Origin of the sequence: Sphingobium tyrosinilyticum (assembly GCF_042654265.1) — a bacterium.
GTDB lineage: Bacteria > Pseudomonadota > Alphaproteobacteria > Sphingomonadales > Sphingomonadaceae > Sphingobium > Sphingobium tyrosinilyticum.
In genome coordinates, this window is the sequence record NZ_JBHSFZ010000006.1 from 56,364 (window position 1) to 111,415 (window position 55,052).

The following is a 55,052-nucleotide window of genomic DNA, read 5'->3' on the forward strand; positions in this document are numbered from 1 at the left end:
TGCTGGGCTTGGGCAGTTCGCTGACGATCTCGTTCGCTTCCTGCTCATATTGCATGAAGACGAGGTTCCAGATCTCGACGAAGCGGTCGCCATCTTCTTCGGGGCTTCCCGGAGGACCGCCCCAGATATGATCGCCATGGTCATAGAAGATTTCCGAACAGGGACCGCAAGGACCGCTGTCGCCCATCGCCCAGAAATTATCCTTCGTCGGGATGCGGATGATCCGCTCTTCGGGCAGACCCGCAATCTTCTTCCACAGGTCGAAGGCTTCGTCGTCGGTGTGGTAAACCGTGGCGGTCAGCTTTTCCGCCGGGATGCCCCATTCCTTGGTCAGCAGGGTCCAAGCGTGAGTGATCGCCTGTTCCTTGAAATAGTCGCCAAAGCTGAAATTGCCCAGCATTTCAAAGAAAGTGTGATGGCGCGCGGTGTAGCCGACATTATCGAGGTCGTTGTGCTTGCCGCCCGCGCGGACCGACTTCTGGCTGCTAGTCGCAGTGGAATAAGGTCTTGATTCTAGGCCCGTAAAGACATTCTTGAACGGCACCATGCCCGCGTTGACGAACATCAGCGTGGGATCGTTGTGCGGCACCAGAGGCGCGGACGGAACGATGGTGTGGCCGTTAGCCCCGAAATAGTCGAGGAAAGAGCGGCGAATGTCGTTGGTCGATGTCATGCGGGCGATTTAGTGGGAAGCGCTCCAACGCACAAGCGGGGCTTTTCGTCGTATCAGCCAATCAGGTTTTCTAATCCGACCGGCAGCACGCGCGGCACGAAATGCCGCCTGTCCGTTCGCGGGCGGCATTGCTCCTATCCCAAATCAATTCTAATGCCGCTGCATGGACGACAATACCCGCCGCGCAGCCCTGGATTATCACCGCTTTCCGCAGCCGGGGAAGTTGCGGATCGAGCCAACCAAGCGCATGGTGAACCAGCGCGACTTGGCCCTGGCCTATTCCCCTGGAGTTGCGGCGCCCTGCCTGGAGATCGCCGAAGATCCCGACAAGGCGATGGAATATACCGCGCGCGGTAATCTGGTCGCGGTGATCTCCAACGGCACGGCGGTGCTGGGGCTGGGATCGATCGGCGCCCTCGCCTCCAAGCCGGTCATGGAGGGCAAGGCGGTCCTGTTCAAGAAATTCGCCGACATCGATGTATTCGATATTGAGGTGGACACGACGAACCCGGAGAAGTTCATCGAGGCCGTCGCCCTGCTGGAGCCAACCTTTGGCGGCATCAATCTGGAAGATATCAAAGCGCCGGAATGTTTCGCGATCGAGGCGGAACTGAAGAAGCGGATGAACATCCCGGTCTTTCACGACGACCAGCATGGCACAGCCATTGTCGTCGCAGCGGCGGTCCGCAATGCGCTGGTGCTGCAAGGAAAGACGCTGGCCGAAGCGCGGCTGGTCACGTCCGGCGCGGGAGCCGCTGCTCTGGCATGCGTCGATCTGCTGGTGTCCATGGGCCTGCCGGTCGAACAGGTTACCCTTACCGACAAGGATGGCGTCATACATTCGGGGCGGGAGGGCATGTTGCCCAACATGGCCCGCTACGCGCGCGACACCAACGCGCGGACGTTGCCGGAAGTGCTCCCCGGAGCGAACATCTTCCTCGGCCTGTCTGCGCCGGGCGTGTTGAAGCCGGAATGGCTGCCCTTGCTGGCGCCCAATCCCCTGATCTTCGCGCTCGCCAATCCGGAGCCTGAAATCCGGCCGGAGGTCGCGCGAGAGGCGCGGCCCGACGCCATCGTCGCGACGGGCCGGTCCGATTATCCCAACCAGGTCAACAACGTCCTGTGCTTCCCCTATATGTTCCGGGGGGCGCTGGATGCGCGAGCGACCGAGATCAACGAGACCATGAAGGCGGCAGCGGCCGAGGCGATCGCCGCCCTTGCCCGCCTGCCCGCCCATGACAGCGTTGCCCAAGCCTATGGCGGGCGCAAGCTGGCTTTCGGGCCGGACTATATCATCCCCACCCCCTTCGACCCGCGCCTGATTGCGGAGATCGCCCCTGCGGTGGCGAAGGCGGCGATGGACAGCGGCGTGGCCAAGCGCTCGCTGGACCTGGACGCCTATCGCCGCTCTCTCGCGCAGCAAAATACGCGCTCGGCGCAACTGATGCTGCCCGTTTTCGAAGCGGCGCGCGGGACATGCCGCCGCATCGCTTATGGCGAGGGCGAGGACGAGCGGGTGTTGCGCGCAATCCAGGATGGCCTGGACGAAGGCATAGTTCGTCCCGTGATCGTAGCGAGGCGGCGGATACTCAAGGACAAGCTGCTCGGCCTTGGCCTGCGTTTCGAACTGGACCGAGATGTCGAGGTCGTGGATCCTGAAACCGACCATGAACTGCTGGGGGAACTGGTCGAGGCCTATCGCGCTATCGCTGCGCGCAAGGGCGTGCCCACCGCCGAACTGCTGCGTCATGTCTATCGGCGGCCTACCGTGACCGCGGCGATGCTGCTGCGCACGGGGCGGGTCGATGCTGCGCTGGTCGGCGGCAACAGCGAATATTGGGGACAGGTGGAGCATGTCCTGCGGATCATCGACCGCCGGGCGGGGCACAGTCGCATTTATGCGCTGTCGGGACTGATCCTGGATGCCGGCGCGTTGTTCATCACGGATACGCATATGGTGCCGGACCCGACGCCGGAGCAGGTTGCGGAGATGGCGGTCGCTGGTGCGACAGAGCTTCGCCACTTCGGACTTTCGCCGCGCGTCGCGCTCCTTTCCCATTCCAACTTCGGCGCATCGCACAGCCCAAGCGCGCGTAAGATGCGGACCGCGCTGCAATTGGTGCGAGCGCAGGCTCCGGACCTGACGATCGATGGTGAAATGCATGCCGACGCGGCGCTGAGCCAGTCGCTTCGCGAAAGATTGGTGCCGGATTCGCGGTTTGATGGACCTGCCAATCTTCTGGTCATGCCCAATCTGGATTCGGCAAATATTACCCTGACGGCATTGGCCGCCTCATCCAGTTCGCCCACGGTCGGGCCGATGCTGATGGGGCTCGCCCAACCTATTCATGTGCTGACCCCTGGCGTTACTGCGCGCGGTATCCTCAATCTCACCGCAATTGCGGCGGCGGAGGTCGATCGCGAAGGCTGAACTTAACCTTTTTCGTCCAAGAGGATGAACATGGTGCGGTTGATCAAAAGCCTGGCGAAGGCGGTAGGGCCGAAACTCCTTGTCGGCGGTGCGATCGGCGCTGTTGCATTGTTGGTCAGCAGCTATGTGGACCGCGGGCGGGATTTGCGCTCGTCTGTGCCGAAGGAGCCTTCAGCGCGAGCGGCCGTTGCGACCCCGGTAGCCGAGCGGAGCCGCGCCGAGCCATTGCTCGTGGATCCGCACGCGCTGGTGGTGAAAAGCGTACTGCCGATCACCCAGCCTTTCCGTCATGGCGACTATGCGTGGGACGAAAGCCAGGCTCCTGCGGCTGGCCCATTGATCATCACCGTTGATCTGAAAGCGCAGACGTTGTCTGTTTTCCGCGCAGGTCATGAAATCGGCGCCGCCGTGATCATCTATGGCGTCGACGACAAACCCAGCCCCTTGGGCGCCTTCCCCGTCACGCAGAAGGACGCCGATCATGTATCGACACTATATGACGCGCCTATGCCCTATATGTTGCGGCTGACAAATGACGGTGTCGCGATCCACGGCAGCGACGTCCAATGGGGCAACGCGACCCATGGCTGCATCGGCGTCCCCACGGCCTTCGCCCGAAAGCTGTTCAACGCGGTCAAGCTGGGCGATCTCGTCATCATCACGAACGGCAAGATGCTCAACCTCAGCCAAGCTCGCAACACTGGGTAAGCATGCTCATTCCGGGTTACAGAGCGGGTCCCCGTCGCGATCCTGCGCTCGCAGGGCAGACGCCGCATCGCTTCCCACGCGGGGAAAGCTGACGCCCTCCAGCGATCCACGCCCGTCGCACAGGTCGGCGCATTTCATGTCGAGGACGCCTGGTAGGGAAAGCTGATCGCCGTCATATTGACCCACGACGATGCAGCCGCCAGCGCTGCTGAACTTCAGGATCAGCTTGTCGCCAGCGCGCTTTGCCGTCCCCTGCCCCCGGCAACGCTCCTCTTTTCCGAAGATGGCTTCCGTGCCGAAACGAAAGTCACCTGACCGACCAGGAATGACGCATAACGCGTCGCGGCCAGCCTCATGGCTGCGTTGGAAGAGGCCGATTGGGGAGAGCTTGGCGGCATTCGCGATCACGCCGCTTTCGATCGCCGCTTGTTCCAGACCGGTCGCGGACGGTGTGTCGCCTGACGTTGTTGTGGAGCGCCCACCTTCGCCCTGACACCCCGCCAGAAGCAGCAGGGCAAACAGACTATTCCGCGGCATCAACAGCAGTCAGGCCCTCTGGTCCCACGCGGCGGAAGAAGCAGGAGCGCGCGCCGGTGTGGCATGTCGGCCCCGCCGGCACTGCCTTCACCCACAATGCGTCCTGATCGCAATCAATGCGAATGTCGCGGACTTGCAGCATATGGCCGGAGGTTTCCCCCTTTTTCCACAGCGATTGGCGGCTGCGCGACCAGAAATGGGCGAAGCCGGTCTGAATGGTCAGTTGCAGCGCCTGCTCATTCATGTGAGCGACCATCAGGACATCGCCGTTCTCGACATCGGTCACGACGGCAGTGATCAGTCCGTCACGGTCATATTTTGGATTGAGGGTCAGCCCCTTGTCGCGCGCATCGTCCATAGCCCGGCTATAGAAGGGTCGAAGGCTTCTGCGAAGCCCGCTCGAACCAGCGAAGGGAGAAAATGGGGCGATCGACGGGATCCGAACCCGCGACCTCCGGTACCACAAACCGGCGCTCTAACCAACTGAGCTACGATCGCCACAGGGCCATTCGGCCCAAGAGAGAAGCGGCACATATGCGGCCATTTGAAAGTCGTCAAGCTGACAATTGCGCGCGATGTGCGGAAAAAGAAATGGGGCGCGGACCCACGGCCCACGCCCCTTTCCATTTCAGCATACCGCTGCAATGGGGCCTTCCCCTCTTGCAGCTCAACTCCCCTAAACCTTCAGACCGCGACGCCTGCGATTATCTCGACAAAGGCGCCCGAACCGGCGCCAGCCTTTATCAGTTGACCGAGTCCTTCAGACCCTTGCCCGCCTTGAACTTGGGCTGAGCCGAAGCCTTGATGGTCATCGTTTCACCAGTCCGCGGATTGCGGCCGGTGGAAGCCTTACGCTGCGAAACGGAGAAGGTGCCGAAGCCGACCAGGCGGACTTCGTCGCCCTTCTTCAGCGCGGCGGAAATGGAATCGAATACGCCTTCGACGGCCTTGCTGGCGTCGCTCTTGCTAAGGCCGCTGCTTTCGGCAACAGCGCTGATCAAATCCTGTTTGTTCATACCTTGGGAACCCCCTTCTAGCTTGTGAATACCTAAGGAATCGCGGCGTAGGCGGCGCAATAAGGCGTAGCTTTAAACAACTGTCAAAGGGAAAGCGACGAAGCCGCCACCTCCGATGAGATTTTCCACCAAGTGGGCAAACCTCAACGAAAATGGCGGTTGGTCGCCAGTGGTCCCCTTGTTAGTGACGGAGCGTCGCGTCTCCATCCCGCCCGGAAGCGGGGCTCGGTTGCGCGGCGAGGTCATCCTCTTCCGTCCAGGCTATCGCTTCGGGTACGGAAACTAGCGCTCTTGAAAGCACCTCGTCCACATGGGACACAGGCACGATCTCCAGCCCTTCGCGGATATTGGCGGGGATTTCCGCCAAATCCTTCTCGTTCTCCGCCGGGATGAGCACCGTCTTGATACCGCCGCGCAAGGCCGCGAGCAGCTTTTCCTTCAAGCCCCCGATCGGCAGCACCCGGCCGCGCAGCGTCACCTCGCCGGTCATCGCCACATCCTTGTGAACGGGGATGCCGGTCAGCGTCGATACGATGGTCGTCACCATGCCGATGCCCGCGGACGGACCATCCTTGGGCACCGCGCCTTCCGGAAGGTGGATGTGGATATCCTTGCGCGTGAAGATGCTGGGCTTGATGCCGTAACCCGGCGAACGAGCCTTCACATAGGAGAAGGCTGCTTGCACCGACTCGGTCATCACCTCGCCCAGCTTGCCCGTTGTCCGGATCGCACCCTTGCCAGGCACAGTCACCGCTTCGATGGTCAGCAATTCGCCACCAACCTCGGTCCAGGCAAGGCCGGTGACGGCACCGATCTGGTTCTCCTCTTCACCAACGCCGTGGCGAAACTTCCTGACGCCAGCATAATCCGCAAGATTTTCAGGCGTGATCGTGACCTTGTCATACGCGCCCTCAAGAATTTTGCGCAGGGCCTTGCGCGCCAGCCGCGCCACTTCGCGCTCCAGCGTCCGCACGCCGGCCTCGCGGGTATAGTAACGGATCAGGTCGCGCACTGCGGCCTCGGTGACCTCAAACTCGCCCTCCTTGAGGCCGTGAGCATCGATCTGCTTCGCCAGCAGGTGGCGCTGCGCGATCTCGACCTTTTCGTCCTCCGTATAACCTTCGAGCCGGATGATCTCCATGCGGTCGAGCAGCGGCTGGGGCAGGTTCAGCGAGTTGGCCGTCGTCACGAACATGATGTCGGACAGATCGACATCGATCTCCAGATAATGATCCTGGAACTTGCTGTTCTGTTCGGGGTCCAGCACCTCCAGCAGCGCCGAGGCAGGATCGCCGCGGAAATCCTGGCCAAGCTTGTCGATCTCATCCAGCAGGAAGAGCGGGTTCATCGTCCCGGCCTTCTTGAGGTTGGTCACGATCTTGCCGGGCAGCGAGCCGATATAGGTGCGGCGGTGACCCCGGATTTCAGCTTCGTCGCGCACGCCGCCCAGCGACTGGCGCACGAATTCGCGGCCCGTGGCCTTAGCGATCGAACGGCCAAGCGAGGTCTTGCCGACACCTGGAGGGCCGACGAGGCACAGGATCGGCCCTTTCAGCTTATTGGTGCGCGCCTGCACGGCCAGATATTCGATGATCCGGTCCTTGACCTTTTCCAGCGCGAAATGATCCTCGTCCAAGATCGCTTGCGCGCGCTTCAGGTCGGTCTTGACCTTGCCCCTCTTGCCCCACGGGAGGCCGAGCAGCACGTCGAGATAGTTGCGCACGACCGTGGCTTCAGCCGACATGGGCTGCATGCCCTTCAGCTTCTTGAACTCGGCATTGGCCTTGGCGCGAGCCTCCTTGCTGAGCTTGGTCTTGGCGATCTTGTCAGCCAGTTCGGCCAGCTCGTCGCCTTCTTCACCCTCGCTATTGCCCAGCTCCCGCTGGATCGCCTTCAGCTGCTCATTCAGATAATATTCGCGCTGGGTCTTCTCCATCTGGCGCTTCACGCGGCCGCGAATCTTTTTTTCGACCTGCAGCACGCCAAGTTCGCCCTCCATGAAGGCGAACACCATCTCCAGACGCTTCACGGGGTCAGCCTCGACCAGCAGCGACTGCTTGTCCGCGACCTTCACATTGATGTTGGCCGCGACCGCGTCGGCGAGGCGGCCCGCATCCTCGATCTCGCGCAGCTGCACCGGCGTTTCGGCGGGCAGCTTCTTGTTGAGCTTGGCGTAATTTTCGAATTGCTCGGCGACGGAGCGCATCAGGGCGGCAGCCTCGGGGCCTTCCGCCGCGATCTCGTCGATGGGATCGACGGCAGCGACCAGATGATTTTCGGCGTTGCTGATCGATTCCAATTGTGCGCGATGCTTACCTTCCACCAGCACGCGGACGGTGCCATCGGGGAGCTTCAACAGCTGCAATACGATCGCGATAACCCCGGTATCGTATAGCGAATCCCGCCCCGGATCGTCCTCAGCCGGATCAAGCTGCGACACGAGGAAGATTTCCTTATTCCCCTCCATCGCGGACTCAAGCGCAGCGACGCTCTTATCGCGGCCGACGAACAGGGGCACGATCATCTGCGGAAAAACCACAATGTCGCGCAGCGGAAGAAGGGGATATTGCGTAGTCATTCAATCTCCGGGAGGCCGCCTATTTTAGCTTTGCCGTGCGGTCTTCGCTTTATGGGGACAATCATCGCGGCATTCAATCGCGTCATCCTATTAAAGAAGGAATGAACCGCCCCTGATTGATGTCCCGATCAGAAGGGCAATTTGAAGCCGGGCGGCAGCGGCAAGCCGCTGGTCATCTTCGACATTTCGGCGGAACTTGCCTCATCCGCCTTCTTGCGCGCGTCGTTAAAGGCCGCGGCGACAAGGTCTTCCAGCATCTGCTTTTCGGACGGAGCAAGCAGGCTGTCGTCGATCGAAACGGCGACGATGCGCCCCTTGGCCGAGGCGCGAACCTTCACCAAGCCGCCGCCAGCAGCGCCTTCAACCTCGATCTTGTCGAGATTGTCCTGCGCGCGTTGCAGTTCCTCCTGCACCCGGCTGGCCATGCCCAATATTTCGTTCAAATCTTTCATCGCTCTGCGCTCCATGGTTCGGTCCGATCAAGGTCGGCATCGGGGAAGGCCGCAAGCACAGCCTTCACTACCGGGGTATCGAATATCTCGGCGCGTTCGCGCGCCTGATTTTCCTGTTGCTGCTCCAGCAGGGACGGAGCCGCGCTTCCTTCGCTGCGCCTGATCTGCCAGGTGACGCCAGTCGCCCGCTGCAGTTCAATGGCCAGCGTGCGGCAAAAATCGCCCTCGTTCCAATCCTGCGTCAGCTGCAATTCCACTTGGGGCGGATCGAATTGGACGATCCGCACACAGTCATGAAGGAAGTCAGCGAGCCGCCCCTTCTTTTGTTCCCAAAGCAGATCGACCACCGCCTGCACATCTTTTGGTAGGGACGCAGAAGGGCCCGCAGACGCGACCGGCGCCGAAGCAGTTTGAGCGACTGCAACAGAGCCGCCTTCGCGCAACAGCCTCGCGATCTCGCCCGGGTCGGGCATGGAAGCCGCGTGCATGACCCGCAGCAGCGCCATCTCGCAGGATTCGATCGGGAAGACGGCATTACCCACCTCCTCATGGCCTTTCAGCAGCAACTGCCAAAGACGATGAAGCGGTGCAAACCCGATTTGCGAGGCCCAATCGCCAAGCGCCTCGCGCTCCTCCGCTGACTGACCGGGATTGGCGATGTCGCGCCCGGCCTTCACCAGCGTCACGGCATGAACCAGTTCCAGCAACCCGCGCATCAGCGCCAACGGCTCGACGCCCAACGCATATTGCTCACGCACCGCGCCCAGCAGCGCCCCAGTGTCACCTTCCAACAGCAGGCCCAGCAGCCGGCGAACCGCTCCCCGATCCGAGAGGCCCAGCATTTCGCGCACTTGAGCAGCGGTGACCAGCGGAGCGCCCTCGCCCATCTCGGCATGCGCAATCGCCTGATCGAGAATGGAGAGACCGTCGCGCGCCGACCCTTCGGCAGCCTGCGCGATGAGGGCCAGTGCGTCTTCTTCGGCCGCCACCTGCTCGGCTTCGACGACATGCGCGAAATGGGCAGCGAGCAGTTCCGCCGGGATGCGGCGGAGGTCGAAGCGCTGGCAGCGGGAAAGCACCGTGACCGGCACCTTGTTCACTTCCGTCGTGGCGAACAGAAATTTCACATGAGCCGGGGGCTCTTCCAACGTCTTCAGAAGCGCGTTGAACGCGTTCTTTGAGAGCATGTGGACTTCGTCGATGATGTATATCTTGTAGCGAGCGGAGACCGCCGCATAGCGCACCGCCTCAATGATCTCGCGAACGTCATCGACGCCTGTGTGGCTGGCGGCGTCCATCTCCACCACGTCGATATGACGCCCTTCGGCGATCGCGCGGCAAGGTTCGCACACGCCGCAAGGATCGATCGTGGGACCACCCTGTCCGTCTTCCCCGACGCAGTTCAGCGCCTTGGCGATCAGACGGGCGGTCGATGTTTTGCCGACCCCGCGCACGCCGGTCATCAGGAAGGCATGCGCCAACCTTCCGCGCCGGATGGCATTGCCGAGCGTCTGGACCATAGCGTCCTGCCCGATCAATTCGCGGAAGTTGCGCGGCCGGTATTTGCGCGCAAGCACGCGATATGGCTGAGGTGAATCGGACATGGAAACAATCTAGCGGCTTGAGGACCGGCTGTCGAAGCCGGAAAGCCGGATAAAGGTGGGAGCCGGAACGACCCGCGGCGAAATCGTTGTGGCTGCTTCCGTCAGGACCTGACCAAGTTGGCGACGACCACGTCCGCCCGACTCCCGGCGCGGCATATGGCGAAAGGCTGCGGCAATGGCAAGGGGCGGCTTACTCCAGCCCAGTACGCTGGGCTTTTGACACAAAATCTAGAGCGGCGCGCGCCGCCTGGGCGATGGCGGCCTCGGCAGCCTTGGCGTCCACAGTCGGTCGATCGAGGTAGATCGCCAGCACATATTGCTCGCCCGATGGGGCCTTTACCAGCGCCACATCGTTGAAGGCGCTGCCGCAGCTTCCCGTCTTGCTGCCCGAAGTCCAGCCCGGTGGCAGGCCAGCCTTGATCCGCTCGTCCCCGGTCGTGCTGGCATTCAACCAAGTCATCAGACGGCTTGCGCTTTCGGCCTTCATGTCACGAAATAGGAGACGCGATATGAGGCTCGCCATCGCTGCGGGGCTGGTGGTGTCGCGGGGATCGCCTTCCATATTTTCGTTAAGGGCGGGCTCCGTTCGGTCCAGCCTGGTCACGGTGTCGCCATGCGCCCGGACGAAGGCGGTCAGCCCTTCGGGGCCGCCGATCATCGGCAACAGTAGGTTCGCCGCACTATTGTCGCTGACCTCGACAGCCGCTTCAGCCAGTTCCGCCATCGACAAGCGACCGCGCTTTCCATTCGCCTTCACGACTGGCGCATGGTCGAGAATATCGGCCTGGGTGAAGGCCACCTGCCCATCCAACCCGAACCGCCCCGCATCCGCGCCCATCAGCACTGCGGCGGCCAAAGGGGCCTTGAAGGTCGAACACATGGCGAAGCGCTCGTCCCGATTGAAGCCGAGGAGGAGGGCGCCTTTGTTGTCCACTAGCGCTATGCCCAAACGGCCGCCGCTTTCCTGCTCGATGGTGCGCGGATTACGAACGGTCTTCATTGCCGATTCGCTGACCATGTAGCGAGGCGCTGGCGGCAGCAGAGATTGGCGCGCCTTGTCCTCTTGCGCGGCGGCGCTGCCGACGATCGACGTCAGGGCCGCTGCCATCAACACGGCATGCAGACGCACCCCTTACATGCCCTGCATATTATGGGATTCACCGGGAATGCGAACGGTGAGGCCGTCCAGCTTTTCCTCCAGCACGATCTGGCAGGACAGACGGCTGGTGCGTGTCGCGGCGGCGGCGAGGTCCAGCATGTCTTCTTCCGCTTCGCTCGCCGCCTTCAGCTTGGAAAAATCGCCCGCTTCGACAATGACATGGCAGGTGGAGCAAGCCATCTGCCCCTCGCATGTTCCCTCCAGCGGCTGGCCCGCCGCCTGGGCCACGTCCAGCAAGACCGATCCGGCGGCGGCATCCACCTCCTGCCGGTTTTCCCCATCTGCACTGATGAACGTGACCCTGATCATGATTGCGACTTCCCTTGACTACGGCGCCGCTTGTACGGCTGCCGCCTCATTCATTATGCGTGCAGCGCTCTCCAACTCAGCCAACGTCGCGTAGCGACCAAAGCCGATCCGCACCGATCCGCGCGCCCCCCGGTCCGACAGGCCAATGGCGCGCAGCACATGGCTAGGCCGCCCGGAGCCACTAGCGCAAGCACTACCCAGCGAAAATGCGACATCGCGGCAATCGGACAACAATCTAGCGCCGTCCAACCCCTCGCGCCGGATGTTGAGATTGCCATGATAGCGCGCATCTGCGCTGCCGTTGAGCGTCCAGCCTTCGAACAGCGTGAGCGCGCGCCGCCAAAGCGTCTCGACATGAGCGTGGTCCTGCTCCGCCCTTTCGCGCATCAGCCGGGCGGCCACCCCGAACCCAGCGCATAACGCCGGGGACAGCGTGCCGGACCGAAGGCCCGCCTCCTGCCCTCCACCGTGCATCACCGGGCTTAATCGCACCCCGTCGCGCAGCCATAAAGCGCCGACGCCTTTTGGCCCGTGGATCTTGTGCGCGCTGACCGCCACCATGTCGCAGCTATCGGGGATCGGCACGCGCCCATATGCTTGAACGGCGTCGCAGAGGAACAATGCGCCAGCACGATGAGCGAGGTCAGCCAACTTATCGACGGGCTGTATGACGCCGATCTCATTGTTCACCAGCATCGCCGCGACCAGCCCAACGCCGGGCAGGATCGCGGCCTCTGCTGCTTCCAGATCGACCAGTCCATCATTGCCCACCGGTAGGACCGTCACTTGCCTGCCCTTGGCTTCAAGCGCGGCAACAGTGTCGAGTATCGTCGCATGCTCCGTCGCCAGCGTCACGATGCCGCCAGCGGGAGCACCCTGGATCGCGAGGTTGAGCGCCTCTGTCGCGCCCGATGTAAAAAGCAGGCGGCCGCCATCCGGCAGGAGCGCGCCAATCTCGTCCCGTGCCCGCTCAACCTGAGCTGCAGCCGCCCTTCCCAGCCGGTGCGCGCTGTGTGGATTGGCGAACTGGTCGCGCAGCAGCGGGACCATGGCATCGAACGCTTCGGGCGCGAGGGGAGTTGTCGCCTGATAATCCAGATAGATGGTCATCGGAGCCGTCCAGCCATCTTGATCCACTGATCCGCGAAGCGGTCGATGTCCGCCTCGCTTGTGCACGGGCCGAAACTGACGCGGATGACCTCTCCGGCCGCTGCTTCGTCCCAGCCCATTGCGCGCAGGACATGGCTGGTCTTGAGCGAGCCGGAAGAACAGGCGCTGCCGGCGGAGACGGAAATGCCCGCGAGGTCGAACTGGATAAGCTGCGACCGGGCGGAGATGCCGGGCATACGGTAGCTTGCGATAGTGGCGATGCGCGACGCATCACGCGCGATGATCTCGCCGCCTGCTTCCTCGATCGCAGCGTCGAGGCGAGTGCGGAGCCGGGCTGCTGAAGTTAACCAGTCCCCCGGTCCTTCCAAAGCCGCCGCCATGGCCAATACCGCAGGAAGATTTTCGGTGCCCGCACGATAGCCCTGCTCCTGTCCGCCGCTCGGCTCCAGCAACGCCAGGTCTCGCACCAACAGCGCGCCGACGCCGGGCGGGCCGCCGAATTTATGAGCGCTAATCGCGATCATGTCCGCTTCCGGCAGGGGAAGCTTTCCCGAGCTCTGTGCGCAATCGGCGAAGAGGATGACCCCATCGCGGGCCATCTGGTCCAGAGGCTGTATGACGCCCGTTTCGTTATTGACGTGCTGGACGGCGATGATCTGGCCAGTTCCCTCATCGAGATTTCGAAGATCGATCAGCCCTTCGGACGTGACCAGCAAGCGATCAGCTTTGGGCGTTACGCGGAGGACCGAATCATGTTCGACAGGCGAGGTCGCGATCCTGCTCGCCTTCGCCCGCGTCAGGCCGATGGCGATCGCCTCGCTCGCGCCAGAGGTGAACAGAACATGCCCCGTCCATTCCAGCGCGGTAGCGATCCGCGACCGGGCATCCTCCAGCGCAGCCCGCGCGGCGCGTCCTTCCGCATGCGGACTGGACGGGTTGGCCCAGCGTTCCATGCCCTCCACCATCGCGGCTTTCGCCTCCGGGAGCATCGGGGTGGTGGCGGCATGGTCCAGATAAAGGCGATCGGCGGCCACGAGGCGATGTTACTCATTGATTGCGGAAATGGCGGCGCCTTCTATATAGGCGGTCTGCCGCGCAACGCCAGCACTGGCTTTGCCGCGCCCGCATCCAACCGCCGGCCTCCTTTCTCCGGGTGGCGGCCAGAACCATAATAGGTGCCATGCCCGACGTTATCTTCCCCGGACCCGAAGGCCGCCTCGAAGGCCGCTTCAGCCCCCCGCCCCGTCCCCGCGCACCTGTCGCGATGATCCTGCATCCGCACCCGCAGGGCGGCGGCACGATGAATGATCGCATCACCCAGGCGCTCTACAAGACTTTTGTGAAGCGTGGCTTTGCCGTGCTCCGCTTCAACTTCCGGGGCGTAGGCCGCAGCCAGGGCACGTTCGACAACGGCATCGGCGAACTCAGCGACGCCGCCGCGGCGCTCGATTGGGTGCAAAGCTTCCATCCCGAAGCGCAGACGACCTGGATCGCAGGCTTTTCCTTCGGCGCATGGATCGGCATGCAGTTGCTGATGCGCCGTCCGGAAATCCGCGGCTTCATTTCGGTCGCGCCCCCGGCGAACATGTACGACTTCTCCTTCCTCGCACCCTGCCCCGCTTCGGGCATCATCGTACAGGGCACCGCGGACGAAGTCGTGACCGCCAGCGCAGTGCAGAAGCTGGTCGATAAGCTCCGCACGCAAAAGGGCATCACGATCCATCATGACGAGATTCGCGGTGCGAACCACTTTTTCGAACATGAACTCGATCAGCTGATGAAGTCGGTGGATAATTATCTCGACATGCGGCTGGCCCCGGATTCACCCATCCGCTGAGCCCTCCACCTAAGACTGCAATCGCTCTTAGACCCTCCCCTTCACGCCAAGGGGAGGGTTTTTGCTGCTCGGGAAGCAGGCATTTGAACGCATATATAATTTTGCGCTTGGCCATGCGGCGGCAGGCGGCTAGCCGCGCCCGACAATGAGCGCGGAAAAGAATGATCGCCTGATATGGAGCCGCTACTATAGCGCCTTCATCCCCGCCCCGCCCGGCCCCGGCTTTTTCGACCGGTTGAAGGCGGCGAGCGGGGCGATTGGCGGGATCGCAATCACCGGGCTGCTTTGCGGCCTCATGTTGGGGAACGGCGTCGCCCATCCCCTGCTGGTCGCGCCGATGGGGGCGTCTGCTGTCCTGCTGTACGCCGTCCCGGCAAGTCCGCTGGCTCAGCCATGGTCCGTGTTTGGCGGCAACGTCGTGTCGGCGCTCATCGGCATAACGATCGCGCGGCTGATCCCGGACCCGACCATCGCCGCAGCGCTGGCAGTAGGATGCGCCATAGCCGGCATGTCCCTGCTCCGCTGTCTTCATCCGCCGGGTGGCGCGGTCGCGCTATCGGCCGTGCTGGGCGCTGCGAATGGCGCGCCAAGCTATATGTTTGCCCTGGTGCCGGTAGGTCTCAATACCGCGCTGCTGCTGGCGATTGCGATCCTTTTCCATCGGCTCGCCGGGCATAGCTATCCGCATGTGGCCCCCAAGGCGCCCAGCGCACACGGAACCAGCGACCCTGCGCCATTGCTGCGCACGCCGCCTTCCGAAGAAGATGTGAAGGAAGCACTACACGCCTATGGCGATGTGCTGGACGTCGATCCCGCCGACTTGCAGGTCGTTCTACATCATGCGGAAGTCCGGGCAGCCGAGCGGAGTCATGGGACGCTGACATGCGGCGAGATCATGTCGCGCGATGTAATATCCGTTCGAGGAAGCGAGCCCATCTCCCACGCGCGCCAGCTGCTGCATAGCCGCCGTCTGTTGTCCTTGCCCGTGCTGGACGATGCTGGTCAGGTCAACGGCGTCATCGGCCCGCTGGACCTTTCCCGCGAGGGGGCGCAAGTTCGCGATATCGCCGCAGACCCGTTGCTTGTGACGAAGGACACTCCGGTGGCGCAGTTGCTACGTCCTCTCACAAGCGGCATGCGGCGAGAGGCGGTCGTCGTCGATCATGATGGAAAGCTGCGAGGTTTGGTAACGCAAACCGATCTGCTGGCGGCGCTTGCCCTGCGCGCCTGATCAGTGCGCCCGCCGCTCCAGCATTGACACATCCGGACCGGGAATGGCGGAAATCGCGACATTGGCGAACATCACCAGACCCGCTATAATCATCAGCACGCCGCGTTTGCGGTCGCCCTTCTTCGCGATTGCGTAAACGCCGCCGCCGGTCAGGAGCAAACCCGCCAGCATCAGGATGGATAAAATCGTTGCTGCCATGAGGCAGGCCATAAGCGGCCAGCTGGACTGTGGCAATTGCCCGCCGCTCCCCCTAAGAGGCGCGGGAACGAATCACCTTTTGCGTGACAGGACGACCTCGCCGTGAAAATCGCCATCGCTTCCGATCATGCCGCCGTTGATCTGAAGGCGGAACTCGCAGACTGGCTGCGCTCCGAAGGGCATGAGGTCGATGACCTTGGCCCCGCGACGGCCGACCGGGTGGATTATCCCGACTTTGGGTACAAGCTGGCTTCTGCCGTTGCATCAGGCGCGGCCGAGCGCGGGATTGCGCTCTGCGGATCGGGCATCGGTATTTCCATCGCCGTCAACCGCAACCCGGCCTGCCGCTGCGCACTGGTCTCCGAACCACTGTCTGCCGCGCTTTCTCGCGAGCATAATGACGCCAACGTCCTGGCCCTCGGCGCGCGCCTGACCGGCGTCGATATGGCGAAGGCGTGCGTCACTGCCTTCCTATCCACCGAATTTGGCGGTGGCCGTCATAGCGGCCGCGTCGAAAAACTCTCTCAGCCCGCGCTTTAAGGAGCCTGCCCGATGAGCACCGCACCCCTCGCCCAGCCCGACCTGTCCGATATCCGCGCGGAAGGCTATTTCTCGCGCAGCTTGGCCGATGCCGATCCGGCCGTGTTCGCTGGCGTCACCAAGGAACTGAAGCGCGAGCAGAATCAGATCGAACTGATCGCGTCGGAAAATATCGTGTCAAAGGCGGTGCTGGAGGCGCAGGGCAGCGTCTTCACCAACAAATATGCCGAGGGCTATCCGGGAAAGCGCTATTATCAGGGCTGCGCGCCGTCGGATGAAGTCGAACAGCTCGCCATCGACCGCGCGAAGCAGATCTTCAACTGCGGCTTCGTCAATGTGCAGCCTCATTCCGGCGCGCAGGCGAACGGTGCGGTGATGCTGGCGCTGACCAAGCCGGGCGATACCATCATGGGCCTCTCGCTCGATGCGGGCGGCCATCTTACTCACGGTGCGAAGCCTGCTCTGTCGGGCAAGTGGTACAACGCAGTGCAATACGGCGTTCGCGAAGACACGCATCTGATCGACTACGGCGCTCTGGAAGCGCAAGCGATCGAGGCAAAGCCGACCCTCATCATCGCGGGCGGATCTGCCTATCCCCGTCACCTGGACTTCGCCCGGTTCCGCGCGATCGCGGACAAGGTGGGCGCGCTGTTGATGGTCGATATGGCGCACTTTGCAGGGCTTGTTGCAGGTGGCGCACACCCGACGCCTTTCGGTTTCGCTGATGTCGTAACCACGACCACCCACAAGACGCTACGCGGTCCGCGCGGCGGCATGATCCTCACCAATGACGAAGCCATTGCCAAGAAGATCAACTCGGCAGTGTTCCCCGGCCTGCAAGGCGGCCCGCTGATGCACGTCATCGCCGCCAAGGCCGTTGCTTTCGGAGAGGTGCTCCGTCCCGAGTTCAAGACCTACGCCCAGGCAATTGTCACCAACGCAAAGGCGCTCGCCGCCAAGCTGGAGCAGCGCGGCCTAGCCGTGGTTTCCGGCGGCACGGACACGCATCTGGCGCTCATCGACCTGCGGCCATACGGCATCTCGGGCAAGGACGCCGACGAGGCGCTGGAGCGCAGCTTCATCACCTGCAACAAGAATGGCGTGCCGGGCGACCCGCTGCCGCCGACCAAGACCAGCGGCATCCGGGTGGGTTCACCCGCCGGAACGACGCGCGGCTTCGGCGTGGCCGAGTTCGAAGCGATTGGCGACATGATCGCCGACGTTCTGGAAGGACTGCGCGATAAGGGTGAGCATGGCGAGCCGACCGTCGAAGCCAATGTGCGTGAGCGTGTGTCCGCCCTTTGTGCCCGCTTCCCGATCTACGAGGGCTGATCCCTAATCCGCTCGTGTCGAGAATGGTCGAGACACGTTTTGTGTGCCATTTCGTGTCTCGACTCGCTCGAAACGAACGGAGATATCTGCTGAATGCGCTGCCCCTTCTGTTCCCATGACGACAGCCAGGTAAAGGACAGCCGCCCCACCGAAGATGGCGCCGCGATCCGCCGCCGCCGCCAATGTGAGGCCTGTGGAGCCCGCTTCACCACCTTCGAGCGCATCCAGCTTCGCGACATTTGGGTGGTGAAGAGCGAGGGACGTAAGGAAGCCTTCGATCGGGACAAGCTCGCCCGATCAGTCGATATTGCGTGCCGCAAGCGGCAGATCGATCCAAGCCGCCTCGAAAAGCTCATTTCGGGCATCCAGCGCCAACTCGAAACCAGCGGCGAAGGCGAAGTGCCCGCCCGCGCCATCGGCGAAATGGTAATGGAGGGCCTGAAGCGGCTCGACAGCGTCGCCTATATCCGCTTTGCCAGCGTCTATAAGGACTTCACCGACGCCCGCGATTTCGAGGATTTCGCTGGGAGCGTGAAGGAGGTGGGGAGTGAGTGAGGGCTGGCCAGTTTCCCCTTGCCCCGTCATAGTCCTCGTCCGCCCGCAGCTTGGCGAGAATATCGGCAAGGCTGCGCGGGCGATGCTGAATTTCGGGCTGACCGAATTGCGGCTGGTATCACCGCGCGACGGCTGGCCCAATCCCGATGCGGGGCCATCGGCGGCGGGCGCGGATATCGTGCTCGACAAGGCGGAACTGTTCGACAGCCTTGCCGATGCGGTGGCGGATTGTGCGCATGTCTATGCGACGACCGTCCGTAAGCGCGGGGTGACCAAGCCAGTGGTGACTCCCGAAGAAGCCGCTCGGGAGATTCATGGCGCGGCCGGTCGCTCCGCCTATGTTTTCGGTCCGGAACGGTCTGGCCTGGAAACCGAGGATGTGGCGCTCGCCCGCAAGATACTGACGGTGCCGATCAACCCGGAATTCGGGTCGCTCAACCTGGCGCAGGCGGTCATCCTCTGCGCCTATGAATGGTCGAAACAGGCGCAGTTGGAACAGCCGACGCTGGTCGATCTAGGCGAACCGGCCCCGCAGGCGGAGCTGGAGGGCATGATCGCGCAGTTCGAAGCGCTGCTCGAAGGCGCGGGCTACTTTTTCCCGCCCGATCGTGCGCCCGCGACCAAGCGCACCTTGCGTAACCTGCTGACGAAGCCGGGCTGGAATCACCTGGAAGTACGCACGATGCGCGGCGTTCTGTCGTCGCTGGGCAATCCGCGGCAGCGTTAAGCCTTCAGGCGGTCAAATTCGGTCATTTCATAGGCGATCGATGCTTCGACCAGTTGGTCCCACAAGGTGGCGAGGATTTCCGCCGGAGCGTCCAAACGGTCGGCTGCTTGCCGGACATTCTCGATGACTTCGGCCTTGCGCGGCTCATCGCGAACGGCGCTGCGTTCCGGCTTGATGCGGGCCGCCGCGCGCATATGAGCGAAACGCTGAGCGAACAGCGCGACAAGCTGGCGGTCGATCTCGTCCACGCCGGCGCGGACCTCGGCCATGGTCGTGTAGTTTTCGGGGTTCATGGGCCAAGCTGACTAGGCCCGCCGCGCCCGCCTGTCGAGGGTTGACATGCTTGTCTCCCTTCGCCATAGGCGCGCCTTCGCGATTGGCCCTGCATCCCGGTGAAGCGGTGGCCCTGCCCCTTTATGGCAAGCAGGCGATGACCGGGAATAACGTCGTTAGCTATTGCAAGGAATTCATCATGACGAAGCGCACCAGCGCCAAGTACAAGCTCGACCGCCGCATGGGCGAGAACATCTGGGGCCGCCCCAAGAGCCCGGTCAACAAGCGTGAATATGGCCCCGGTCAGCACGGCCAGCGCCGCAAGGGCAAGATGTCCGACTACGGCATTCAGCTGCGCGCCAAGCAGAAGCTGAAGGGCTATTATGGCGACATCACCGAAAAGCAGTTCAAGAAGAACTATATCGAAGCCGCGCGCATGAAGGGCGACACCGGCCAGAACCTGATCGGTCTGCTGGAGCGCCGCCTGGACGCCCTGGTCTATCGCGCCAAGTTCGCGCCCACGATCTGGTCGGCCCGTCAGCTGGTTTCGCACGGTCACATCTATGTGAACGGCGTGAAGTGCAACATCGCCAGCCGCCTCGTGAAGCCGGGTGACGAAATCACTCTGGGCAAGAAGGCGCAGGAAATGGCGCTGGTTCTGGAAGCGCAGAGCCTGCCCGAGCGCGACATTCCCGACTATGTTTCGCCCGATGGCGCGAGCAAGGTCACCTATGTCCGCGTTCCCACGCTGGACGAAGTGCCCTACCCGGTGAAGATGGAACCCAACCTGGTCGTCGAATTCTATTCGCGCTAAGATTTCTATCATACGGAATTTGGAAAGGGCGGTCCTTCGGGGCCGCCTTTTTTGTTTGTGCGGCGACCCTTGTTTGACGGTCGGCCAACTGGCATCAATCATCTATCGCCGTCGATTCAAGGCCCTGTCATGCGCCCTTCACTCCCGACCTTCGCTCTCCTTCTCAGCGCCGGGACAGCTGCGGTAGCAGCGCCTGCGGAAATCACCCCCTCGATCGACACGATGAAGGAGGTGGTGAAGGAAATCTCCTCCGATCCCTATGAAGGGCGCGCTCCTGGCACCGTGGGAGAGGAAAAGACGCTCGCCTATCTGGTGCAGCGGTTCGAGGCGCTGGGACTTAAGCCAGGAAACAAGGGCAGTTGGTTCCAAGACGTGCCTCTCGTCGAACTCGCCGCCAAAAATGTTTCGCCGCTGCGCTTCACCGGTGGCAAGGCTCCACTCTCGCTCGATTACGGCTCACAGATGGTCGTCGCCACCTACCGGACGACCCAGCCCCATATTGAATTGAAGGACAGCCCCGTCGTCTTCGTGGGCTATGGCATCAACGCGCCGGAAAAGAAGTGGAACGATTATGGCGGGGTGAATGTCCGCGGCAAGACGGTCATCATCCTGGTGAACGATCCGGATTACCAGACGCCGACGCTGCGGGGGCCGTTCGGCGGGCGGGCTATGACCTATTATGGCCGCTGGACCTATAAGTTTGAGGAAGCCGCTCGGCAGGGCGCGGCGGCTGCCATCATCGTGCATGACACCATGCCCGCCGCCTATGGCTGGAACGTCGTGCAGTCTAGCTGGACGGGAGCGCAGCACGTGGCCGACAGCGCCAATGGCAATGCGGACCAATCGGCCGCAATCGGCTGGATGCAGAAGGACAAGGCGGCGGCGTTGATGGCGAGCGCTGGTCTCAATCTCGATGCTCTGAGCGCTGCAGCCAAGAAGCGCGGTTTCAAGGCAGTGCCGCTGAAGGGGATCAAGGCCAGCCTCTCTTTCGACAATATCATCCGCAAGCACAGCTCGAAAAATGTCGTCGCGCTGCTGCCGGGGAAGACCCGTCCTAATGAATATGTCCTGTACGCCGCGCACTGGGACCATCTCGGCCGCTGCGAGGCAGCGCCCGACGGCGACGACATCTGCAACGGAGCCATCGACAATGCGACCGGGACCGCGGCGCTGATCGCATTGGCTGAGGCCAATGTGAAGGCTGGCCCGACCGATCGCAGTCAGGTCTTCCTTGCCGTAACCGCGGAGGAGTCCGGGCTTTTGGGCTCCGCTTATTATGGCAACCACCCGGTATTTCCGCTCGGCCAGACCGTCGGCGGCGTCAATATGGACGCGCTGAGCATGGCCGGGCTTGCCCGCAATGTCGTAGTGATCGGCAAGGGCAAGTCACAACTCGACGCCTATCTCGACCGGGCGCTGGCCGCGCAGAAGCGTGTGGCCAGCCTGGAGCCGACGCCCGAAAAGGGCTTCTACTATCGCTCCGATCATTTCAGCTTCGCCAAGCATGGCGTGCCGATGCTCTATTTCGAAGGTGGGCAGGATCTGGTGAAGGGCGGCACCGCGGCAGGCGCGGCGGCTGCCAAGGATTATGAAGAACATCGCTACCATGGACCCAAGGATGAATATGATCCCAAATGGGACTGGAGCGGCGTGAAGGCGGACCTCAAGCTCTACTATGACGTCGGGCGGGCGCTGGCAAACACGACAGACTGGCCGAACTGGGTTCCCGGCGACGAATTCCGTTCGATCCGGGACAGGAGCCGGGCGGAGAAGTAGCGCGCGCCCGCTTTCCCGTACGCATTTGCGCTGTCATCCGCACCGCGATCCTGTAGAGGGCCCGGGATAGCGCCAGACAGGAGAAAGCCCATGACATTCCGTATGCCCGCCGAATGGGCGCCGCACGAATGGACCTGGATCGGCTTTCCAACCGCACCGGAGGAATGGCCGGGTGCATTTGACGATGCGCGCCAACAGATCGCGCACTTTGCAAATGCACTCCATGCCGAGGGACGCGGCGAGCAGGTACGGCTGGTCGTCGCCACGCCTGCAGACGCCGAAGCAGCAGGCGCGTTGATCGCAGCGGGCGTGGAGATCGTGGTGCAGAAGCTCGGCGACGTCTGGCTGCGCGACACGGCGCCCATCGCCGTGCTGCGCGGGTCCGAGCGGGCACTTGTCGATTTTGGCTTCAACGGCTGGGGCGGCAAATACCAAATGCCTGGCGACGAGGATATCGGCGCGCGCCTCGCCGCTATGACGGGCCTTCCGACCTCCTCCCAGCATTGGGTGTTTGAAGGAGGAGCGGTCGATACCGACGGCACAGGGCTCTTCGTCACGACGGAGCAATGCCTGCTCAATCCCAATCGCAATCCCGATCTGGACCGGGGCAAGATCGAGACGTTGCTGGCAGGCGCGCTAGGGCTGTCCGACATGCTGTGGCTGGGGGACGGGCTGCTCAACGATCATACGGACGGGCATGTGGATAATCTCGCCCGCTTCGTGGCGCCGGGCGTCCTGGCGCTGCCAGAGGCGAGCACCGACGATGACCCCAACGCCGCTCTCTATGCCGACGCCCGCGCCCGCGCTCAGGCATTCGGGGTGGAGGTGGCGTCGATCCCCTCCCCCGGCCGCGTGGTCGTCGATGGTGAAGTGATTCCGGCCAGCTACATGAATTTCTATATCGGCAACGCCGCCGTCATCGTGCCCATCTATGGCCAGCCCAATGATCAGGCCGCCTTGGATGCACTCAAGCACTTCTTCCCCGGCCGCGAAGTCATAGGGCTGCGCAGCGACGCCATCCTATCAGGCGGCGGCAGCTTCCATTGCTGCAGCCAGCAGATGCCGTCCGCGGGATGAGCGGGATGCTGGCGCTACGAGCGCTACTGTCGGGCATCATCATCGCCATCGTGTCCGTCGTGTCGCGGCGTTATCCGGCTTTGGGTGCGTTGATAGCATCGCTGCCGCTCATCTCTGTCCTAGGCATGATCTGGTTATGGAATGACCGGCCCGATGCCGAGAATATGGCGCGGCATGCGGAGGCGACCTTCTACTATGTCCTCCCCTCGCTCCCTATGTTCTTGCTGATCCCGGCACTGCTGCGGAAGGGTATTTCCTTCCCGGCAGCGCTTATCACAGGTTGCGTGGCGACGATCCTGCTCTATCTCGCGATGGTCGCCATAGCCGCCCGCATGGGCATTCGCCTCTAGGACTTAAAGGATATGACCAAAGTCACCGTTGCCGCGCTCCAGCTGGCCTTTTCCCAGGACATGGGAAACAATATCGCCATGGTCGCGGACCATGTGGTCAAGGCTGCGGCACGGGGTGCGAAGATCGTCCTGCCGCCCGAATTGTTCGAAGGCCCCTATTTCTGCAAGGTCGAGGACGAAGGTCTCTTCGCCAACGCCCAGCCCTTGGCGGAGCATCCCGCCGTGCAGGAAATGCGCAAGGTGGCGAAGGCGGAACGGGTATATATTCCCACCAGCTTCTTCGAGCGCGATGGTCAGCATCATTATAATTCGCTCGCCATGATCGATGATGAAGGCGAGATCATGGGGGTCTATCGCAAGAGCCACATTCCCGACGGTCCGGGCTATGAGGAAAAATATTATTTCCGCCCCGGCAACAGCGGCTTCAAGGTTTGGGACACCAGCTATGGCACGATCGGCGTCGGCATCTGCTGGGATCAATGGTATCCGGAAGCAGCGCGCGTAATGGCGCTCATGGGTGCGGAGCTGCTCTTCTACCCAACTGCGATCGGATCAGAGCCTTATGACGCGGATCTGGACACAAGCCGGATGTGGCGGCGCGCGATGCTCGGCCATGCGGTGAGCAACTGCATGCCCGTTATCGCCGCAAACCGCATCGGGGAAGAAGAGGGCCAAAAATTCTACGGCCACAGCTTCATATCGGACGAATGGGGCGATTTCGCTGCAGAAGCTGACGCCAAGGATAATGGCGCATTGGTCGCAACGCTGGATCTGGCTCAGGCGCGCAAGCACCGGGCGGGCATGGGCTTCTTCCGCGATCGTCGGCCGGAGCTTTACGCACGGATCGCACAGGATATCTAATAAAAGGGAGAGAGAAGCTATGACGGTTGCCCGCCATTATGTGATGCATGCCAAGGACGCGGATGGAGCCGCGTTGGACAACGCTTTGCGCGCTATCGCCGACGCTGTTCGTCCGCTGCCCGGATGCGAAGGGGTTGAGATGCTCCGAGACTTGGCGAACGAACGGCGCTTCATCTTCATCGAGCGTTGGACCGATGTGGATGCGCACAAAGCTGCAGGCGCCTTGCTGGATAAGAGCGTGATTAAGGCGATGATGGCCGCGCTCGATGGGCCGCCGGAAGGCGCCTATCTGGACTATCTGCTGCGCTGATCGGGCGCAGCGTCCATCTCCAACAACTCCGCCGCTCTTTCAAAGACGGCGGAGAACATCTCCTCCGTCAGCCGACCCGTCATCATGTTCCGTTTGGAACAGTGATAGCTGTCCAGGACTATCTTGCCGCTAGGCACTCGATGCTCTGCGAGATGGGCGAAGCGCGCCTTTGGCAGCTTCCCGCCCAACACCTTCACCACCGACTGGTGGGCAATTTCTCCCAGCGCGATGAATATCTGCGCATTGGGTAGTGCCGCGACCGCCGATTTCAGGAAAAGGCGGCAGTTGTGCGCCTCTTGCGGCAGCGGCTTGTTCTGCGGCGGAAGGCATTTGACGGCGTTCAGGATGATAACGCCCCGCAACTCCAACTTATCGTCCGCGCGGCGCTCATAGGTTCCGTTCGTCAGCCCGAACTTGCCCAGCGTCGAGAAAAGCAGGTCACCCGCAAAGTCGCCGGTAAAGGCTCGGCCGGTGCGATTAGCTCCTTCTTTACCGGGCGCGAGGCCCACCACGACAAGCCGCGCATCTGGATCGCCGAACGCCGGCACTGGCGCATTCCACCAGTCGGGATGCTCCGCCCGGCATGTCTCGCGCAATGCGGCGAGGCGCGGACAAAGAGGGCAGTCCAGCGGTGCCTCCGCATGCGGGATTGGGCTTTGCAGCGTCATGTCCAGCGGTTAGGCCCTGTTAGATGCCCAAGACAAGCCTTCATCATCTTTATGCGCTCGCGCTTGGGTCCAACCGCCCTCTTTCCGCAAAAAGACCGCCCGCAAGCCTGCTGCGAGAGGCCATCGGCGGGATCGCGGCACTCGGCACGATCTTCGCCACTGCTCCGGTCATCCCAACAGCGCCGCTCGGCCCTTCCCTGCGGCGGTTCGCCAACGGCGCGGTGCTGTTGGAAAGCTCACTAAATCCAAGTGAGATGCTAAGCGCACTCCAACAAATAGAAGACCGGCTGGGCAGGCGTCGCCATCGCCGCTGGGGCGCACGCAGCATCGACATCGACATCATCCTCTGGTCCGGCGGACGCTGGGACAGCCGCACGCTGCACATTCCCCATTCAGCCTTCCGCAGCCGTGACTTCGTCCTATTGCCGCTCCTCACCATCGCGCCCAAGTGGCGCGATCCGGTTTCCGGGCTTTCCATCCGGCATCTTGACGCGAGGTTGCGAAAAGCGACGCCTTTGCTGCGTCCTAGAGGTTGACCAGCCGCATCACGGCCTCTAGTGCGTGCGGACCTCGCTCGTGGGGGCCCTTAGCTCAGTCGGTAGAGCAACTGACTTTTAATCAGTAGGTCGCTGGTTCGAATCCAGCAGGGCTCACCATTTTTCAACGACTTACCTGGCAAAAGTGCCTCGGATGAGTCTGCAATAATCACCCGATAAGCACGGCAAGGAACTACCGCAGGCGCGTGCGCCATTCCTTCCCTGACAGTTGCTTTATAGGATCGGCGCGATTGCATAGCGTTGCCTACTTTGGCACTGTGCGGCGAGCGCGGAAGGCGATGGGGCGTACATGCGACGGAAACCAGGACAGCTTGCGGCTTATGACGCCGCGATGGGCGAGGTGACAGCCCGTTCCTTTAGCGCGTTGAATTCCTCCTATGACAAAGCATTCGATAAGTTCACCTGGCCGTCGTCGCCATCCTTCGCGAAATGGCCAGACGAGGAACTGGCTGAACTGATCGCCCGCAATCCGGATACTGCCACCGCGCGTCTTGCGGCGAGCGAGATTCGCAGGCGCGAGGCTTGGCGGACGCCCGCCCGGTTTTCGCTGGTTGTGGCTATTCTTGCGCTGATCGTATCAGCCGTCGCGCTGGGCAGAACCTTCTAATGAGAGACGAAATATGAGCAATGTCGAGATTGACGCGCCGTTAGTGAATGGCGACTTGATGCCTTACCACGAAAGAGGCGAAAGCTGCCGACTTGCCGTTGAAATGCTCATCGGCGATGACTTTGGGGCGCCGCCCCGCAGCTTGAATTTCACTGTCCACACGGATTCCGGGAAAACGGTCAAGCTAGTAATCCCCTATGACCACACATCATCGGCGGTGGTCCTGGTTGATGGCGAGAGGCTTTAACTTTATCCCCCACTTAGCCTGACTGCCTCATCGACAATCTGGACCGTTGCTACCATCAGGCCAACCACGCCGACCACCGCCTAATCCGTGACGCTAACAGAATGACTCGACAGGGCCATTGCAAATCGATAAGCATCTCATCCCAGCAGCCCAGGGCAACCAGGGACAGCCAACCAAGGGTAAGCCCCACTTCGGACCCAGCTACGCGCCCAGGGCAACCGAAGAGGCCAATGTCCTAGGAGCTTCGTTTTCGGACCCAGCTGCTACAGATTTCCAGACAACTAACGTGTGCGCGCACACATGGCTTCAACGCCATGGCATGTCATGGCCTTCTCAGGGAAACGCCCATGCGTATTCTAAGAAGGCTGCGAGTGATCCTGCCTGTCGTGGTATCCGCCGCGCAGCTGGCGCTCGTCATTAAACAACTTTTCAACACATGATCGGTCGCGGGGGCTTCGTCCCCTGCGACTTCCCCCTCTCAAATTCCAGCGAGCCTCAACTTCACCAAGCGATCATCGCGGCGCAAGCATCCATATCGCACGGCGTCAGCGCCATGATCCGGGCCGCTTGAATCCACATCCTCGATGCGCTTCTGATCGCGCGCAAGGTAGGGCACCGTCGACCAGAAATATTCGCAGACCCGCGACACATAAAGGCCCGGCACGTCGGGCTTGCCAGCATCGGATAAAAGACGGCGCATGATATTCCAGCCTGTCAGGCGGTCCGCTTTCTGTGCGGGCTGAAAATGAACGCCACATCGGGTAAATTCGTTCGCAATGCTGCCGCTGCCATGTCCGGTCTGGGCAAAGATCGCATCATCCGCCACGCCGCGCGCCGGGATCTCCCACCGCTTGCACATGGCGACGATCTCCTCCGCCAAAATCGGCACCGTCCAGCCTAGGCCGTCATTCAGCCGATCCCGCTTGCAGGTAGCCAGTTCGTCCACCAGCACTAGACTGTCGCGCGGGTAGAATCTGCCGTCAGGGCCGTTCCCGCCTGGCGACTGCGCTACGACATAAGTGACGCTCGGTGCGCTGCTGCCGAAGTCATGGGCAAGATAGGTTCGCCAGCCCTGAGCCATGGCGCCATAGGTCGGATGAGGCGAGGCCAGCGGGATCATCTGCCACGGGTCGACGGCATTCCGGCTTTCGTCCAGCACGCTCGCGAAATAGGCGCCCCGCGCAACTGCCCAGTCACCATCCATCCATGCCTTGAGCAATTCCTTGTCATCGGGGCAACTGGAGCGGAGCTGATCGGCATATTGGTCGCGATCGATGAATTGATTGCCCGCGAACGTCGAGGGCGCATAAACCCATGGGCGTCCCGACTTTTCCTCATCGAAAGGCTTCCAGGGCGCGGATTTGAACACGTAGCGCTTGGCCAGCCAGTAGTGGCCCACGCCCCCAGGATTCGCCGCTACCACGGCGCGAATTGGAACGTTTTTGGGCCCGCGAAGGTTCGAGCGGAGAATGTCGAGCAACGCAGGGTCGGGATATTGCCCCGCCTCATCGACCAGGAGCAGCGTGAAGGTGCGCCCCTGATACTTGGCATAATCGGCGTGCGTTTCGAGCTGCCCAAGCTCAAGATAGCCGCCGTTGGGGAACCGCCAGATATGCTCGGCTGAGTTGTAGCGGGCCGCGGCGCCATAGACCGTCCCGTAAAGGTCCCGCGTCGTCAGCTCGAAGTCCGCGAGCCCCTTATAGGTGCGGCGGATATAGAGGATGCGTGCGGCCTGCCCGTATTGCTCGACGTGACGCAGCGCCAGCAGGGCGAGGGCGTAGCTTTTGCCGCCGCCGCGACCGCCACCCAGGAAGGCGTCAACCTCCTCGGGCAGCAGCATGACGCGCCGCTGGAAGTCGTTATATTCGAGGGTCACTGGAAGGACTGGTCAAAAGCCGATCGGGCTTCGCTGGCAGCGGCGTCGGCGCGCTCGATGTTGGACAGCGCACCGGGATCGATGAACGACCTAGCCATATCACCTGCCGCGCGGGACATGGTGCTGACTGCTTCGTATATCTCATCGACCTGTGCCAGCTCATCCTGTTCGGCGGCGGCGTGCTTTGCCACGATCATCTGTTCATACGCCTGCCGCTGCGCGTCTGTGATCCCGGTTAGGACACTAGGAGCGCGCACGATAGCCGCCAATTCGGGGCCGCGATTGCCGTCAACCAGGTCCTGGATAAGTTGCCCCTGTTTCTTGACGGGGAGAGAACGGAACGCCGCGCGAATTTCGCTGGCGAAGGCGTCCGGGCGGAGGTTCACCTTGTCATCGATGCGCTGTTGAACATCAGACCGGCCAGCAGCCCAAATCTGAGCTGAGCGGTTAAAATAGGCCTTAACCTCACTGTCCAGCTTGCGAGCCATCTTGGCGACCTTGAGCGCATGTGCTTCCGGAGTGTCGAGCGGGCTGCGATTGGCGCTGGCGCGGTCTAGCGCTTCGGCACCGAGGCGGAGGCGATTGGCTTCTGCTTGGAGCTGGCGCGCGGTCGGATGCTGATCGCCCAGGCCCTCCGTCATACGGCTGGCAACATACTCCATGGCCTTGACCATCGGGTGGCGCTTGTCTGGGGTTCCCATCTTACCAGCCCTCTTTGAGGAAGCGCGCAATGGGGCTGCGGATCGTTGCCACCGTCTCGGCAAGCTGCACCTTCCCGGCCTTGCGAAGCTGGACCAGCTCGCGATCTAGGCATTCTTCGAAGATACGAATGGGCGAGGTGCCGTCAGCATCGTCCACGCGTTCGGCAATGCGGGTAGCAATGGCGCCCAGGGAACCCCCGACAGCCGCGAGGTGATCGTCATTCATTGTTCGGTTCCTTTCCGATGGATGTGAATTGCTGGAGGGTCATGGCGCCGGGCAGCGCTATGGTGACGTTGACGCGCCCGCCCTGATCGGCCTGGTCGCCTTCCTTGTATCCGTGGCGGGCCTTCAGCAGGAACATGGCGGCTGTTGCGTTCCCGCCCTCCATCGCCTGCCGGTAAAGCATGTTGTGCAGCGCGTAGCGTTCGGCCTCGCGTCCATGTCGGCAAGCTGACGGGCGTTGAACAGTCTCGCCGGTCGTGGGGCTGCCAGCAAGGCGTCATATTCCTCGATGTGCCCATCATGCCACCGCCCCAGCTTCCCAGCCGCCTCCATGGCGTTGAGGTGAGCCTGTAGCTCCTGCGCCGTAGCATGACGCAGCGCCAGTGCCTGCCCCGCCCCTTGGAAAGCCATCCAGTAGCAGGTACGGGCGGATTCGTTGGATGACAAGCGCCGCCGCTCGAGGCAGTCATCTGCCAGCCACCTTAGCCGGTTGCGAAGATGATCGATCATCGGCCCGCCTTTTTTAGGGCGCGAATGAGAGAGGAACGCATCAATATTCCCCCCTTTCGAGCTTCTCCATTTGCAGCATCAGGCGAACATTGTGTGCAGCTGACAGATCCTTTCCATCGGCCAGGAACTGCGCGAGAACGCCGCCCGGTATTTTCGCAGCATCGGCAAGGCGCATCTGCGTTCCCGTAGGGCTGGATTGCAGCAGGCTTTCCAGTCTGTCCCGAATAGCTGTTGCACTTAACCCCGTGCGCCCTTTGGCGGTGTGAGCCGACGAAGGGCCCGCCGATTTTCCAGTGCTGTCAGGCGCGTTTTCTCTGCCCCGTTTTCGGGTGGGGGTATGGCTATATATAAGCGTTGACGCCTCGTCAGCAGAGACATGGACGGCCTCCGATCCATTTTCGGCGGTTTTCCGTCGCGCTGCTAAAATCCGTGCTGACGCCTTGTCATCAATGGATTTGCGCCCTGCTGACGCCTCATCAGCAGAAATGCCCTCTCCTGCTGACGCCTCGTCATGGCTAGATTTTCGCTTCGGCTTCCATTGCCGATACTCGTTCGTCGCCGCGAACGGCGCGTAAGCGGTGGAAACAAAGGTGATGCGATATTGCCGCGCCATGCGCTGCTTCCACTGCCCCTCAACCGTGATGTCGATAAAGCCGTGGTCGATCAGCTCGATTATGCCTTCGCCGATCCGCCGCAGATTGCTGTTGCCGAGGGCTTCGCTAATCTCGCGATGGCTAAGGCCAATGCGCCCGTTGTTATAGCCGTTCATCCGGGCGACCAGTTCCACCAGGATAGCGCGCGCCCACAGGGACAGGTCACGATAGGCTGGACTCTGGATCACGCACACGGGGATGCCCGCCCATGCTCCGCCCCGTGTGTCCGCCCGACAGTCGGCGCGCATTTTCTTGGCCATCAGCAGATCACCGGATTGCTGTCACTGATCGGCGCGTCCTGATTGCTGCCATAGTCGGCGCCCCCTTCGTGCTCGGGTTCACGCTCATCTATCGCTTCGCCCTGGTCCTCGACATTGCCGCCGCCTGCATCGCTCACTTCGCAGCCGGGGCCGCGCCGCTCCCCATATCCCAGCGCGTGGTCAGTCAGGGAAAAGTCGTCCTCCACATCGTTGGCATCCTCCATGTCTGGGTCGCCATCGGTGAGGTCCAGAAGGCCGATTGCCACTTCGATGAACCCCTCCAGTTCTCCGCGGCTGTAGCGGCTCAGGACGCGCGAGATGGCAGCTGGCGGGTGAGACGGCGCAGAGGGGTGGCTGATCGCGTTCATGCCCGCACCTCCCTCGCCAGATAGGCTTCGACGCGAGAGACTGTGCGGCGGGTGACGCGGCGGCCTTTGCGCAGGTCGAAGATCAATGATGGGTCGTTGAGCGCCCGACGCCCAAACACCGTTGCCGAGGTGCCGCGTTCGATCAGGTAGGTTTCGATCCGCTCCAGCAGCGAAGCAGCGTCAACAGTGTCCGGTCGATAGAATGCCCGGAAGACAACGCGGTCGTCCGGTGCTATGTGTGGCTCGGTCATAATTGGTAGCTCCCGTTGTGACAGGTCGGGGCGAACGGTGTGCAGCCGTTCCCTCGACCGTTCATTTGCCGATCCCATCACCGAGACAGGTGCGATCCACGATGCGCCATCCTCGTGTAAGGCGCAGACCTGACGCCCAGCCTCGGGCCTGCTTGTACGCCGGGAACTCAGCGTCCAGCATTTCGTCAGGGAGCGGCGGGATAACCTTCACATCAAAGCCTGAGTTGAACGGCTCATGCGTGATCTCGATGATGCGGTCAGGCAGCGCAGCGCGGTCTGTCATGCTTCACCTGCTGCGCTGGTCGAGCGCGTCAGGCGGCTTTCAATCCACTTGTCCAGATCGCAACGGCGATAGCGGACGGCGCTCCCCATCTTGAGGAAGACCGGGCCGGCGCCCCTGACGCGAAGGTGATTGAGGTAGCTCTGGCTGAGACGGCAATAGGCCGCCGCCTCTTTTACCACGAGAACATCTGTGTTGGCTTGAGGGTCCATCTGGTTGCCTCCGTTTGTTGAGGCCAACCATTTGTCGCAGGGCGGCGCGGTGCGCCAATGAATAGCGGTCTAGGCTAAATCGCCTTTGTTTGGACGACGGTTTTCATATTGGCCGGTCCACTTCCCGAGCGCCTCTTCCATTGACCTTCCCATCGCAAGGTCCAGTTCGGCGGCCCTGATGCCAGCAAAGACGGTGGCGCGGCTCACCCGCCATTCTTCTGCGATGGAAGCGATTGCCGCTTCGGTCTTGACGCCACCCTGCTCATAATGAGCGAGCTTGTCCAACCACGCCTGATACTGCGCGCGATCGGCGGCATAGTCATGCGCCATCTTGTGCTTCCCACGGCGTACTTGGCTCAATTCTAACCTGTGGTGCTGATCCAGGCCGAGCAGTGCGCGCACTACCCCATGAATTTTCGCCGCCTTTGCTTCACTGACTTCATGCGCGATAGATTGCAGCATCTCGGCAATGGTCGCTGCGCTGAATTCCATCGGATCATGCCGTTCAAGGCCCAGATGAATCCGTTGCACATCTTCGAGGGGCAGTGTGTGTTGTCGTATATCCTCGCTCATTGCGCTGGTCTCATCTGGACAACCTTACCTCTCTTCGCCGCTGCCTTGACCGATGCGGTGCGATTTTTCGCCGCCGCCTCCGCCGCCTTGGCTATCTCTTCGCGCTGGGGGTGGGCGTATCGCATCGCCGCAGCTACCGATCGATGCCCAACGATCTTCATGGCGACCGGAAGGGCGATGGCCGGATTGTTGTAGGTCTTCGTGGCAAACCAATGCCGGATCAGGTGCAGGCTGGCATTCTCGCCCGCCTCAACGGTCGCGCACGACATGGCCTCTTCCATGGCCTCTCTCACCAGTTCATGCCGCATCGCCTTTTTCGGCGCCGTTATCGCCGGGCAAACCCATGGACTCCCCACAATCCGCGTCGCGCTTTTCAGCAGCGCCCGCGCCTCTGCCGTTATCGGCTTTTCGAGATAGCCGGTCTTTGTGTCGCCCCAGCGGATGATCCCCGCCTCCAGATCCACGTCTTCCCAGCGCAGTTCGCATATCTCGCCCGCACGGCATCCCGTCGCAAACAGCAGCCGCACCGCCAGCGCCGCCTGCGGGGATACGCCTCCGCCCTTCTCAAGCATGCTGAGCGCGGTCTGGATGCGTCCGACCTCCGCGTCGCTGAAGAGCCGTTCGCGCCTCCTAGCGCCCTGGAGACGAATTTTGGCAGGGTTGGGGCCGGCACCGCGCAAACCATGCTCCTGCGCCCAAGACAGCGCCGAAGACAGCACCCGAACGGCCAAGGTCGCCTGAGTGGCAGCCTGCTTGCGCCCCTCGCGGTAGAAGCGAGCAACATCCTCTGTCTTCAAGGCGTCAATCGCGATGCTGCCGAGCGCGGGCTTGATAACCTTGTCGACCAGCCGCTCATATTCGGCCCATGTCTTTTCCTTCAGGTTCGGCTTCGCATGGTCAGCAATGAAGCTGTCCAGCACATCGCCAAGGGAAAGGGCTTTGACCGCCACCTTCTTGCGCTCCGCGACCGGGTCGCCCCCCTTCACAACCTCCGCCGCATGTTCCTTGGCGAGCTTTCGGGCCTCCTCGGGCGTCAGGTTGCCATGCTTGCCGATCGTCAGGCGGCGGACCTTGCCCGCGCGACCGATGCCTGCCCGATACTGGAATACGTAGGTCTTGCTTCCCGATGGCTGCGCCAACAAGCCGAAGCCCTTGACCTCATCATCCCACAGGAAAGCGGGCTTTTCGTCCGCTTGGAACGCCTTGACTGCCCGAACCGTGATCGTTGCCATCGCCTGTCACCAGCCTCTGAATAAGCACCAGATAATCACCGTTTCGCTAACGGCGTGCATCATCATACAACGGCAGACATGATAAACGCAAGGGAATCAGTGGGTTTTGGCATCCTTGTGCAAACACAGGCATTGCGATAGATCGTGCGAAAGGAAACTTTTAATCAGTAGGTCGCTGGTTCGAATCCAGCAGGGCTCACCACCTTCCCCAAAGAGCCGCCGCAGCCGAGAGGCTCAGAGCCTCTCGACGATCGTTACGTTGGCCATGCCGCCCGCTTCACACATGGTCTGGAGACCAAAGCGGGCTTTCCGGTCGTGCAACGCGCTGACGAGTGTCGCCATCAACTTTGCGCCTGATCCGCCGAGCGGATGACCGAGCGCGATCGCTCCCCCATGTACGTTGAGGCGCGCCGCATCGGCATCCAGCGCCTGCGTCCAGGCCAGCGGCACCGGAGCGAAGGCTTCGTTCACCTCATATAGATCGATGTCGCCGATCTTCATCCCTGCGCGGTCGAGCGCCCGGTGGGTCGCGGGGATCGGCGCTTCCAGCATGATCACTGGGTCATGGCCGATGACGGTCATGTGGTGAATGCGCGCGAGCGGGGTTAGACCTAAGGTCTTGAGCCCTCTCTCATTCACCACCAGCAGCGCAGCGGCGCCATCGCAGATTTGGCTGGCGTTGGCGGCTGAGATCACTCCGTCATCGGCCAGCAGCTTGACGCTGATAATCTTTTCCAGGCTCGCGTCGAAGCGGATACCTTCATCCGTCGCGTGTATGATGGTCTCGCCTTCAGGCGTCACAACCTCCAGCGGGATGATCTCCGCATCGAATTTGCCGGCCTGGGTCGCGGCGGCGGCGCGGCGATGGCTTTCCAACGCGTAGGCGTCCAGCGTCTCTCTGTTCAGGCCATATTTCTTCGCCAGCAATTCCGCCCCGCCAAACTGGCTGAACGGCGTCTGCGGATAGCGATCTTCGATGCCAGGGCTGCGATAGGTGCCGTAGCCATGCTTGGCGGCGAGCGTCCAGGGCAAGCCCATGGGCACCCGCGTCATGCTTTCGACGCCCGCAGCGATCACCACATCCTGCACGCCCGCCATGACCGTGGCCGCTGCGAAGTGAAGCGCCTGTTGCGAAGATCCGCATTGCCGATCCACGTGGGTGCCCGGAATGGATTCGGGCAGGCCGGAGGCAAGCACCGCGTTGCGAGCAATGTTCGCCCCCTGCTCGCCCGCTGGGCAGGCGCAGCCCATGATGACATCCTCTATCGCCGCCGGATCGATGTCGGCGCGATCAACGAGCGCCGCCAGAACCTTACCAGCAAGATCGGCGGGATGCACGCCGGCCAGCCGGCCGCCACGCTTTCCACCCGCGCTACGTCCGAGAGCGGCGATATAGGCTTCAGCCATGTCTTTCTCCTAAGTCAGACACCCGTGATACGGATACCGGATCCGGGCACCTTATATTTGCGATTGAGGGCGATAAGGACGGAGGTCAGCCCTTCGGCGACCACCGAGTTGCAAAGCGGCCCGGCGTTCCAGGCCCGCAAGCCGATTTCCTGCGCCAGCGCCACCACCTGATCGGCGGCTTCGGCATCGTCAGCGCAGACGAGCACGTCGCATTCTACTTCCTCGTCCAACTTGGTGAGGTGATGGGCACTGATATTCTGGAAGGCCGACACGACGCGCACGCCGTCGCCCAGCATCTTCTGCACCGCTTCCACGGCCGAACCGCCATTGGGCAGTTGCACCCGGCTGACCTTGGGCGGCATCAACGGAACGGTGACGTCGATCAGGATTTTGCCGGAAAGCGCGCTTTCGACATCCTTCACGGTGGATTGCTGCGCCGCATAGGGCACGGCCAGGACGACGATCTCCGCCTGTGCCGCCGCGTCGGGATTGGCCGCGCCGGTCACGCTGTTCCCGCCCAGCACCTCGTTCATCTGTGCAGCGGCTTCCTGCGCGCGCTCCGCGGTACGGCTGCCGATGATCACCTTGTGCCCCTTATGCGCCCAGCGCAGAGCGAGCCCGCCGCCTTCCTTGCCGGTCCCTCCGAGTACGGCGATCGTCGCCACTTGTTCATTCTGCGTCACGCATGCTCTCCTGTTTCATTAGGGTGCGCTTCGAAGGCGCCATACCCTGCCCTGCCCTGCCTCAGCCTACCGGCCCCGGCCGTCCCGGGAGCCCGCCGTCCGGCTTGTCGATGCTTTGCAGCATCTCCGGCGGCAGGTCCGCGGGGGCATCCAGTAGCGCCACAAGCGTCTGGAGGAAATGCTCAAGGCTCGCCTCGCTGCCCCACATCGGGTGATTGCGGCTGTGGTCGGCGAGCGCACGCTGCCGTGCCGACAGGACAGCGCTGATATAGGCGCCCATGAAGATGAAACGCTGGTTCTGCAGCACGGGCGGCATATGCGGCATCAATCGGCGCAGATGATCGAGGCAGCGGCCATAGGCGCGGTTCCATGCGGGATCGAGCGCGTCGAGCATCATGTCGCGATGGGTCATGGCGAAGATGACGATGAACTGGACATAATGCTCATCGGGCAGGGCAAGGACGGGTTTGATCAGAATCTCGACCACGTCACGGATGCCATGGGGTCCTCCCTGCGCCTCCAGCGCATCGAGCGCAGCGTTGCGCTCCCGCTCCAGAGCTACCGCGCCGTCCATGACGATCGCCCGGACCAGCGCTTCCTTCGATCCGAAATAATAGCCCACAGCTCCGTGATTCTTCTGGCCAGCGGCTGCCGATATCTCGCGAACGGTCACGCCATCGACCCCTCGCTCCGCGAACAGCTGCAAAGCCACTTTCTTGAGCTGCTCGGCAGCAGGGGCGCGCTGGGCTTCATCATTTCTGGCAAGTTGAAGTCTGACCATGGGTGCATTTTTCTCATTGCCAAGAGCGTTCGTCAAGTGCATTATCCAATTGATCTAATCGGCGGCCAAACAGTCGAGAATAGCGAGGATGCCTAAGTGGAATCGGCAGTGGACATGGAGTCGCTGACGGCGTGGATGACGGATCGGGGGCTCGGCAGCGGGCCGCTGACCGGCGTGGCCACGCTTGCCGGAGGGACGCAGAACATCCTGCTGCGCTTCACCCGCGATGGCCGCGATTATGTGTTCCGCCGTCCTCCGCTCCATCCCCGGCCGAACAGCAATGAGACGATGCGGAGGGAAGCGCGGGTGCTGCGCGCACTGGCGGGAACGCCAGTCCCGCATCCCGGCCTTATCACCAATTGCGATGACGAAAGCGTGCTGGGCGTCGCCTTCTATCTGATGGAGCCGGTCGAGGGCTTCAATCCGGTGGGCCAGTTGCCCGAGCCTCATGCCAGTTCAGCGGAGATGCGCCATGCCATGGGGCTGGCCCTGGTGGACGGGATCGCCGCCCTTGGTGCGCTCGATCATGAAGCGCTGGGCCTGGCGGATTTTGGAAAGCCCGCCAATTTCCTGGCCCGGCAGGTTGATCGCTGGCGCTCGCAGCTTGGCGGCTATCGAGAGTTTGAAGGCTGGACGGGACCGGATGCGCTGCCTTCCGTAGCTGCGGTCGGCGCTTGGCTTGAGCGTCATCGGCCTGAACGCTTCACACCGGGCATCATGCATGGCGACTATCATCTCGCCAATGTCATGTACCGACCGGACGGTGCGGAACTGGCAGCGATCATCGATTGGGAGTTGGCGACGATCGGCGATCCGCTGCTTGACCTTGGATGGGTGTTGGCGACCTGGCCCGACGGCAAGTCCGAAAGCACCGTATCGGTAAAGCCGTGGGACGGCTTTCCCAGCGCCGAAGAGCTGGTGGCGCGTTACGCGTCCAAGTCCGACCGCGATCTTTCGGCGATCGACTGGTATCATGTGCTGGCCTGCTACAAGCTCGGCATCCTGCTGGAGGGCACATATGCCCGCGCCTGCGCCGGAAAAGCGCCGCGTGACACGGGCGATAAGCTTCATGGCCGGGCCGTCCATCTGTTCGAACGCGCCGAAGCGCTGATCCGCTGACATGCTGGGAAGGACTTTCCTTTGATCAACGAACTCGACTTCACCGGAAAGACCGTTCTGGTGGCCGGCGGATCGAGCGGCATCGGCAATGGCATGGCGCAAGCCTTCCGCCAGCGCGGCGCGCAGGTCCATGTCTGGGGCACGCGAGCCAGCGCGGCGGACTATGCGGGCGACGAAGGCTGCGACCTGGAGGGCCTAGGCTATAGTCAGGTGGATGTGAGCGATGCGGCGGCCATTGCGGCGGCTCCGGTGCCTTTCGAAAAGCTTGACGTCCTGATCCATTCGCAGGGGGCCGTGCTCTACCGGCGGCAGGAGTTCGAGGCTGAAGGCTGGAACAAGGTGATGGCGGTCAATCTCGACTCCATCCTCCACATCTCCAACCTCTGCCGCGAAGCCTTGGCCGCAGCAAGAGGGACCATCATCGCTGTCAGTTCAATCGGCGCGTTCAAGGCGACCTTCGGCAATCCAGCCTATGCGGCGTCGAAGGCAGGCGCTGTCAATCTGGTCCGCGCGCTGGCGATCGCCTGGGCCGGCGACGGCATCCGCGTCAACGGCATCGCCCCCAGTCTGGTCGATACCAAGATGACCAAGGTCACCATGGACAATGACGAGCGCAGAGAACGCGCGCTGGCCAAGATTCCGCTGGGCCGCTTTGGCTCCGTTGAGGAAATGGCAGGGGTCGCGCTGTTCCTGGCCTCTCCCCTCTCCGGCTATATTTGCGGGCAGACGCTGATCGTCGATGGCGGTCTCACGCTCACCTGAAATTATCCAAAAAGGATCATCCGATGGATTTCGAATATTCCGACAAGGTGAAGGCGCTGAGGGTGCGGCTCATCGATTTCATGGACGCATATGTCTATCCGATCGAAAGGGAGCGCGATCATTTCCACCATGATCCGGCCAATTTGTGGAAGCGCTGGCCGGGCACGGAGGAGATCAAGGCGAAGGCTAAGCAAGCGGGTCTGTGGAACCTGTTCCTCCCGCATGAATATGGCGAGTGGAGCCCCGGCCTAACCAATCTGGAATATGCGCCGCTGGCCGAGATCATGGGCCGGGTGATCGGATCGTCCGAATATTTCAACTGCTCTGCGCCAGACACCGGCAATATGGAGTTGCTCGCCAAATATGGCACTCCCGAGCAGCAGGAACAGTGGCTAAAGCCGCTGCTGGATGGCGCCATCCGCTCCTCCTATGCGATGACGGAGCCGGGGGTCGCTTCGTCCGACGCCACGAACCTCGAAACCACGGTCATCGCCGATGGCGACGATTACGTCATCAACGGCCGCAAATGGTGGATATCGGGCGCACTCGATCCCAATACCAAGCTGTTCATCCTGATCGGCCGGACGCCCAATGATGGTCCGCGCCACAGGCAACATTCGCAAATCATCATCCCCGCCGATACACCTGGGATTGAAATCATCCGCCCCCTCGACGTTCTGAATGCGGTGCATTCGCCCGGGGGGCATGCTGAGATGGTGTTCAAAGATGTGCGCGTCCCAAAGCAAAACCTGATCCTCGGCGAAGGGCGCGGCTTCGAAATCGCGCAAGGCCGCTTGGGGCCGGGACGTATCCATCACTGCATGCGCCTCATCGGGCAAGCGCAGCGGGCGCTCGAATATATGGCGCGGCGGGTGGAAAGCCGCGTGGCGTTCGGGCGGAAGCTGGCGGATCAGGGGAGCATCCGGCAGGACATCGCCCTCTCCTTCTGCGAGATCGAGCAGGCTCGGTTGCTAACGCTGAAAGCCGCCGACGCGATGGACCGCTATGGCAACAAGGTCGCCAAGGACCTGATCGCCGCGATCAAGATCGTGGCGCCGCGCATGACCCAGACGGTCGCTGACCGGGCCATGCAGGTCTTTGGCGGCATCGGCATGTCGAGCGACTTCCCGCCCGCAGCCGCCTTCATGAACGCACGCTACCTACGCTTCGCGGATGGCCCAGACGAAGTGCACATGGCGCAGTTGGGCAAGCTCAAGATCGCAGAACTCAACGAACTGCCGGTGCGCTGAATTAGCCGGAGAGGCGAGGAAGGATCATGCTGATGACCGCGCAGAGCGCAGCCAGAGACATTCCGGCCATCGACAGTCAGGCCGGTCCCCACCTGGGCAGCGCCTGGTGGATGGTGGCGGTGCTGTTCGGCCTTTATGTGCTGAGCTGGGTCGATCGGCTTATCGTGTCGATGCTGGTGACGCCGATCAAGGCGCATCTGCTGCTGTCCGATGTGCAGATCAGCATGATCACCTCAACCTCCTTCGCCATATTCTATGCCATTTTCGGCTTGCCCCTGGGATGGGCGGCGGATCGTTTTTCCCGGCGCTGGATCATCTTCGGCGGGGTTGTGGTTTGGGGCATCGCCACCACGGCCTGCGGCTTTGCCGAGAGCTATGAGGCGCTGCTGATAGGACGCATCTTCGTGGGGATCGGAGAAGCAGCACTGCTGCCCGCTGCCTATTCGCTGATCGCCGACGCGTTCCCGTCGCGTCTGCTGACCCGCGCCACATCGACCTTCCAGACGGCGGGGAAGGTCGGATCGGCCACCGCCTTCGCCTTGGGGGGCGTCGCCATCGCCTTCGCTACGGCCAACAGCGGCATCCACATTCCCTTCCATGGCCCGGCACAACCCTGGCAGCTGGTCATGATGATGGTCGGCGTCCCCGGCATATTGCTGGCGCTATTGCTGTTCACCTTTCCCGATCCGGGCCGCCGCCGGACGCCAGGCACGACGACCGAACAGCAGAAGGGTGAGATCAGGGCCTTCGTGAGTCAGAACTGGAAGCTGCTCGGCTTGATGCTCATCGGCACTTCCTGCCTCGCCATGTGCGGCTATTCCATGACCAACTGGGTGCCCGCCTATATCGAGCGGCATTTCGGGTGGAAGCCGGTGCAATATGGCTTTGCCTTGAGCCTGATGAACATCGTGTCAGCGGTCTCGCTGGTGGTGAATGGCTGGATCGTGGACAAACTGTTCGCCCGCGGGATGAAGGACGCGCATCTGCGCTTTTATGGCTGGCTGATCCTCGGCTTCCTGCCGGTGGTCGCCTATATGTTCTTCGCCACCAATCCCTATGTCTTCCTGGCCTGCTACTGCGTGGCGCAGTTCATCACCGTGCCCTTCATGGTCTATGTTTCGTCGGTGATGGGGCTGATCGCGCCTGCGACGATCCGGTCGCGAATGCTGGCCTCCTTCCTGTTCGTCTTCACCATTCTCGGTCAGGGCGCCGGTCCCGCTATCGTCGCCGCACTGACTGAATATGTGTTCCACGATGAAGGAGCGCTTGGTCAGTCTCTGGCGATCGTGGTCACGGTGAGTTCCATTCTCGCCCTCATCTCCTTCCGTGCGGCGCTGAGATATCTCGCGCCCGCCATCGCCTCCCGAAAGGATCTTTCATGTCTCTGACCATAGGCGGGGTCGATCCCGCGCGCCGTGATCAGTTCGCCCTAATGGATGAACGGGTGAGCTATGACTGGCATCAGTTGGATGAGTTGCTCAATCGCACCGCTAATGCTCTGAACGGACTAGACCTGACGGAGCGCCGGGTCGCCGTGTTCGCGCCCAACAGCGCAGAGACCGTAATCGCCTATGTCGCCTGCCTGGAGGCGGGCATTTCGAGTGTCCCTGTAAGCTTTCACCTGACCCCTTCGGAGGCCGCCTATATCCTGAAGGATAGCGGCGCGGTTGCACTGTTCGTCGGGCCAGAGACGCTGGAGGCGGGTTTTGCCGCAGCCACCGAAGCTGGCGTTCACACCGTCATCGGCTGGCGCTGCCCCGATCGGGAGGGCGTCATCCATTGGGAGGACTGGATCGCCGCAGCCTCGACGGAGGAGCCGGACCATGACGTGCCGCCGCTGCCGCACCTTCACTACACCTCCGGCACCACAGGGCGGCCCAAGGCGACCGAGACGCCGCCGCAATATTTCCCGCGCGTCGCCACGGTAAAGGCTCTGGCTGAAGCGATCCGCCCCCGCATCACTCCTTCGCCCGGCATCGCCGTTGGGCCACTTTATCATACCGGCCCTCTCGGCATGGCGCGCAATGTCTTTGGCGGCATGAGCCTAATCACTGTCGAGCATTTCGATCCTGAAAAGACCCTCGCGCTGATCGAGAAGCACAAGGTTGCAGGATCGGTGATGGTGCCGACCCATTTCCAGCGGATGCTGGCGCTGCCGGAGGAAGTGCGCGCCAAATATGATGTGTCGAGCATCCAGCGCTTGGCGCACACCGGCGCGGCCTGTCCTCGAGCGGTCAAGCAGGCGATGATCGACTGGTTCGGTCCGGTGCTCGTAGAGGCTTATGGTGGCACCGAAGCCGGATCGACGACGTTCATCACCTCACAGGAATGGCTGGAACGGCCCGGCTCAGTAGGCAAGGCGCTCGCCCCTTTTGAAACTGTGATCTACGGAGAAGATGGGCAGGTCCTAGGGCCGAAAGAAGTCGGGCAGGTCTATTTCCGCGACACCAGCGGCCATGGCATCATCTATCGCGGTGACCCGGAAAAGACAGCCGCCGCCCATATCGCGCCGGGCATCTTCACGCTGGGCGAGATGGGCTATGTCGATGAGGAGGGCTATCTCTACATCACCGATCGCGTGTCCGATATGATCGTGAGTGGCGGGGTGAATATCTACCCCGCCGAGTCCGAGCATGTGCTGCTGCGCCATCCCAAGGTGGCGGATATTGCCGTGGTAGCCGCTCCCAACGCAGAAATGGGCGAGGAAGCCCGCGCGCTGGTCATTCCGAAAGACCCGAGCGATCCGCCCACAGCCGATGAACTCAACGCCTTCTGCCGCGCCTCGCTCGCCAGCTATAAATGCCCGCGCAGCTACGAGATGGTCGATGACATCGGCCGCACCGTCATGGGCAAGGTCAACAAGAAGGCGCTGCGTCAGCGCTTCTGGCCCTCTGACCGGACCATCGGAGGCTAAGGATCAGTGCGCTTTGCCCTGCCTCTTTTGCTCCTACTGCTCGCCGCCTGCACGCCTTCCGGAGAAGCCCGGCGCGATGGCAGTGACTGGCCGGGGTATGGCGGGATCGACGAAAACCATTACAGCCCGCTGACAGAGATCAACGAGGGCAATGTCGAGAAGCTGAAGCTCACCTGGTATCATGACATCAGCGGCGGCGGGTCGAGCCTATCTGCCCCGATCGCCGTCAATGGCATCCTATATTATGCCTCAGGCTACAGCGTCATTCACGCGCTGGACGCCTCGACCGGGCGGGAACTGTGGACCTATGACCCGCAAAGCTGGAAGGTCGCCGGGCAGAAGATGCGCGCCGCCTGGGGCATCAGAGGCATCGCCTATGACAACGGCATGGTCTTTACCGGGACCATCGACGGGCGGCTGATCGCCATCAATGCGAAGTCCGGCCACCCTGTCTGGACCGCCCAGACCATCGGCAAGGATGACGAGCGCTATGTCACCGGAGCGCCCTGGGTGTTCAAGGGCAAGGTCATCATCGGCCATGGCGGCGCGGACTTTGCGCCAGTCCGGGGCTATGTGACCGCCTATGACCAGCGGACGGGCAAGCAACTCTGGCGCTTCTACACCGTGCCGGGCAACCCGAAGCTGGGCTTTGAGAACAAGGCGATGGCGATGGCCGCCAAGACCTGGACCGGCCAATGGTGGAAATATGGCGGCGGCGGGACGGCCTGGAACGCCATGGCCTATGACCCCAAATATAATCGCATCTATATTGGTATCGGCAACGGCGCCCCATGGAACCAGAAGATCCGATCCCCAGGCGGCGGGGACAATCTGTTCCTCTGTTCCATCGTCGCGCTGGACGCCGATACGGGCGGATATGTCTGGCACTATCAGACCAATCCCGGCGAGACATGGGACTTCAACAGCGCGATGGATATCGAGCTGGCCCGGCTCAAGATCGGCGGAAAAGAGCGCGATGTCCTGATGCACGCGCCGAAGAATGGCTTTTTCTACGTCATCGATCGCGCGACGGGAAAGCTGATCTCCGCGCGCAATATCGTGCCGGTCAACTGGGCGAGCGGCATCGATATCAAGAGCGGACGGCCGATCGAGAACCCTGCCGCACGCTATCCGGGCGGCAAGGCGGCGGTCGTTTATCCCTCCCCCTTCGGCGCGCATAATATTGAGGCGATGTCGTTCAATCCGGGGACGGGCCTCGTCTATATCCCCACCATGGATCAAGGCCGCGTCTATATCGATCCGGCCGAACCGCTGAAGGGCTGGAAGCACCTGAACGGCCAGCGCATCAGTGTCGGCACCGGCCCAGCGCCTGCCGGTGTGACCCCCGACCGCTCCGCAACCAGCTTCCTCCTCGCCTGGAACCCGGTCACGCAAAGCGAGGCTTGGCGCGTGCCCATGCCCGGCCTGCGCGGCGGCGGTGGCACCGCGACTACGGCCGGCAACCTTCTGTTTCAGGGCAGTGCCGCGGGTAAGTTCGTCGCTTATGCAGCGAAGAGCGGCAAGCCGCTCTGGTCCTTCGACGCGCAAACGGCGGTGATGGCGCAGCCGATCACTTACAAGGCGCGCGGTAAGCAATATGTGACCGTAATCGCGGGATCACGTTTTCCCAGCGCCATCGGCCTGCCGCGCGAATGGAACTATCGCGCGCAGCAATGGCGAGTGCTGACCTTCTCGCTTGACGGCAAGGCCAGCCTGCCATCGGCTCAGCCAGTCGATACGCCCGTGATCGACATGCCCGATTTCAGCGTGGATCCCGCCAAAGTCGCGACAGGTGCGACCGTCTTCGGCCAGCGCTGCTCCATCTGCCATGGCGCTAACGCGGTGTCAGGCGGCATGGCCCCGGACCTGCTCCAGTCAGGCGTGCCGCTGGACACCGCCAGCTTCAAGGACGTGCTGCACAAAGGCATCCTGCGCGAACGGGGCATGCCGCGCTTTGAAGAACTGACTGCGCAAGAGATCGCCGGTCTCCAACATTATTTCCGCCAACGCGCGCGTGAGGTGCTGGCTGCGCAAGCCGCAGCCAAACCGGGCGCCCAGACACATAGAGGCTTGAATGAAGGTCAATGACGTCGTCACCTATGAGGTGGAAGGCCCCATCGCAGTCATCACGGTCAACTCGCCGCCGGTGAACGCACTTTCCAACGCTGTGCGGCAGGGTGTCGCAGACGCCGTGCAAACCGCGATTGGCGACAGTGCGGTCGGCGCGATGGTGCTGATCTGCGACGGGCGCACCTTCTTTGCTGGGGCGGAGATCAGCGAACTCGGGAAACCGCAGGTCGAACCGTCGCTGCGGAACCTCCAATTGATCGTGGAGAATGCGACGAAGCCGGTCATAGCCGCAATGCACGGCACCGCGCTCGGCGGCGGTTTGGAACTGGCGTTGGTCGCGCATTACCGCATCGCCGTCCCGTCCGCCAAAATGGGCCTTCCGGAAATCAAGTTGGGCCTGCTGCCCGGTGCGGGCGGCACCCAAAGGCTGCCGCGCGTCATCGGCATAGCCAAGGCGCTTGATCTTATCCTTTCCGGTGATCCTGTGTCTGCGACGTCGGCGAAGGCAATGGGGCTCATCGACGAACTCGCCACGGAGGGCAATCTGCGCGCGGACGCCTTGACGCTCGCCTGTCGCGTGCTGGAAGAAAAGCGGCCGCTCCTGAAGGTCCGCGACCGTGCCGACAAGCTGGACGAAGCGCGCGGCAAGCCCGAAATCTTCGCAGAAATCCGCCAGGCCAACGCCAAGAAATTCCGCGGATACAAAGCGCCTGAAAATATCGTCCGCGCCGTCGAGGCGACCCTGGAGCTACCCTTCGACCAGGGCATGGTCCGCGAACGTGAACTGTTCAACGAACTGGAAAAGGATAGCCAGTCGGCCGCCCAACGACACGTCTTCTTCGCTGAGCGGCTCGCGGCCAAGGTTAGCGGCATACCAAGCGACACCGCAGCGCTCCCAATCAAGAAAGTAGGCGTTATCGGCGCGGGCACCATGGGCGGCGGCATTGCGATGAACTTCGCCAATGCAGGCATACCCGTCACCATCGTAGAAACCAGCCAGGAAGCGTTGGAACGCGGCCTGCGCATCATTCGCGGCAATTATGAAACCACCGCGAAGAAGGGCAAGATGAAGCCCGAAGATGTCGATACGCGCATGGGTCTGCTGACCGGCTCCGTGGCGATGGGGGACCTGGCCGACTGCGACCTCATCATCGAGGCGGTGTTCGAAAATCTCGACGTCAAGCGCGAGGTGTTCGCCAGGCTCGACAGGATCGCCAAGCCCGGTGCGATCCTGGCGACCAACACCAGCTATCTCGACATTGACGATATCGCCGCCGCCACCCAGCGGCCGGAGAGCGTCGTCGGCCTGCACTTCTTCTCGCCCGCCAATGTGATGAAGCTGCTGGAGGTCGTCCGCACCAAGGACACGAAGCCCGAAATCACCGTCACCGCCATGAAGCTTGCCAAGACCATCGGCAAGATCGGCGTGCTGGTCGGCAATGGCTTCGGCTTTGTCGGCAACCGCATCCTTGCGGCGCGGAACACGCAAGCCGACCGGCTGGTGCTGGAGGGCGCGACGCCCTGGGCGGTGGACAAGGTGCTGTATGATTTCGGCTTTGCCATGGGGCATTTCCAGATGCGCGATCTGGTCGGCCTCGACGTCGGCTGGAACCGGGACGCAACCAGCTCCGCCAACGTGCGGGAAATCCTCAACGAAATAGGCCGCCATGGGCAGAAAACTCGAGGAGGCTATTATGACTATGACGAGAACCGCAAGCAGACGCCCTCGCCCGTCGCAAGCCAAGTCATTGAGGATTTCGCCGCCAAACAGGGCATTGCCCGGCGCGCGGTGAACGATGAGGAAATCCACGACCGCATCCTCTTCGCCATGGTGAATGAGGGCGCGCGCATTCTCGATGAAGGCATCGCTTCGCGGGCGTCGGACATCGATATCGTCTGGGTCACTGGCTATGGCTGGCCGAAATATCGCGGCGGGCCGATGTTCTGGGCGGATTTGCAGGGGTTACCCGTCGTCCTGGAAAAGCTGAAGACGCTCGAAGCCGCCCATGGCGAGGCGTTCAAGCCCTCCCCGCTGATCGAGCGGCTGGTGGCGCAAGGCAAGGGATTCAAGGACGCATGATACAGGGCAACCGCATCGCCATCACCGGGGTCGGCGAAACCCCTTTCCTCCGTAAAGGCGAGGAAGGGGTCATGAAGATGATGACCCGCGCCAGCCTCGCGGCCATTGCCGATGCGGGCCTCAGCCCTAAGGACATCGACGGCTATGTCTCCAATAAGTATGCGGGCCATGGGTCGGACGAGGTCGCCTTTGCCATCGGCGCGGGGGAAAAGCGTTTCTGCGCCACAACCGACAGCGTGGGCGGCACGGCGACGTCGGGCCAAGCACTGCAACTGGCGCAGATGGCGATCGAGGCGGGTTTGGCGCGGCATGTGCTGGTGCCCTATGCGATCCAGTCGACCAAGCCGGGCGGCGTCTATGCCTTCCACGCGCGTGAGCCGCAAAAGGCCGGAATCGAAATGCCCGTCGGCTTCTTCGGCCAGCCCACCTATTTCGCGACCATGGCGAACCGCTATGCCCATGACTACGGCATGACGGAGGAGGAGCAGGCCGCCATTCCGATGACCTATCGGGCCTGGGCGGTCCTGACGCCGAGTGCGCAGCGGCGCGATCCGATGGATTTGGCAGGCTATCGCCAGTCGCCCATGATCTCGACGCCTTTGCGGGCAGCGGACTGCTGCCTCACCACCGATGGTGGCGGCGCCTATGTGGTCAGCGCGATCGAGGAAGCGCGCGACATGCCGCATCCGGTTGTGGCGGTGCAGGGGCTCGGGCTGGGCTTCAACAATTGGCCGCAGGGGGTGCTGTTCACCCAGACACCCTGCACCTACCACTTCCCCGGCGAGGTGTCGGCGAAGCTCGCCTACACCATGGCGGGCTGCGATCCCAAGGATTTGGACCTGGCGCAAATCTATGACGGCTTCACCATCTCCGCGCTGGTGCAGACCGAGATGCTAGGCCTTTGCGAGCGGGGCGAAGGGCCGCGCTTCTATGCGGCGGGCCATGGTATGCCCGGCGGACGGATGCCGATCAACACCAGCGGCGGGCATATGTCGGGCGGCTATGTGCCGGGCATGAACCTGCTGATCGAAGCGGTGCGGCAATTGCGCGGGCGGGAAGGCGAGCGGCAGGTGCCGAACGCGCGCCTCTGCGCCGTCGCGGGCCTTGGCGGCAACAACCATTCCACCACCATATTGGCGCGGAGCTGATCCATGGGCATTCCGATATATCCTCCCAAGATCGAGGACCCGCTGTTCCAGGGCTATTATGACGGGTTGGAAGCGGGCGAACTGCGCATCACCGCCGATCCCGAGACGGGCGAGTGGGTATGGTATCCGCCCGAGGTCATCCCCGGAAAGCCCGACACCGTGCTGGAATGGCGCCCGGTTTCGTCGGAGGGCAGCGCCTATAGCTTCACGACCGTGATCCGCAGCCTGCTGCCCGGCGATCACAAGGCGGAAGTGCCTTTCACCGTGGTCCTCTTCGAGCCGGACAACGCGCCGGGCGTGCGCGTGCCGGGTATCCTGATCGATGCCGAGGGGATTGAGCCTCACTGTGGCATGCGCTTGCGTTTTCAGGCGGTTCAGGCGGGGGATCACAAGATCGCCGGCTTCGCGCCGGTTGCCCCGGAAGCCGTGCGATGAATGATCATGTACGAACGGGATGGAGGGAGACCATATTACCCATGGTCGGTCGGCGAGACCTGCTCTTGGGCGGTGCCGCCATGATGCTCTCCGGTTGCGCGCAAGGGACCAGGCCCGGCCGACCAACCGCGCCCGAGCCGCTAAGCCTGTCCGATTTCACGCTGGCTCGGGGCAATCTGGACGCGCCTGAGGGGATAGCGAGCAGTCCCGATGGCCGCCTGTTCGTATCCAACGGCGGTGGCGCGATCGGCATATTGGAACCGGACGGCACTCTCCGCCAGATCGGCAAGCCCCTCGCCCCCAATGGCGTGGCGGTGGACCGCGAAGGCCGCATCATCGTCGCCAATATGGGCCTGCTCAACAAAGGGCCGGGACCATTGCAGCGGATCGATGTTACGACCGGTACGGTTGAAACGCTGGTGTCGGAACTCGAAGGGCGGCAACTGGTCGCCTCCAATGGTCCGGCCACAACCCGCGACGGCGACATCTATTGCTCTCACAGCAGCTGGGGCCCAATCGGCAATATTGGTACAACCACGCCTGCCGGGTTCATCTACAGAGTCTCGCCGAACGGCACAGCTTCGATCGTCGCCCGCAATCTGCGCGGCGTTAACGGCATCTGTCTCGATCGGGACGAGCGCCATGTCTATGCTTCGCTGACTGCGGAAGGACGCATCCGACGCTGGCTGCGGCAGGCGGATGGATCGCTCACTGATCCGCAGGATTACGGCCCGCAACTGGGCACCGTGATCCCCGACCATCAGGCCAGGGACATTCGCGCCATGCCGACCGCAGAGCGTGCGAACCTTGGCTATTGCGACGGCATAGCCTTCGATCAAGCGGGGAACCTCTGGGTCACCCTGCCCTTCGCCAACCGCATCGCCGCTATCACGCCGGACGGGCAAAACGTCGATATCGTCGATGATCCAGAGGGCAAGATCCTCTCCAGCCCGACCAATCTCTGCTGGGGCGGTGCGGACCTGCGCGACCTCTATGTCGTCTCCCGGGCGAGTGGTATGGTGGTGAAGGCCCTGACGGATGTGAAGGGCCTACCGCTGGCGAACTGGCCCAGCGATTGAGCAGGGGCTTTAGGCAGCGACCTCGATCACAATCTTGCCCTGGACCTTCCGATCCATCATCCAGCGGATCGCCTCCCGGCTTTCCTCAAACGGAAAATGCTTGCTGACTTCGGGCCGCAATCCGCCCTCCGCATACCAGGCGTAAAGCTGCGCCATATTCTCCGCATGAATCTCCGGCTCCCGGCGGCTGTGCATGCCCCAGGTCACTCCCACGATGGAGGCCGTCTTCACCAACGGCAGGTTGAGAGGAATCGCCGGGATCGTCCCTGCCGCAAAGCCCACCACCAGATAGCGGCCATCCCAGCCCATCGTGCGGAATGCGGGCTCAGCCAATGCGCCGCCCACAGGATCGAAAATCACATCGACGCCGCGATCCCCGGTCAACGCCTTCACCGCCTGCTTGAGGTCCGTTTCACTATAATTGACCGCCTGATCCGCTCCGTGCGCACGAGCCAAGGCCAGCTTTTCGTCCGTTGAAGCAGCCGCGATCACATGCGCGCCCATCAGCTTGCCGACCTCGACGGCAGCAAGGCCAACTCCGCCCGCCGCGCCGAGCACCAGCATCGTCTCCCCCGGCTGCAACCGTCCACGCTGGCGCAGGCCATGCAGCGCGGTCGCATAGACCATCGTGAATCCTGCCGCGACGGCGAACTCCATGTCGTCGGGGATCACAGTCGTCCGGAAAGCAGGCGCAATCGCATATTCGGCAAAGGCGCCTTCGAAGGGGATCGTCGCGACCCTGTCCCCCACGCGAAGTCCGGTGACGCCCTCTCCCACCGCGTCCACGACACCCGCCGCTTCACTCCCTGGAATGAAGGGCAACGGCGGCTGCCGTTGATAGAGGTTCTGGATCATCAATGCGTCAGGGAAGTTGACGCTCGCCGCCCTCACCCGAAAGCGTACCTCACCCGGCCCGGGCTCCGGCACCGCAACATCGCGGAACTGCAACTCTTCCGGCGGCCCATGATGCTCGCACATCAAAGCGCGCATAGATCAGCTCCCCAGAAACTGTTGGCGCATCTTGTAATAATCGTCGCTGGGATATTTCTCGCTGTGCTGCCCGGCAGGCCACTGCGCATAGGTGGTTTCGGACGGGAAGGCAGGCGAGGTATAATCCGAAAGCCCTCGCCGCCGGATGATCTTCCACTCGCCGTTGCGCCGCTCCAGATCGTCCAGATAGCGCCCTTGGAAGAACACATCTTCCTCTCCCGTGCCGTCCTTCCGTTGACGCCGATGCTGCGCGAAATAATAGCATTCGGAAAATGCCCTGTTGCCCCTCACCTCAACCGACACATTCGAGATGTGGTGGCAGGCATATTTGAGGCCCGAGATGATCTTGAACGCGAAGGCCGCGAAGTCCGAAGATTTGCCCTCGAACTTCCCATGCTTATGCGTTGATTCCGGCCAGAAGAGTGACCGCAGCAACGCCTTGTCGGCCCGGTCATTGGCCCGCGCATAGGCATAGAGCAGCTCTGTAATCGCCTGCTTGGACTCGATCACGTCCAAACGATCGGCCACGCTGCCCGCCGGCCTGCCTCTGCCCTGTACGCCCCCTGCCGAAGCCTGGCTCGCCGCCAAGCCGAAAGGAACCGCCAGCAGCGCTGCCAGCGTCCCGCGACGATTGCTTTCCTCCATGCTCACTCTCCCGGATTTTCCAGCAGCCCCGGCTCGGCCCTCAGCCTCGGCAGAACTTCCTTTTCGAATAGGCGCAAACTCCGCCAGGAGACTTCCGGATCAAGCCCGCCGAGCAGCGCATGGAAGGTCACAGCCGTACCCCGGCCAAGCTCCTTCAGATATGCGAAGCATTCATCCGGCGTCATCACCTTAATATTGGGCATGGCCTTCAGGCCCTCGACCGTCTCCGCCGCACTGTAGCGGGTCTGCCCGGTGCCACGCTCCTTGGCCCATTCCGCATAAGTGTTGGTCGCATAGGCGATATGCGGCGCGACCAGAGGCCAGTCGCGATCGGGATCATCCGACACATAAAGGAAGCTCGCTGCAGGCTTGCGCAATTCCTCCGGCGGTCCGAAGCCCGCGTTCGCCCGCTCCTCCTTGTAAAGCGTAAATAGGTCGGGGTGACCCGGGAAATATTGATAACCGCCCTTGGCGGCGCGGATCGCAGACTTGTCGGTCGATCCGCCCATGTAGATCTTGGGTCCACCTGCCGTCGCAGGGGCCGGCGTCACTCGCACGGTTCGCCCGCGAAACTCAAACGGCTCGCCGGTCCATGCGCTCTTCAACGTCGCCATCGCCTCATTCATGATGGCGAGCCGCTTGGTGATGTCGCGATCGAACATCTCGAACTCATGCGGGCGATAGCCCATGCCCGCCGTCAGCCAAATCCGTCCCGGCGCGATATTGTCCAGCACCGCCAAATCTTCCGCCAACCGCAGCGGATCGTGCATGGTCACCACCAGTGCCGACAGATGCGCCACGATCTTCTCGGTCGCCCCAAGAATAGAGGCCGCCTGAACCATCGAGGAAGGGCAATATCCCCCTTCAGCACCATGATGTTCCGCCAGAAAAACCTGCGTGAAGCCCAGCTTGTCGGCCCATTTCGCCTGCTCGATCGCGGTGCGGTAGAGCACAGGATGCGGCGCCCCAAAATCGGGCCGGTTCATGTCGTAGCGAAGGTTCAGTTGCACCTTCCGGTTCCTCTCTTGTCTCTTATATCTGGTCAGGCCGCCGAAACACGCGACTGGATGCGACCCGTGATGTCCGCCGCCTGCATCGCCTTCTTGCTTTCGATCAGCGCATCTATCTGTTCTTCACCATAGCCTGCCTCGCGCAGCACCTGCCGCGTATGCTCGCCCAGGCGCGGCGCTGATCCCTTCGCGAAGCTCGGCGTGAGGCTGAAATGCATGAAGCTGCCGAACTGGCGGACATGGCCATACATGGAATCGAAATTCTCAATCACCCGGTTGCTGGCGACCGCCCAATCCTCCCACAAAGCCTCGCGGACCCAGCTCGTCTCCCGCGCGATTTCGCAAGGCGCGCCCGCCGCATCGAGAAGGGCGAAAGCTTCCTCGCTATTCTTTTGCGCGAAGAAGGGTTTCAGCGCTTCCATCAGCGCCGCATCATTGGCGGATCGGTCGCGCGCCGTGGCGAAACGCGGATCGCTCAGCCATTCCTCACGTCCCACAGCCTTGGCCAGCGCGACGAAACGCTCGTCCTGGCGGCAACTGATGCACAACCAGCCATCGGTGGTCCGATAAATCCGGTCGAGCGCGTTGAACCCCGCCTGGTCCTTGTCGAGCCGGAAGCCGTAAACAACCTTCTTGTCGGCATCGAGGAAATGCTCCGAGGTTGTCCACAGGCTCGAATGCAGCTGCGGAATCTCGATATAATCTCCCTTCCCACTGATCGCGCGATGCTCCAGCCCCATGAGGATGCCGGCAGCGCCCAGGAAGCCGTTATTATAATCCTCATTGCCAAACACGGCGCGGGTCGGCGGATTGCCCTCCCCCCCGCCTTCGTACAGCAAGCCTGTCCAACCGGACACGAGCGGCGCGAAGCTCTTCAGCAGCGACTTGGGGCCCTTGGAGCCATAGCCGGGGAGATAGACGTAGAGCAGGCGCGGATTGATCTTCGAAAGCGCCTCATAGCCGATGCCGAGCTTGTCCGCTTTGCCGGGGCGCAGATTATGCGTGACCACATCGGCCTCCGCGACCAGTTTCAGCGCCGCCTCCAGCGCCTCGGGGTCCTTGAGGTTGAGGACGATGTCGCGCTTCCCCCGCTGGGCCGCATCGAAACAGTCGGGCAGCGGCCGCATCTGGTCGCCTCCGGGCGCCTCCACCTTGATGACGTCCGCACCCAGATCGGACAGCAGCCGCCCGCCATAACCGACCGCGAAGAAGGAGGAGAAATCGATGACCTTGATCCCCTCCAATGGCCGCTCCAAAGGCTTTCCGTCCGCAGCAAGCGCAGCCCGCCGCCGCCCGATCAACTCGCCAAGCGCGCCATTGTCCGCGCCCACCGCTGGGGCCGGACGCGGCGCGGCGGTCGGCGTATTGGCCATGCGCACGGCGGGCGCGGCCTGGTAGATCGTCCCGAAGTCGGGATCGGGCAACGCAACCCGCTGCCCGACAAACTCCACCTGCTCGTCCAGCAGCACTTCGGCCGGTTCCAGCACCGGCAGCGCCGCCACATCCGCCGCTTGGAACAGCTTGATCCACTCTGCGCGCGTCTTGGTCTTGAACGCCTCGAATATCTCGACGCGAGCGATATTATATTCGTCGTCGGTCAGCGGCACGGACATCTCGGGCGCCGTCACGCGCTGCACCCGGTCGCCAAAGCCCAGCAAGTCCATCGCGGCCTTGAAACCGCCTTGCCCGCCAGTGTGCATCTGCAGATGAAGACCGTCGTGACACTCGAACATGCCGGTGACAAGCCGGGTGCGCCCAAAGCGGTCGACCGCGCCCGAGTCCCCCGCCTTGATGTAGCTGATCCCCTCTTCCTGCCACCAATTGTTCATCGGCGACTGAGCGATCATGGCGTCAAGCAGCGAGGCTTCCACCCGCTGCCCCTTGCCGATATGCCGCCGCGCCCGCACCGCAGCCAGCGCCCCGATCACGCTCAGGAATGCCTGGCCATAATGCAGCGCCGGATGCCCAAGATAGACGGGGCCCGGCCGGAAGGAACTGGACCGGTCGATCATCGTGCCCAGCCGCGCCGCCGCCAGCGATTCCCCATAAGGCCGGTCCGCGAAGGGCGTATCGGCGCCATAAGCCGTCAAAGCGCAGACGACGAGTTCAGGAAAGTCGCGCTCCAGCGCCTCGCGATCCAGACCCAACGCCGCTGCATCCTTCTCCTCCAGCGCATGGATGAAGATGTCCGCTCCGCCCAGCAGCCCCCGCAGCGATTGAAGGTCCGCTGCATCGCCTACGTCCAGTTCAACGCTGCGCTTGGACCGGTCCCAACTTTTGCGCGTCAAGTCATGAGCGAACCAGTTGCCGCCCTTCGGCTCGACCTTCACCACCTCTGCGCCATGATCGGCGAACAGCATGGCGGCGATGGCGACGGGCATCTGGTCCGCCAGTTCGATGACGGTCAGATGATCCAGGGGACCGGGCATCTATTCTCTCCTAAGGCGGTCGGCACCGCCCCTTATCTATACGGATATTATCTGCCGCACTCTCCGGCACAGGCCGCGAAAAATGCTCATGGGTATAAAAACACCAGTTCACCCTAAGCGCAAGTAATTTTGCACTATGGGTTTGATTTCATTCCGCAGCCTTGGGCCGCCCTGCCGCCAGCCGCAACGGATCGTAGCGCGGCCGCTCCATCTGAAAGCTGTCGCTGTTGCGGACATACCATCCGCTGCCGTGGGTGCGGCCGATCAATTTCATCGCCGGGGTATCGAAATAGACGCGCTCCCGATCGCTGATAAACTCGTCCTTGATGTGAGCCATCAAGATTTCCCCGATCACCACAGTCTGAAACGATCCAATGTCGAGCGCCGTGACCTTGCGACATTCGAAACTCACAGGGCTGGTCGCAATCCGGGGCGGCTTCACAACAACGCTGGGCGCTGTTTCGACGCCCGCATAGTCGATCTCGCTCACCTCGGCGGGCGCATCGACGCTGCACAGGTTCATGACCTCCGCATCCGCTTCGCACACCAGGTTCACGACGAACTCCCCCGTCGC

General features: G+C 62.3%; 60 protein-coding genes, 2 tRNA genes, 1 other RNA gene and 1 pseudogene (2 of these 64 cut by a window edge). 28 read left to right on the forward strand and 36 right to left on the reverse strand.

The window, feature by feature from the left end; translation table 11 throughout:
* Positions 1-673 carry the beginning of an alanine--tRNA ligase gene (gene alaS / locus ACFO3E_RS04630; protein WP_380802796.1) on the reverse strand. Its footprint begins 1,982 nt before the window's first position, so the window shows 673 of its 2,655 coding nt (coding positions 1-673); its start codon is at positions 671-673; its stop codon lies off the left edge, out of view.
* Positions 674-836: 163 nt separating this feature from the next.
* Here alaS and ACFO3E_RS04635 point away from each other — a divergent pair, with 163 nt between their 5' ends.
* Complete coding sequence (locus tag ACFO3E_RS04635) at positions 837-3,104, forward strand: NADP-dependent malic enzyme (RefSeq protein WP_380802798.1); 2,268 nt, start codon at positions 837-839, stop codon at positions 3,102-3,104.
* 30 nt (positions 3,105-3,134) lie between these two features.
* Complete coding sequence (locus tag ACFO3E_RS04640; protein WP_066528476.1) at positions 3,135-3,812, forward strand: L,D-transpeptidase family protein; 678 nt, start codon at positions 3,135-3,137, stop codon at positions 3,810-3,812.
* A 6-nt stretch (positions 3,813-3,818) separates the two neighbouring features.
* On the opposite strand, the gene ACFO3E_RS04645 is transcribed toward ACFO3E_RS04640, so the two are convergent.
* From ACFO3E_RS04645 to ACFO3E_RS04700, 12 genes are all read right to left on the reverse strand, one after another.
* Positions 3,819-4,349 (reverse strand): hypothetical protein, encoded by a 531-nt coding sequence (locus ACFO3E_RS04645; protein ID WP_066523889.1) that lies wholly within the window; start codon positions 4,347-4,349, stop codon positions 3,819-3,821.
* Entirely contained in the window at positions 4,336-4,707 is a 372-nt protein-coding gene (hisI, locus tag ACFO3E_RS04650; protein WP_066523890.1) for a phosphoribosyl-AMP cyclohydrolase, read from the reverse strand. The genes ACFO3E_RS04645 and hisI overlap by 14 nt, the downstream gene beginning before the upstream one ends.
* Before the next feature lie 63 nt (positions 4,708-4,770).
* Positions 4,771-4,847, reverse strand: a tRNA-His gene (locus tag ACFO3E_RS04655).
* Between the two features lie 245 nt (positions 4,848-5,092).
* Positions 5,093-5,365 (reverse strand): HU family DNA-binding protein, encoded by a 273-nt coding sequence (locus ACFO3E_RS04660; RefSeq protein WP_066523891.1) that lies wholly within the window; start codon positions 5,363-5,365, stop codon positions 5,093-5,095.
* A gap of 181 nt (positions 5,366-5,546) precedes the next feature.
* Entirely contained in the window at positions 5,547-7,943 is a 2,397-nt protein-coding gene (gene lon / locus ACFO3E_RS04665; RefSeq protein WP_066523892.1) for an endopeptidase La, read from the reverse strand.
* A 128-nt stretch (positions 7,944-8,071) separates the two neighbouring features.
* On the reverse strand, positions 8,072-8,395 hold the full coding sequence (locus ACFO3E_RS04670; protein WP_066523893.1) for a YbaB/EbfC family nucleoid-associated protein: 324 nt from the start codon (positions 8,393-8,395) through the stop codon (positions 8,072-8,074).
* Positions 8,392-9,999 carry a DNA polymerase III subunit gamma/tau gene (locus ACFO3E_RS04675; RefSeq protein WP_380802804.1) on the reverse strand — a complete coding sequence of 536 codons (1,608 nt, stop codon included), beginning with the start codon at positions 9,997-9,999 and terminating at the stop codon, positions 8,392-8,394. Before ACFO3E_RS04675 ends, ACFO3E_RS04670 begins: the two co-directional genes overlap by 4 nt.
* Before the next feature lie 51 nt (positions 10,000-10,050).
* An RNA gene (gene ffs, locus ACFO3E_RS04680) (signal recognition particle sRNA small type) lies at positions 10,051-10,148 on the reverse strand.
* Between the two features lie 41 nt (positions 10,149-10,189).
* Entirely contained in the window at positions 10,190-11,128 is a 939-nt protein-coding gene (gene blaSGM / locus ACFO3E_RS04685; protein ID WP_066523895.1) for an SGM family class A beta-lactamase, read from the reverse strand.
* A gap of 3 nt (positions 11,129-11,131) precedes the next feature.
* Entirely contained in the window at positions 11,132-11,467 is a 336-nt protein-coding gene (locus ACFO3E_RS04690; protein WP_066523896.1) for a 2Fe-2S iron-sulfur cluster-binding protein, read from the reverse strand.
* 18 nt (positions 11,468-11,485) lie between these two features.
* Positions 11,486-12,577, reverse strand: coding sequence for a cysteine desulfurase family protein (locus ACFO3E_RS04695; RefSeq protein WP_066523897.1), 1,092 nt, complete (start codon positions 12,575-12,577; stop codon positions 11,486-11,488).
* Positions 12,574-13,611 (reverse strand): cysteine desulfurase family protein, encoded by a 1,038-nt coding sequence (locus tag ACFO3E_RS04700; protein ID WP_066523898.1) that lies wholly within the window; start codon positions 13,609-13,611, stop codon positions 12,574-12,576. The genes ACFO3E_RS04695 and ACFO3E_RS04700 overlap by 4 nt, the downstream gene beginning before the upstream one ends.
* A gap of 146 nt (positions 13,612-13,757) precedes the next feature.
* Here ACFO3E_RS04700 and ACFO3E_RS04705 point away from each other — a divergent pair, with 146 nt between their 5' ends.
* Entirely contained in the window at positions 13,758-14,414 is a 657-nt protein-coding gene (locus tag ACFO3E_RS04705) for an alpha/beta hydrolase (RefSeq protein ID WP_037463024.1), read from the forward strand.
* Between the two features lie 145 nt (positions 14,415-14,559).
* The gene (locus ACFO3E_RS04710; RefSeq protein WP_066523899.1) at positions 14,560-15,645 is read left to right on the forward strand and encodes an HPP family protein; all 1,086 of its coding nucleotides are present in this window, start codon (positions 14,560-14,562) and stop codon (positions 15,643-15,645) included.
* On the opposite strand, the gene ACFO3E_RS04715 is transcribed toward ACFO3E_RS04710, so the two are convergent.
* On the reverse strand, positions 15,646-15,843 hold the full coding sequence (locus ACFO3E_RS04715) for a hypothetical protein (protein WP_066528479.1): 198 nt from the start codon (positions 15,841-15,843) through the stop codon (positions 15,646-15,648). It abuts the gene before it with no gap.
* Positions 15,844-15,945: 102 nt separating this feature from the next.
* Here ACFO3E_RS04715 and rpiB point away from each other — a divergent pair, with 102 nt between their 5' ends.
* The 4 genes and pseudogenes from rpiB to ACFO3E_RS04735 all read left to right on the forward strand — a co-directional run.
* Positions 15,946-16,383, forward strand: coding sequence for a ribose 5-phosphate isomerase B (gene rpiB, locus ACFO3E_RS04720; RefSeq protein ID WP_066523900.1), 438 nt, complete (start codon positions 15,946-15,948; stop codon positions 16,381-16,383).
* Positions 16,384-16,395: 12 nt separating this feature from the next.
* Positions 16,396-17,715 (forward strand): serine hydroxymethyltransferase, encoded by a 1,320-nt coding sequence (glyA, locus tag ACFO3E_RS04725; RefSeq protein ID WP_066523901.1) that lies wholly within the window; start codon positions 16,396-16,398, stop codon positions 17,713-17,715.
* 93 nt (positions 17,716-17,808) lie between these two features.
* Positions 17,809-18,270, forward strand: a complete 462-nt coding sequence (gene nrdR, locus ACFO3E_RS04730; protein ID WP_066523904.1) for a transcriptional regulator NrdR — start codon at positions 17,809-17,811, stop codon at positions 18,268-18,270.
* A 13-nt stretch (positions 18,271-18,283) separates the two neighbouring features.
* Positions 18,284-18,997, forward strand: a pseudogene (locus tag ACFO3E_RS04735) (RNA methyltransferase); the annotation flags it as partial.
* Here the strand turns inward: ACFO3E_RS04735 and ACFO3E_RS04740 are convergent.
* Positions 18,994-19,290 carry a chorismate mutase gene (locus tag ACFO3E_RS04740; protein WP_066523907.1) on the reverse strand — a complete coding sequence of 99 codons (297 nt, stop codon included), beginning with the start codon at positions 19,288-19,290 and terminating at the stop codon, positions 18,994-18,996. The pseudogene ACFO3E_RS04735 and the gene ACFO3E_RS04740 overlap by 4 nt on opposite strands.
* Positions 19,291-19,469: 179 nt before the next feature.
* Here ACFO3E_RS04740 and rpsD point away from each other — a divergent pair, with 179 nt between their 5' ends.
* The 6 genes from rpsD to ACFO3E_RS04770 all read left to right on the forward strand — a co-directional run bounded on the left by rpsD (position 19,470) and on the right by ACFO3E_RS04770 (position 24,458).
* The gene (rpsD, locus tag ACFO3E_RS04745; RefSeq protein ID WP_066528481.1) at positions 19,470-20,084 is read left to right on the forward strand and encodes a 30S ribosomal protein S4; all 615 of its coding nucleotides are present in this window, start codon (positions 19,470-19,472) and stop codon (positions 20,082-20,084) included.
* A gap of 129 nt (positions 20,085-20,213) precedes the next feature.
* Positions 20,214-21,860, forward strand: coding sequence for a M28 family metallopeptidase (locus ACFO3E_RS04750; protein ID WP_380802809.1), 1,647 nt, complete (start codon positions 20,214-20,216; stop codon positions 21,858-21,860).
* 90 nt (positions 21,861-21,950) lie between these two features.
* Positions 21,951-22,937, forward strand: coding sequence for an agmatine deiminase family protein (locus tag ACFO3E_RS04755; RefSeq protein WP_066523910.1), 987 nt, complete (start codon positions 21,951-21,953; stop codon positions 22,935-22,937).
* A 5-nt stretch (positions 22,938-22,942) separates the two neighbouring features.
* The gene (locus tag ACFO3E_RS04760) at positions 22,943-23,287 is read left to right on the forward strand and encodes a DUF3147 family protein (RefSeq protein ID WP_066528490.1); all 345 of its coding nucleotides are present in this window, start codon (positions 22,943-22,945) and stop codon (positions 23,285-23,287) included.
* Positions 23,288-23,299: 12 nt separating this feature from the next.
* Complete coding sequence (gene aguB, locus ACFO3E_RS04765; protein WP_066523912.1) at positions 23,300-24,148, forward strand: N-carbamoylputrescine amidase; 849 nt, start codon at positions 23,300-23,302, stop codon at positions 24,146-24,148.
* A gap of 19 nt (positions 24,149-24,167) precedes the next feature.
* Positions 24,168-24,458 carry a putative quinol monooxygenase gene (locus tag ACFO3E_RS04770; RefSeq protein ID WP_066523914.1) on the forward strand — a complete coding sequence of 97 codons (291 nt, stop codon included), beginning with the start codon at positions 24,168-24,170 and terminating at the stop codon, positions 24,456-24,458.
* On the opposite strand, the gene ACFO3E_RS04775 is transcribed toward ACFO3E_RS04770, so the two are convergent.
* A complete protein-coding gene (locus tag ACFO3E_RS04775) occupies positions 24,443-25,126 on the reverse strand; it encodes a uracil-DNA glycosylase (protein ID WP_066523915.1) in 684 nt (227 codons plus the stop codon). The two genes, ACFO3E_RS04770 and ACFO3E_RS04775, sit on opposite strands and share 16 nt — an antisense overlap.
* A gap of 23 nt (positions 25,127-25,149) precedes the next feature.
* On the opposite strand from ACFO3E_RS04775, the gene folK reads away from it, so the two are divergent.
* The 4 genes from folK to ACFO3E_RS04795 all read left to right on the forward strand — a co-directional run bounded on the left by folK (position 25,150) and on the right by ACFO3E_RS04795 (position 26,537).
* Entirely contained in the window at positions 25,150-25,662 is a 513-nt protein-coding gene (gene folK / locus ACFO3E_RS04780; RefSeq protein WP_066523917.1) for a 2-amino-4-hydroxy-6-hydroxymethyldihydropteridine diphosphokinase, read from the forward strand.
* A gap of 44 nt (positions 25,663-25,706) precedes the next feature.
* Positions 25,707-25,782 (forward strand) — tRNA-Lys (locus ACFO3E_RS04785).
* Positions 25,783-26,014: 232 nt separating this feature from the next.
* Entirely contained in the window at positions 26,015-26,290 is a 276-nt protein-coding gene (locus ACFO3E_RS04790) for a hypothetical protein (RefSeq protein WP_380802814.1), read from the forward strand.
* A 13-nt stretch (positions 26,291-26,303) separates the two neighbouring features.
* Positions 26,304-26,537: a hypothetical protein gene (locus ACFO3E_RS04795; protein WP_380802816.1), complete on the forward strand. Its 234-nt coding sequence runs from the start codon at positions 26,304-26,306 to the stop codon at positions 26,535-26,537.
* Between the two features lie 478 nt (positions 26,538-27,015).
* Here ACFO3E_RS04795 and ACFO3E_RS04800 read toward each other — a convergent pair whose 3' ends face one another.
* From ACFO3E_RS04800 to ACFO3E_RS04870, 15 genes are all read right to left on the reverse strand, one after another.
* Positions 27,016-28,413, reverse strand: coding sequence for a phage terminase large subunit (locus tag ACFO3E_RS04800; RefSeq protein ID WP_380802818.1), 1,398 nt, complete (start codon positions 28,411-28,413; stop codon positions 27,016-27,018).
* Entirely contained in the window at positions 28,410-29,114 is a 705-nt protein-coding gene (locus ACFO3E_RS04805) for a hypothetical protein (protein ID WP_380802820.1), read from the reverse strand. The genes ACFO3E_RS04800 and ACFO3E_RS04805 overlap by 4 nt, the downstream gene beginning before the upstream one ends.
* Before the next feature lies 1 nt (position 29,115).
* Complete coding sequence (locus tag ACFO3E_RS04810) at positions 29,116-29,340, reverse strand: hypothetical protein (RefSeq protein WP_380802823.1); 225 nt, start codon at positions 29,338-29,340, stop codon at positions 29,116-29,118.
* Positions 29,333-29,476 (reverse strand): hypothetical protein, encoded by a 144-nt coding sequence (locus tag ACFO3E_RS04815; RefSeq protein ID WP_380802825.1) that lies wholly within the window; start codon positions 29,474-29,476, stop codon positions 29,333-29,335. Before ACFO3E_RS04815 ends, ACFO3E_RS04810 begins: the two co-directional genes overlap by 8 nt.
* The gene (locus ACFO3E_RS04820; RefSeq protein ID WP_380802827.1) at positions 29,464-29,847 is read right to left on the reverse strand and encodes a hypothetical protein; all 384 of its coding nucleotides are present in this window, start codon (positions 29,845-29,847) and stop codon (positions 29,464-29,466) included. The genes ACFO3E_RS04815 and ACFO3E_RS04820 overlap by 13 nt, the downstream gene beginning before the upstream one ends.
* 40 nt (positions 29,848-29,887) lie before the next feature.
* Positions 29,888-30,616, reverse strand: coding sequence for a hypothetical protein (locus tag ACFO3E_RS04825; RefSeq protein WP_380802830.1), 729 nt, complete (start codon positions 30,614-30,616; stop codon positions 29,888-29,890).
* A gap of 143 nt (positions 30,617-30,759) precedes the next feature.
* The gene (locus ACFO3E_RS04830; protein ID WP_380802833.1) at positions 30,760-31,128 is read right to left on the reverse strand and encodes a hypothetical protein; all 369 of its coding nucleotides are present in this window, start codon (positions 31,126-31,128) and stop codon (positions 30,760-30,762) included.
* Complete coding sequence (locus tag ACFO3E_RS04835) at positions 31,125-31,379, reverse strand: hypothetical protein (RefSeq protein WP_380802835.1); 255 nt, start codon at positions 31,377-31,379, stop codon at positions 31,125-31,127. Before ACFO3E_RS04835 ends, ACFO3E_RS04830 begins: the two co-directional genes overlap by 4 nt.
* Positions 31,380-31,440: 61 nt before the next feature.
* The gene (locus tag ACFO3E_RS04840) at positions 31,441-31,662 is read right to left on the reverse strand and encodes a hypothetical protein (protein WP_380802837.1); all 222 of its coding nucleotides are present in this window, start codon (positions 31,660-31,662) and stop codon (positions 31,441-31,443) included.
* Positions 31,659-31,871, reverse strand: a complete 213-nt coding sequence (locus tag ACFO3E_RS04845; protein WP_380802839.1) for a helix-turn-helix transcriptional regulator — start codon at positions 31,869-31,871, stop codon at positions 31,659-31,661. The genes ACFO3E_RS04840 and ACFO3E_RS04845 overlap by 4 nt, the downstream gene beginning before the upstream one ends.
* Positions 31,872-31,940: 69 nt before the next feature.
* On the reverse strand, positions 31,941-32,444 hold the full coding sequence (locus ACFO3E_RS04850; RefSeq protein ID WP_380802841.1) for a hypothetical protein: 504 nt from the start codon (positions 32,442-32,444) through the stop codon (positions 31,941-31,943).
* Positions 32,441-33,676: a tyrosine-type recombinase/integrase gene (locus ACFO3E_RS04855; RefSeq protein ID WP_380802843.1), complete on the reverse strand. Its 1,236-nt coding sequence runs from the start codon at positions 33,674-33,676 to the stop codon at positions 32,441-32,443. Before ACFO3E_RS04855 ends, ACFO3E_RS04850 begins: the two co-directional genes overlap by 4 nt.
* A 234-nt stretch (positions 33,677-33,910) precedes the next feature.
* Positions 33,911-35,083: an acetyl-CoA C-acetyltransferase gene (locus ACFO3E_RS04860; protein WP_066523918.1), complete on the reverse strand. Its 1,173-nt coding sequence runs from the start codon at positions 35,081-35,083 to the stop codon at positions 33,911-33,913.
* Between the two features lie 14 nt (positions 35,084-35,097).
* On the reverse strand, positions 35,098-35,766 hold the full coding sequence (npdG, locus tag ACFO3E_RS04865) for an NADPH-dependent F420 reductase (protein WP_066523920.1): 669 nt from the start codon (positions 35,764-35,766) through the stop codon (positions 35,098-35,100).
* A 61-nt stretch (positions 35,767-35,827) separates the two neighbouring features.
* A complete protein-coding gene (locus ACFO3E_RS04870; RefSeq protein ID WP_066528492.1) occupies positions 35,828-36,547 on the reverse strand; it encodes a TetR/AcrR family transcriptional regulator in 720 nt (239 codons plus the stop codon).
* 96 nt (positions 36,548-36,643) lie between these two features.
* On the opposite strand from ACFO3E_RS04870, the gene ACFO3E_RS04875 reads away from it, so the two are divergent.
* Genes ACFO3E_RS04875 through ACFO3E_RS04920 form a run of 10 tightly spaced genes read left to right on the forward strand, consistent with a single transcriptional unit; the run spans position 36,644 to position 49,404 of the window.
* Entirely contained in the window at positions 36,644-37,666 is a 1,023-nt protein-coding gene (locus tag ACFO3E_RS04875; protein WP_066523922.1) for a phosphotransferase family protein, read from the forward strand.
* Between the two features lie 21 nt (positions 37,667-37,687).
* Positions 37,688-38,428 carry an SDR family NAD(P)-dependent oxidoreductase gene (locus ACFO3E_RS04880; RefSeq protein ID WP_066523924.1) on the forward strand — a complete coding sequence of 247 codons (741 nt, stop codon included), beginning with the start codon at positions 37,688-37,690 and terminating at the stop codon, positions 38,426-38,428.
* Between the two features lie 23 nt (positions 38,429-38,451).
* Positions 38,452-39,678: an acyl-CoA dehydrogenase family protein gene (locus ACFO3E_RS04885; RefSeq protein ID WP_066523926.1), complete on the forward strand. Its 1,227-nt coding sequence runs from the start codon at positions 38,452-38,454 to the stop codon at positions 39,676-39,678.
* Between the two features lie 32 nt (positions 39,679-39,710).
* A complete protein-coding gene (locus ACFO3E_RS04890; protein WP_066528496.1) occupies positions 39,711-41,066 on the forward strand; it encodes an MFS transporter in 1,356 nt (451 codons plus the stop codon).
* Entirely contained in the window at positions 41,057-42,592 is a 1,536-nt protein-coding gene (locus tag ACFO3E_RS04895) for an AMP-binding protein (RefSeq protein ID WP_066523928.1), read from the forward strand. Before ACFO3E_RS04890 ends, ACFO3E_RS04895 begins: the two co-directional genes overlap by 10 nt.
* Before the next feature lie 6 nt (positions 42,593-42,598).
* The gene (locus tag ACFO3E_RS04900) at positions 42,599-44,680 is read left to right on the forward strand and encodes a PQQ-dependent dehydrogenase, methanol/ethanol family (RefSeq protein ID WP_380802848.1); all 2,082 of its coding nucleotides are present in this window, start codon (positions 42,599-42,601) and stop codon (positions 44,678-44,680) included.
* Entirely contained in the window at positions 44,667-46,742 is a 2,076-nt protein-coding gene (locus ACFO3E_RS04905; protein ID WP_380802851.1) for a 3-hydroxyacyl-CoA dehydrogenase NAD-binding domain-containing protein, read from the forward strand. Before ACFO3E_RS04900 ends, ACFO3E_RS04905 begins: the two co-directional genes overlap by 14 nt.
* On the forward strand, positions 46,739-47,890 hold the full coding sequence (locus ACFO3E_RS04910) for a thiolase family protein (protein ID WP_225870562.1): 1,152 nt from the start codon (positions 46,739-46,741) through the stop codon (positions 47,888-47,890). Before ACFO3E_RS04905 ends, ACFO3E_RS04910 begins: the two co-directional genes overlap by 4 nt.
* Positions 47,891-47,893: 3 nt before the next feature.
* Positions 47,894-48,325, forward strand: coding sequence for a Zn-ribbon domain-containing OB-fold protein (locus ACFO3E_RS04915; protein WP_380802853.1), 432 nt, complete (start codon positions 47,894-47,896; stop codon positions 48,323-48,325).
* 41 nt (positions 48,326-48,366) lie between these two features.
* Positions 48,367-49,404, forward strand: coding sequence for an SMP-30/gluconolactonase/LRE family protein (locus ACFO3E_RS04920; RefSeq protein WP_380802855.1), 1,038 nt, complete (start codon positions 48,367-48,369; stop codon positions 49,402-49,404).
* A gap of 9 nt (positions 49,405-49,413) precedes the next feature.
* Here the strand turns inward: ACFO3E_RS04920 and ACFO3E_RS04925 are convergent, their stop codons facing one another.
* The 5 genes from ACFO3E_RS04925 to ACFO3E_RS04945 form a co-directional block, all read right to left on the reverse strand.
* Complete coding sequence (locus ACFO3E_RS04925; protein ID WP_380802857.1) at positions 49,414-50,394, reverse strand: NADPH:quinone oxidoreductase family protein; 981 nt, start codon at positions 50,392-50,394, stop codon at positions 49,414-49,416.
* Positions 50,395-50,397: 3 nt separating this feature from the next.
* On the reverse strand, positions 50,398-51,039 hold the full coding sequence (locus tag ACFO3E_RS04930) for a nuclear transport factor 2 family protein (RefSeq protein WP_380803069.1): 642 nt from the start codon (positions 51,037-51,039) through the stop codon (positions 50,398-50,400).
* 2 nt (positions 51,040-51,041) lie between these two features.
* On the reverse strand, positions 51,042-52,049 hold the full coding sequence (locus tag ACFO3E_RS04935) for an LLM class flavin-dependent oxidoreductase (RefSeq protein ID WP_380802860.1): 1,008 nt from the start codon (positions 52,047-52,049) through the stop codon (positions 51,042-51,044).
* A gap of 32 nt (positions 52,050-52,081) precedes the next feature.
* Positions 52,082-54,478 carry a CaiB/BaiF CoA-transferase family protein gene (locus tag ACFO3E_RS04940; protein WP_380802862.1) on the reverse strand — a complete coding sequence of 799 codons (2,397 nt, stop codon included), beginning with the start codon at positions 54,476-54,478 and terminating at the stop codon, positions 52,082-52,084.
* A gap of 148 nt (positions 54,479-54,626) precedes the next feature.
* On the reverse strand, positions 54,627-55,052 hold the 3' portion of the coding sequence (locus ACFO3E_RS04945; RefSeq protein WP_380802863.1) for a flavin reductase family protein. 231 nt of this gene lie beyond the right edge of the window; only the last 426 of its 657 coding nucleotides appear in the window; its start codon lies beyond the right edge, outside the window; it ends in the stop codon at positions 54,627-54,629.

Coding starts and splice junctions, on each gene's coding strand:
- ACFO3E_RS04840 (WP_380802837.1), bottom strand. CDS start 31,662: ATGACAGACCGCGCTGCGCTGCCTGACCGCATCATCGAGATCACGCAT.
- ACFO3E_RS04830 (WP_380802833.1), bottom strand. CDS start 31,128: ATGAACGCGATCAGCCACCCCTCTGCGCCGTCTCACCCGCCAGCTGCC.
- ACFO3E_RS04810 (WP_380802823.1), bottom strand. CDS start 29,340: ATGAATGACGATCACCTCGCGGCTGTCGGGGGTTCCCTGGGCGCCATT.
- ACFO3E_RS04820 (WP_380802827.1), bottom strand. CDS start 29,847: ATGATCGATCATCTTCGCAACCGGCTAAGGTGGCTGGCAGATGACTGC.
- ACFO3E_RS04645 (WP_066523889.1), bottom strand. CDS start 4,349: ATGCCGCGGAATAGTCTGTTTGCCCTGCTGCTTCTGGCGGGGTGTCAG.
- ACFO3E_RS04940 (WP_380802862.1), bottom strand. CDS start 54,478: ATGCCCGGTCCCCTGGATCATCTGACCGTCATCGAACTGGCGGACCAG.
- ACFO3E_RS04910 (WP_225870562.1), top strand. CDS start 46,739: ATGATACAGGGCAACCGCATCGCCATCACCGGGGTCGGCGAAACCCCT.
- ACFO3E_RS04930 (WP_380803069.1), bottom strand. CDS start 51,039: ATGGAGGAAAGCAATCGTCGCGGGACGCTGGCAGCGCTGCTGGCGGTT.
- ACFO3E_RS04925 (WP_380802857.1), bottom strand. CDS start 50,394: ATGCGCGCTTTGATGTGCGAGCATCATGGGCCGCCGGAAGAGTTGCAG.
- ACFO3E_RS04870 (WP_066528492.1), bottom strand. CDS start 36,547: ATGGTCAGACTTCAACTTGCCAGAAATGATGAAGCCCAGCGCGCCCCT.
- ACFO3E_RS04835 (WP_380802835.1), bottom strand. CDS start 31,379: ATGACCGAGCCACACATAGCACCGGACGACCGCGTTGTCTTCCGGGCA.
- ACFO3E_RS04905 (WP_380802851.1), top strand. CDS start 44,667: ATGAAGGTCAATGACGTCGTCACCTATGAGGTGGAAGGCCCCATCGCA.
- lon (WP_066523892.1), bottom strand. CDS start 7,943: ATGACTACGCAATATCCCCTTCTTCCGCTGCGCGACATTGTGGTTTTT.
- ACFO3E_RS04635 (WP_380802798.1), top strand. CDS start 837: ATGGACGACAATACCCGCCGCGCAGCCCTGGATTATCACCGCTTTCCG.
- ACFO3E_RS04750 (WP_380802809.1), top strand. CDS start 20,214: ATGCGCCCTTCACTCCCGACCTTCGCTCTCCTTCTCAGCGCCGGGACA.
- ACFO3E_RS04805 (WP_380802820.1), bottom strand. CDS start 29,114: ATGGGAACCCCAGACAAGCGCCACCCGATGGTCAAGGCCATGGAGTAT.
- hisI (WP_066523890.1), bottom strand. CDS start 4,707: ATGGACGATGCGCGCGACAAGGGGCTGACCCTCAATCCAAAATATGAC.
- ACFO3E_RS04770 (WP_066523914.1), top strand. CDS start 24,168: ATGACGGTTGCCCGCCATTATGTGATGCATGCCAAGGACGCGGATGGA.
- ACFO3E_RS04815 (WP_380802825.1), bottom strand. CDS start 29,476: ATGTTCCTGCTGAAGGCCCGCCACGGATACAAGGAAGGCGACCAGGCC.
- ACFO3E_RS04690 (WP_066523896.1), bottom strand. CDS start 11,467: ATGATCAGGGTCACGTTCATCAGTGCAGATGGGGAAAACCGGCAGGAG.
- ACFO3E_RS04755 (WP_066523910.1), top strand. CDS start 21,951: ATGACATTCCGTATGCCCGCCGAATGGGCGCCGCACGAATGGACCTGG.
- ACFO3E_RS04695 (WP_066523897.1), bottom strand. CDS start 12,577: ATGACCATCTATCTGGATTATCAGGCGACAACTCCCCTCGCGCCCGAA.
- ACFO3E_RS04640 (WP_066528476.1), top strand. CDS start 3,135: ATGGTGCGGTTGATCAAAAGCCTGGCGAAGGCGGTAGGGCCGAAACTC.
- ACFO3E_RS04920 (WP_380802855.1), top strand. CDS start 48,367: ATGGTCGGTCGGCGAGACCTGCTCTTGGGCGGTGCCGCCATGATGCTC.
- ACFO3E_RS04825 (WP_380802830.1), bottom strand. CDS start 30,616: ATGAACGGCTATAACAACGGGCGCATTGGCCTTAGCCATCGCGAGATT.
- ACFO3E_RS04710 (WP_066523899.1), top strand. CDS start 14,560: ATGAGCGCGGAAAAGAATGATCGCCTGATATGGAGCCGCTACTATAGC.
- ACFO3E_RS04715 (WP_066528479.1), bottom strand. CDS start 15,843: ATGGCAGCAACGATTTTATCCATCCTGATGCTGGCGGGTTTGCTCCTG.
- ACFO3E_RS04855 (WP_380802843.1), bottom strand. CDS start 33,676: ATGGCAACGATCACGGTTCGGGCAGTCAAGGCGTTCCAAGCGGACGAA.
- ACFO3E_RS04675 (WP_380802804.1), bottom strand. CDS start 9,999: ATGTCCGATTCACCTCAGCCATATCGCGTGCTTGCGCGCAAATACCGG.
- ACFO3E_RS04670 (WP_066523893.1), bottom strand. CDS start 8,395: ATGAAAGATTTGAACGAAATATTGGGCATGGCCAGCCGGGTGCAGGAG.
- ACFO3E_RS04845 (WP_380802839.1), bottom strand. CDS start 31,871: ATGGACCCTCAAGCCAACACAGATGTTCTCGTGGTAAAAGAGGCGGCG.
- ACFO3E_RS04790 (WP_380802814.1), top strand. CDS start 26,015: ATGGGCGAGGTGACAGCCCGTTCCTTTAGCGCGTTGAATTCCTCCTAT.
- ACFO3E_RS04890 (WP_066528496.1), top strand. CDS start 39,711: ATGACCGCGCAGAGCGCAGCCAGAGACATTCCGGCCATCGACAGTCAG.
- folK (WP_066523917.1), top strand. CDS start 25,150: ATGCCCAAGACAAGCCTTCATCATCTTTATGCGCTCGCGCTTGGGTCC.
- glyA (WP_066523901.1), top strand. CDS start 16,396: ATGAGCACCGCACCCCTCGCCCAGCCCGACCTGTCCGATATCCGCGCG.
- ACFO3E_RS04660 (WP_066523891.1), bottom strand. CDS start 5,365: ATGAACAAACAGGATTTGATCAGCGCTGTTGCCGAAAGCAGCGGCCTT.
- nrdR (WP_066523904.1), top strand. CDS start 17,809: ATGCGCTGCCCCTTCTGTTCCCATGACGACAGCCAGGTAAAGGACAGC.
- ACFO3E_RS04885 (WP_066523926.1), top strand. CDS start 38,452: ATGGATTTCGAATATTCCGACAAGGTGAAGGCGCTGAGGGTGCGGCTC.
- ACFO3E_RS04760 (WP_066528490.1), top strand. CDS start 22,943: ATGCTGGCGCTACGAGCGCTACTGTCGGGCATCATCATCGCCATCGTG.
- ACFO3E_RS04795 (WP_380802816.1), top strand. CDS start 26,304: ATGAGCAATGTCGAGATTGACGCGCCGTTAGTGAATGGCGACTTGATG.
- ACFO3E_RS04775 (WP_066523915.1), bottom strand. CDS start 25,126: ATGACGCTGCAAAGCCCAATCCCGCATGCGGAGGCACCGCTGGACTGC.
- ACFO3E_RS04705 (WP_037463024.1), top strand. CDS start 13,758: ATGCCCGACGTTATCTTCCCCGGACCCGAAGGCCGCCTCGAAGGCCGC.
- ACFO3E_RS04860 (WP_066523918.1), bottom strand. CDS start 35,083: ATGGCTGAAGCCTATATCGCCGCTCTCGGACGTAGCGCGGGTGGAAAG.
- ACFO3E_RS04850 (WP_380802841.1), bottom strand. CDS start 32,444: ATGAGCGAGGATATACGACAACACACACTGCCCCTCGAAGATGTGCAA.
- ACFO3E_RS04740 (WP_066523907.1), bottom strand. CDS start 19,290: ATGAACCCCGAAAACTACACGACCATGGCCGAGGTCCGCGCCGGCGTG.
- ACFO3E_RS04915 (WP_380802853.1), top strand. CDS start 47,894: ATGGGCATTCCGATATATCCTCCCAAGATCGAGGACCCGCTGTTCCAG.
- ACFO3E_RS04895 (WP_066523928.1), top strand. CDS start 41,057: ATGTCTCTGACCATAGGCGGGGTCGATCCCGCGCGCCGTGATCAGTTC.
- aguB (WP_066523912.1), top strand. CDS start 23,300: ATGACCAAAGTCACCGTTGCCGCGCTCCAGCTGGCCTTTTCCCAGGAC.
- rpsD (WP_066528481.1), top strand. CDS start 19,470: ATGACGAAGCGCACCAGCGCCAAGTACAAGCTCGACCGCCGCATGGGC.